Raw genomic sequence first — 57,671 nt, 5'->3', positions numbered from 1 at the left:
CTTAATCGGCTATGCCGAGGTTGACCAAAAAACAAATGAAATTACGGGCGCGATGGGCTTAGAAAAAGTGCTGGATCAGTATTTGAAGGAGCGGGACGGATACGTAACATATGAAAGTGACAAATCCGGCTGGGAGCTCCCGAACAGCAAAAATAAAATTACAGCGCCAAAAAATGGTGACAATGTATATTTAACCATTGATCAGAAAATTCAAACCTTTTTAGAAGACAGTATGACAAAAGTGGCGGAAAAGTATAAACCGAAAAAAGTCATGGCCGCAGTTGTTGATCCGAAAACGGGCAAAGTGTTAGCAATGGGTCAGCGTCCAAGTTTTGACCCGAATACGCGTGATGTGACGAATTACTATAACGATTTGATTTCATATGCGTATGAGCCCGGGTCAACGATGAAGATTTTCACACTCGCTGCTGCCATACAGGAGAATGTGTATAACGGCAATGAAAAGTACAAGTCCGGAACATATATAGTTGGCGGAGAACCTGTAAGGGACCATAATGATGGTGTAGGCTGGGGGCCAACAACATATCATGACGGTGTTGTAAGGTCTTCAAATGTTGCTTTTGCCAAACTGGCTAATGAAAAATTGGGCTATTCCCGGTTTAATGAGTATCTTCATAAGTTCAATTTCTATCAAAAAACAGGCATTGACTTGCCGGGTGAAGCATCAAGTAAAATCAATTTTAAATATGAATTTGACAAAGCATCGACTGCATATGGCCAAGCCTCTGCTGTTACACCAATTCAACAGCTGCAGGCTGCAACTGCGATAGCAAATGACGGTAAAATGATGAAACCCTATGTCATAGACCATATTGTTGACCCTGACAAGAAAAAAACCATTTATCAAAATAAACCTCAGTCCGCCGGTACCCCAATTTCTGCGGATACCGCTAAAAAGGTTCGTAATATTTTAGGTGATGTCGTTACCTCTGATATTGGTACTGGACAGCCATATAAAATTGAAGGTTTTGATGTGGCTGTTAAAACCGGAACAGCGCAAATTGCCGGACAGAACGGTTATCTATCTGGACGCGATAATTACGTATTTTCCGTAATGGGAATGGCGCCTAAAGATGATCCTGAGCTGCTGATCTATGTTGCAGTGCAGCAGCCGCAATTAGAAAATGATGAAACAGGTTCTAATCCAGTATCTGAAATCTTCAACCCAACAATGAAAAACAGTTTGCATTATCTGAACATTGAACCGACTGAAACGTCTGATTCAAATAAGGAAGAAACGAAAGCGCAGGCGATGCCTGACTTAACAGATCAAACTGTAACAGGTGCTCAAAAGAAAGCGAAAGACGAAAACCTCACACCGATTGTGATCGGAAGTGATATTGCAGTAAAAGAGCAATATCCAAAAGCGGGTGAGGAAGTTTTGACCAATCAGAAGATCTTCCTGAAAACGGGGGGCAAAATCAAGATGCCTGATATGACAGGCTGGTCGAGAAGAGAGGTTCTTCAATACGGCGATTTGGCAGGAATTCATATTGAAGTGAGCGGACAAGGTTACGCTGTGAGCCAAAGCGTTAAGAAGGACAAAGAAATAAAAGACGGAACCGTGATCAAGGTGAAGTTTAAGAATCCTGATTAAATAGAAAGAAAGCTTACCCTGTTGGGTGAGCTTTCTTTTTTTATATCTCCAAAGAGGAGCGCCGTTCTACCTGTCCACACGCAGGCATAAAATGAAACAAGCCTAAATAAGGAGTGAACGGTGCCTTGCGCGTCTCGAATGTAACGGTTAGAAAACGTTTATTATTTGTTTTGCTTTTTGGAGTGATCGTATTTCTGATCATTGATACAAGGCTGGGGTATGTTCAGTTTGTCATGGGAGAGAAACTGACTTCTCTGGCGAAGGATTCTTGGAGCCGGAACCTGCCGTTTGAGCCGGAACGGGGAGAGATCCTTGATCGGAACGGCGTTAAGCTTGCCACAAATAAAAGTGCACCGACCGTATTTGTCGTGCCGCGCCAAGTCCAGAATCCGCTGAAAACGAGCAAACAGCTGGCTGCGGTGTTAAATATGTCTGAAGAAAAAGTATATAAGCACGTCACGAAAAAAGCATCGATAGAAAAGATTACGCCAGAAGGGAGAAAAATTTCAAATGAGAAGGCAAAAGAAATCAAAGCGCTCGATTTAAAAGGGGTGTATGTAGCGGAGGATAGTATCCGCCATTATCCGTTCGGCAGCTTTTTATCTCATGTGCTTGGGTTTGCCGGTATTGATAACCAAGGACTTCTTGGGCTTGAAGCCTATTATGATGATGATTTAAAAGGAGAAAAAGGCTCTGTTAAGTTTTATACAGATGCCAAAGGGAAGAAAATGCCCGATGAAGCGGATGACTACACGCCTCCTAAGGATGGACTCGATATGAAGCTGACTGTGGATTCGAAGGTGCAAACCATAATGGAACGAGAGCTTGATAATGCTGAAGCTAAATATCATCCAGACGGTATGATTGCAGTCGCAATGAATCCGAAAAACGGAGAAATACTTGGAATGGCAAGCAGACCTGACTTTGATCCGGCTGATTACCAATCTGTTGACCCGTCCGTTTACAATCGGAATCTCCCTGTATGGAGCACATACGAGCCGGGTTCTACCTTTAAGATTATTACACTTGCGGCGGCTCTGGAGGAGCAGAAAGTCAACCTGAAACGTGACCAATTTTATGATAAAGGGCATGCAGAAGTAGACGGAGCAAGACTGCGCTGTTGGAAAAGGGGCGGCCACGGGCTGCAAACGTACCTTGAAGTTGTGCAAAACTCCTGTAACCCCGGCTTCGTTGAATTGGGCGAGAGATTGGGCAAAGAAAAGCTATTCAAATATATAAAAGGCTTTGGATTTGGCCAAAAAACCGGGATTGACCTGCAGGGGGAAGGAACAGGGATTTTATTTCCGCTTGACAGAGTAGGCCCGGTTGAGCAAGCGACAACCGCCTTCGGACAGGGAGTATCCGTCACGCCGATTCAGCAGGTTGCAGCCGTTTCTGCCGCTGTTAACGGCGGCACGCTCTACACACCTTATATAGCAAAAGAGTGGCTTGATCCGGTCACCAAAAAAACTGTCAAAAAACAATCGCCAATCGCCAAGAAACAAGTCATTTCTAAGGAAACATCAAAACAAATCCGCTATGCTTTAGAAAGCGTCGTTGCAGAAGGCACCGGACGCAATGCGTTTGTCGAAGGCTATCGTGTCGGCGGAAAAACAGGAACAGCGCAAAAGGTTAAAGATGGAAAATACCTCGAAAACAACCATATTGTATCATTTATCGGTTTCGCACCGGCTGACGACCCGAGTCTTGTCGTCTATGTCGCGGTGGATAACCCGAAAGGCACGATTCAGTTTGGCGGAACCGTTGCAGCGCCTATTGTGGGAAGTATTATGAGAGACAGCCTGCCGGAGCTTGGTGTTAAGCCTAGGAAAAATCAAATCGAAAAAAAATACCAATGGAACGACACAAAAACAATAGAAGTTCCGAATGTTGTAGGGATGTCTGTCTCAGATCTTGAGTCACTCTTGGTGAATCTGAATATAGATGCTTCCGGGAAAGGAAGCAAAATCGTCAAACAATCACCAGCTGCAGGAACAAAAGTAAAAGAGGGCTCTAAGATACGTGTTTATTTGACTGAAGAAGATGAAAAGGAGGCAGCCGATTGATTCGGGCTGCCTATTATTTTATTGCAGAAAAATGCTGATATCTTTCAAGATTAGCTGGATGTATCCTTTTTTTTACGCTAAAATATGAACTGTATGCTTAAAAGTCATTATCACATCATTTGATGTGACTTCAATGATAAAAAGAACGAATAGAATGTTGAGAGGTTTGATACGATGAAACTTACAAAGCTGCTTACATACTTAACAACCGAACCTTCTGTAAATGACTCACAAGACCCTGAAATAACTTCAATTGAGATGGACTCCAGGGAAGTAAAGAAAGGGAGTCTTTTTGTATGTGTAAAAGGGTATACGGTAGATGGCCATGATTTTGCGCAAAAAGCAGTTGAAAACGGCGCAGCGGCTATTGTGGCTGAAAAGGAGCTCGATGTGGATGTGCCTGTCATCATTGTCCGGCAGTCACTGCGGGCGCTCAGCGTTTTGTCTGATGCGTTTTACGGACAGCCGACAAAGAAACTGCAGCTGATCGGAATAACGGGCACAAACGGAAAAACATCAACGACCCATATGGTTGATGAGATTCTCAAAAAAGCGGGGAAACGAACAGGCTTAATCGGCACGATGTACATTAAAATCGATGACGAAACACTTCCTGTTAAAAACACGACACCGGAAAGCGTCACGTTGCAGCAAACATTTAAAAAAATGAATGACAAGCATGTCGACACGGCCATCATGGAGGTTTCTTCTCACGCTTTGTCACTGGGACGGGTTCACGGCTGTGATTATGACATTGCCGTGTTTACGAACTTAACACAGGATCATCTTGACTATCACAAAACGATGGAGGAGTACCGACAGGCAAAAAGCCTGCTGTTTTCTCAGCTTGGCGGGGCATTCAACCATGAAAATCCAAAACGGGCTGTTTTAAACGCGGATGATGAGGCAAGCGCTTATTTTGAAAAGGTCACTGCGGCACATATTTCTACATATGGAATTAAAAACAATGCTGATGTAATGGCGAAAGATATCAAAACCACTGCACAGGGCACGAGTTTTGAACTGGTGACGAACAAAGGCACTAAGCACATCACGATGTCGCTCGTTGGACAGTTTAACGTGTATAACGTCCTTGCTGCTGTTGCGACATGTATTGCGGCAGGCATTCCGTTTGAAACCATTACAGAAGCTGTGGAAGAATTGCATGGCGTAAGAGGCCGTTTTGAACTGGTTAATCAGCAGCAGGAATTTCCGGTTATTGTTGATTACGCGCATACGCCGGACAGCCTTGAAAACGTGCTGAAGACATGCAAAGACATGGCGGAAGGAAAGCTTTTTGTTGTTGTCGGCTGCGGCGGAGACAGAGATAAGACGAAACGCCCGAAAATGGCGAAAATCGCTGTTGAGCTGGCTGACGAACCGATTTTCACGTCAGATAATCCAAGAAGCGAAGATCCGCGTGCCATTTTAAGAGATATGGAAGCAGGGGTAGAGAACGAATACTACCACAGCATTGCAAATCGCGAGCAGGCGATCTTCTTTGCCATTGCCAACGCCAAAAAAGGCGACGTTGTCCTCATTGCCGGGAAAGGTCATGAAACCTATCAGCAGATTGGGAACGAAACCTTTGACTTTGACGATGCTGAAGTGGCAGCAAGAGCGATTGTCGAACTGAATAAAAATAAGACGAATTCATAGGAAAGAGATGTTATTGAATGATGGGGCTTGAAAAGATTTTTCATATGGAAAAAAATCATGAATATGATAACTACGTATGTCGTTTGAAAGAAACAGGAGGAGAAAAGGACAATGCTTGAGCAAGTCATTCTGTTTACAATTTTAATGGGTTTTTTAATCAGTGTTCTGCTCTCTCCGATTCTTATTCCGTTTTTAAGAAGATTAAAATTCGGCCAGAGTATTAGAGAAGAGGGACCGAAATCACACCAGAAAAAATCAGGGACACCGACAATGGGCGGAGTCATGATCATACTGTCTATCATTGTGACAACAATTGTGATGACACAGAAGTTTTCAGAAATAAGTCCGGAAATGTTCCTGCTGCTGTTTGTCACGATCGGTTATGGTTTACTCGGCTTTTTGGATGATTACATCAAAGTCGTAATGAAACGAAATCTCGGTCTGACGTCAAAGCAAAAACTGATCGGACAAATTATCATCGCAATTGTGTTTTATGCGGTGTATCATTACTACAATTTTGCGACGGATATCCGCATTCCTGGGACTGATCTGTCATTTGATCTTGGATGGGCTTACTTTATCCTTGTGCTATTTATGCTTGTCGGCGGATCAAACGCCGTCAACCTGACTGACGGTCTTGACGGTTTATTATCAGGGACGGCAGCTATTGCTTTTGGCGCCTTTGCCATCCTGGCTTGGAATCAATCCCAATATGATGTTGCTATTTTCTCAGTCGCGGTTGTCGGAGCGGTGCTGGGCTTCCTGGTATTCAATGCGCATCCAGCCAAAGTGTTTATGGGAGATACAGGATCACTTGCATTGGGAGGAGCAATCGTCACCATTGCCATTTTAACGAAATTAGAAATCCTGCTGGTCATTATCGGCGGTGTATTCGTCATTGAGACATTATCCGTTATTCTGCAGGTCATCAGCTTTAAAACGACAGGTAAACGAATCTTTAAAATGAGTCCGCTTCACCACCATTATGAGCTTGTCGGGTGGTCTGAATGGAGAGTTGTTGTAACATTTTGGGCTGCGGGACTTTTGCTTGCCGTATTAGGAATTTACATCGAGGTGTGGTTATAAGTGGAAAACGATCTATTTTTTCAAAATCAGCATTTTTTAGTCCTTGGGCTCGCGAAAAGCGGGTTTGCGGCGGCGTCTATTCTTCATGAAAAAGGTGTTTATGTTACAGTCAACGACCAAAAGCCTTTTGATGAGAACGAACCAGCCCAGAAACTTTCTGAAAAAGGGGTCGAAGTTGTCTGCGGAGAGCACCCTGTTTCTCTGTTCGATCAGCATCAGATTACTGTACTGATCAAAAACCCGGGAATTCCATATGAAAATATTATGGTTCAGGAAGCAGAAAAAAGAGGCATCCCGATTTGGACAGAAATTGAGCTTGCCTACCATCTGACTAATGCCAAATTTATCGGGATTACCGGATCGAATGGAAAAACGACAACGACAACGCTGATTTATGAAATGCTGAAGGCAGACTCTCAAAAGGCGCTGATCGCCGGAAACATCGGTACAGTCGCAAGTGAGGTTGCCTATCACGCTGATGGAGATGAATGGATCGTAACGGAACTTTCGTCATTTCAGCTGATGGGAACGCACGACTTCAGGCCTGAAATCAGCCTGATTTTAAACGTGTTTGATGCCCATCTGGATTATCATCATACGAGAGAAAACTATGAAAAAGCCAAACAGAAAGTGTATCTGCATCAGAAAGCTTCAGATAAAGCAATTGTCAATCAGGATGATGAAACAGTCGTCCGCCTGGCTGAAGCCGGAGAAGCCGGAATTGTTCCTTTTTCAGTACGCAAACAGCTTGAACACGGCGCTTATGTAAAAGACGGCATGATTATGTACAGCGGCGAAGCTATTCTTCCTCTGGAAGAGGTTGTGCTGCCAGGTGCGCATAATCTGGAGAACATTTTAGCCGCGATTGCGGCAGTGAAAACGGCTGGAGCGTCCAACGAGGCCATCAAAAAAGTGCTGACAAGCTTTACCGGCGTCAAGCACCGTCTCCAGTATGTCACAACGGTGAAGAACCGTAAGTTTTATAATGACAGCAAAGCAACAAACGTTTTGGCGACAAGCAAGGCGCTTTCGGCTTTTGAAAAACCTGTCATCCTGCTTGCAGGCGGACTGGATCGCGGAAACGGCTTTGATGACTTAAAGCCTTACATGAAGCATGTCAAAGCGGTGCTTACATTCGGACAGACAGCACCGAAACTTGAACAGCTCGGAAATGAGCTGGGAATACAACATGTCAAACGTGTCGATAATGTTGAACAAGCAGTATCTGCGGCGTTTGCGCTCTCAAATGAAGGAGATGTCATTCTGCTTTCACCTGCGTGTGCGAGCTGGGATCAATTCAAAACATTTGAAGAACGCGGTGACATGTTTATAGACGCCGTGCATATGCTTAAGTAAGGGCTTGTCTTGGAGAAATCGGCAGCCCTAATGACTTTAAGCTTGGGGTGTCGATTGATTTGACTACTAAAAAAACATCGCCTGATTTGTTATTGGTCATCATTACGTTATTATTATTAACAATTGGATTAATTATGGTGTACAGTGCGAGTGCGGTATGGGCGGATTATAAATTTGACGACTCATTCTTTTTTGCGAAACGGCAGCTGCTGTTTGCGGGCATCGGAGTTATTGCCATGTTCTTTATTATGAATGTTGATTATTGGACATGGCGGACATGGTCTAAATTGCTGATGGTTATCTGTTTTTTCTTGCTGGTGCTTGTTTTAATACCAGGCGTAGGCATGGTGCGGAACGGCTCAAGAAGCTGGATCGGAGTCGGCGCATTCAGCATACAGCCTTCAGAGTTTATGAAGCTTGCGATGATAGCATTCCTTGCTAAATTTCTCTCTGAAAAGCAAAAAAACATTACATCATTCAGACGTGGATTTGTCCCGGCGCTCGGCATCGTGTTTTCCGCATTTTTGATTATTATGTGCCAGCCTGACCTCGGAACGGGAACGGTAATGGTCGGTACTTGTATTGTCATGATTTTTGTAGCCGGTGCGCGAATCGCCCATTTCGTCTTTCTCGGGCTGATCGGCCTGAGCGGATTTGTCGGACTGGTACTGTCGGCTCCATACCGGATTAAACGGATTACCTCTTACTTAAATCCGTGGGAAGATCCGCTTGGCAGCGGCTTTCAAATCATTCAATCGCTTTATGCGGTAGGGCCTGGCGGATTGTTCGGAATGGGGCTTGGCCAAAGCAGACAGAAATTCTTTTATCTGCCCGAACCGCAAACGGACTTTATTTTCGCCATCTTGTCAGAGGAGCTTGGGTTTATCGGCGGGTCGCTTATTTTGCTTCTGTTCAGCGTGCTGCTGTGGAGAGGAATCAGGATCGCGCTCGGTGCACCAGATCTATATGGCAGCTTTGTCGCTGTGGGGATTATTTCAATGATCGCGATCCAAGTTATGATCAATATCGGCGTTGTGACGGGCCTTATTCCGGTAACTGGCATCACGCTGCCGTTTCTGAGCTACGGAGGTTCATCGTTGACCCTGATGCTGATGGCTGTCGGCGTGTTGCTGAACGTGAGCCGGTACTCGAGGTATTAATGAATGTTATTAGTAAAGCGATCCTATGAAACAGGAAGCTGGGAAACAATTGAAGCGATAACCCTGTCCATAAAAACAGGGTTATCGTTATGTTATAGAGAAACTGAGACTGGGGGAAGAGTTATGCGAATTGCAATAAGCGGAGGCGGCACAGGGGGACACATTTATCCTGCGCTTGCCTTTATCAAAGAGGTGCAGCGCCGCCATCCTGATACGGAATTTTTATATATCGGAACAGAAAACGGATTAGAGAAAAAAATTGTAGAACGGGAAAATATACCGTTTCGTTCCATTGAAATTACAGGTTTTAAAAGAAAGCTTTCATTTGAAAACGTAAAAACGGTGATGCGTTTTCTAAAGGGCGTTAAAAAAAGCAAATCGTATTTAGCGGAATTTAAGCCGGATGCCGTGATTGGAACGGGCGGTTATGTGTGCGGGCCGGTTGTATACGCGGCTGCAAAAATGGGGATTCCGAGTATCGTTCATGAACAAAACAGCCTGCCGGGCATCACCAATAAGTTTCTTTCAAAATATGTTAATAAAGTAGCAATATGTTTTGAGGAAGCAAAATCACATTTTCCAAGTGAGAAAGTTGTATTTACGGGAAACCCGAGAGCCTCTGAGGTCGTCTCAATAAAGACGGGCCGCTCAATGGCTGAATTCGGACTCTCTGAAGAGAAAAAAACCGTATTAATCTTCGGCGGAAGCAGAGGCGCCGCACCGATTAACCGAGCGGTCATTGATATGCAGGATGCGCTGAAATCAAGAGCGTATCAAGTACTGTATATTACGGGCGAGGTTCACTATGAGAAAGTAATGACTGAGCTGAAAAACAAGGGTGCAGCTGACAATATGGTCACAAAACCGTTTCTTCATCAGATGCCAGAATATTTAAAGGCAATTGATGTGATTGTAGCAAGAGCGGGTGCGACGACCATTGCGGAAATTACGGCACTAGGAATCCCAAGTGTGCTGATTCCAAGTCCGTACGTAACGGCGAATCACCAGGAGGTCAATGCGCGATCTCTCGGTCAGCATGATGCTGCGATTGTGTTGAAAGAAACAGAACTCAGCGGGGAAAAGCTGATTGAAGCGCTTGACCGGATTGTGCTTGATGAACAAACATTAAAGGATATGAGCGAACGGACAAAGTCACTCGGTGTTCCTGATGCGGCTGCCCGTTTATACAGCGTACTCGAAGATTTGAAAAAATAATAGAAAAGCAAATGGAATGCGGAGGTTTACGATGGAGAAAGTGATACAAGAATTAAAAGAACGCGAAGTCGGCAAGGTGCTTGCAAATGAACCGCTCGCAAATCATACAACAATGAAAATCGGCGGTCCTGCGGATGTATTGGTCATTCCAAGCAGTGTAGATGCTGTCAAGGACATCATGGATGTTGTGAAAAAATATGAAGTAAAGTGGACAGTCATCGGCCGCGGGTCAAACCTTCTTGTATTAGATGAAGGAATCAGAGGCGTGGTCATCAAGCTGGGCGCGGGTCTTGACCACTTGGAGCTTGACGGGGAACAAGTCACTGTCGGTGGCGGTTATTCAGTCGTGCGTCTTGCTACATCGTTGAGCAAAAAAGGCTTGTCGGGATTAGAATTCGCTGCCGGAATTCCGGGATCCGTCGGAGGAGCTGTCTATATGAATGCAGGCGCTCACGGGTCTGATATGAGTAAGATCCTTGTCAAAGCGCATATTTTATTTGAAGACGGCACGATCGAGTGGCTGACAAATGAGGAGATGGAATTCACCTACAGAACGTCCGTATTGCAAAAGAAACGCCCTGGTGTTTGTCTTGAAGCCGTTCTGCAGCTTGAACAAAAGGATAAAGAATCAATCGTTCAGCAAATGCAAAGCAATAAAGACTACAGAAAGAATACACAGCCGTATTCAAGCCCTTGTGCAGGAAGCATATTCAGAAACCCGCTTCCGAACCATGCCGGCAATCTAGTGGAAAAAGCAGGCTTAAAAGGATATCAAATCGGCGGTGCGAAAATATCGGAAATGCACGGGAACTTTATCGTCAATGCGGGCGGAGCATCAGCAAAAGATGTGCTTGATCTGATCGACCATGTGAAAAAGACGATCCGTGAAAAATACGAGATTGAGATGCACACAGAGGTTGAAATCATCGGTGAAAATCGCTGATTCAAGTTCTGAACTGAAGCTGTTCATATGATATACTGTAAGCAAACGACAAACGGCATCATAGTATGCCGTTTGTTTTGGAATAGGCAGACTTTTAAGGCTGTTTCATTTGAATGAGGTGAACAGGCAATGAATCCGGGGCATGACCGAGAAAAAATCGTAAATATTGAAGAGCGGATCCCTAAAATTAAAGAGCAGAGAAAACAGAAGGCAAACCGCCGGCTTATTTCATTTATTATGCTCTTTTTTATGATGGTGCTGATCATCGTGTATCTGCAGACACCGATCAGTAAAATTTCATCAATCTCTGTTACCGGCAATGAGAATGTTTCCAAAAAGGAAATTATTGTTCTTTCCGATATCAAAAGCGGAGATACTGAATTTTGGAGTCTGGATAAGAAAAAAACAGCAAAAAAGATTCAGCAAAATAAATTAGTAAAAAAAGCAGAAATCAGCAAATCCCTTCCTAATAAAATCAACATTGCGATCGAAGAATATAAAGCGATTGCTTATTTAGAAAAAGACAATGTGTATTATGAAGTCCTTGAAAACGGTTCAGTTTTGCCAGACGAAGTAACGCCGGATGATGCGGGACCGATTTTGGTGAATTGGACAGACGCTAAAAAACGTGTTCAGATGGCCAAGCAGCTCGATGCTTTGTCAAATTCTATAAAACAATCGATTTCAGAAGTGTATTATACTCCTGTCAAAATGGATCAAAACCGGATTAAATTATATATGAACGACGGGTATGTCGTCACTGCATCCATCAAAACCTTTGCAGACCGAATGAAAACGTATCCTTCTATTATTTCACAGCTCAGCGGCAGTAAAAAAGGGATTATTCATTTAGAAGTTGCAACCTATTTTGAGGAGTTTGGAAAAAGCGATTCGTCTGCCAAAAAGGAAGATGAAAATTGAGGGGCAAATCAGCCGTCCTTCTTTCTTTGATTATGCTTATCGCCGGCTTTTTAATTTCTTTTTCTTTTCAGACGACAAGAGAAAACCACAAAAGCATGACAGAGACGGAAGAATGGAAAAAAGAATATGCCCTGCGGGATGAACTGCTGAAACAAGAGAAAGAAAACAAGGACCTTGAAAAAGAACTGTATCAAAAGCAGAACAAAGTCCGTCAGACTGAAAATAAGATGAAGAACGAAAAAACAGAATACTATAACGTCCTGGAAGATGTAGAAAAGTACAGAATGTATATTGGGGAAGTCGGTGTACAAGGAGAGGGCGTTCAAGTGACTTTGGAAGATGCTTCTTACATACCGGAAGGAGAGAACGTGAACAGCTACATCGTTCACGAAAGCCATCTCTTTCAAGTCATAAATGAACTGTATATATCTGGTGCGGCAGCCGTCTCCGTCAACGGCCAGCGGCTGACCCATGATTCCTACATCAAGTGCAACGGGCCGGTCGTAACGGTGGACGGGGTGCAGCACCCCGCCCCGTTTGTCGTTTCTGCCATCGGAGATCCTGATGTCCTGCTTCCTTCGTTAAATATAGCAGGAGGCCTGATCGATCAGCTTTCTATGGATCATATTTCTGTTACTGCAGAAAAAAAGAAAAATGTACAAATGGAACCCATTCTGAAAACGAAGGAATGACTGGAAAAGCGGGTGAAGTGATTGAAAATAAAGCGTTCCTTCATTAGCATCAGCGTGCTTATGGTTATATTCGGCCTTATGATATCTGTTCAATTTAATTCTTTAAAGCATCCACAAGTCCGAGATACAAGAGATATGTGGGATATAAGAGAAGAGCTTACATCAGAGCAGAAGAAGCAGGAAGAGCTGCTGGCTGAAATTAAAAAGTATGATAAATTGCTGAATACCTATACGCAAAACAAAGAATTGACAAAAGAAACAGCGCTCAATAATACATTACAAACCTTAAAAAAAACAGCCGGCATGACCGATATAACAGGTAGCGGAATTGTCATCACCCTTTCTCCGCTTTTTTCTGAAAGCGTAACTGGAGAGGCGATCAAAAATCCACCGCCGGATTTACTAAAGAAGCTGATCAATGAACTCAACTCCTATGGTGCTGAGCATATCTCAATAAATGAGCGAAGAGTTGTGAATTCTTCAGTGATACGGGACATAAACGGCACAACAAAAATAGACGGATACAGCCTTGATGATTATCCTTTAACAGTAAAAGTGCTTGCTGAAGATCCGGACAAGCTGTACAGCAGGGTAAAGGGGTCCGATTTAGAGGATATCTTTGCTTCTGAAAATGTAGCGTTAAAAGCAGGTAAATCTGACAGCAGCCTGACTTTAAAAGCTTATGACAGAGCAGTGGACGTACAACAGCTAAAACCGCTGAAAGACTAAAAGGGAGGAGAATTGTCATGTGGCTGCCCGTGCTTGGACTCGTGCTCGGAATAACGATCGGATTGATGACAAACTTAACGATACCGAGTGAATACTCAAATTATTTATCACTTGCGGTGCTTGCTGCACTTGATACTCTAATCGGCGGAATCAGGGCGCATTTACAAGGTACATATGATGAAATGGTATTTGTTTCCGGTTTCTTTTTTAATATTATATTGGCAATAAGTTTAGCTTTTCTGGGAGTCCATCTTGGTGTAGACTTGTATTTAGCAGGTATATTCGCATTTGGAGTCAGGTTATTTCAGAATATAGCCGTTATAAGAAGAAATCTACTAACAAAGTGGACTCTTTCTAAAAAAAATAAAAAAAATGTGATATAAAAGAGGATATACATAGGATATAACGAATATTTTCAATAAACATAAAATGTGAAAAGCACATAAGGAATATTCCGTTGTTATTTTTTGTTACACACTTGTAAAGCCACATTCATTGTATTGTTGTTCCCCAAATAATAGAATAGAAATGATCGAAATGTGAGGAGGTGCCATAGAATGAACAACAATGAACTTTACGTCAGTCTTGACATCGGTACGTCCAATACAAAAGTGATCGTCGGAGAAATGACAGATGATTCCCTAAATATTATCGGTGTGGGAAATGTACCGTCTGAAGGGTTGAAAAAAGGCTCAATCGTTGATATAGATGAGACCGTTCATTCTATAAGAAAAGCGTTTGACCAAGCTGAAAGAATGGTAGGTTTTCCGCTTAGAAAAGCTATTGTCGGCGTTAATGGAAATTATATCAATATTCAAGATACAAACGGTGTTGTAGCAGTTTCCAGTGAAAATAAAGAAATTCAAGTAGAAGATGTCCGCCGCGTCATGGAAGCGGCTCAGGTTGTTTCAATACCGCATGAACAGCTGATAGTCGACGTCATTCCTAAACAATTTATCGTAGATGGAAGAGATGAAATTACCGACCCGAAAAAAATGCTAGGTGTGCGTTTAGAAGTAGAGGGCACACTGATCACCGGTTCAAAAACAATATTACATAACTTGCTTCGCTGCGTTGAAAGAGCCGGTGTTGAAATAACTGATATTTGTCTACAGCCGCTGGCAGCCGGTTCTGCTGCTTTGTCAAAGGATGAGAAAAATCTCGGTGTGGCTCTCATTGATATAGGCGGAGGGTCAACCACCATTGCCGTGTTCCAGAACGGACACCTGACTTCTACCCGTGTCATTCCTCTCGGAGGCGAAAATATCACCAAAGATATCTCCATCGGATTGAGAACGTCCACAGAAGAAGCGGAACGTGTGAAAAAACAATTTGGACATGCCTACTATAACGAGGCTTCAGAAGATGAAGTATTTGAGGTAACCGTTATAGGCACCAATCAAAAACAAACATTTACACAGCAGGAAGCAGCGAATATCATAGAAGCAAGAGTCGAAGAAATTCTTGAGATTGCTTCAGAAGAACTTCGCAATATGGGAATTAGCGATCTGCCGGGAGGCTTCGTGCTGACAGGGGGACAAGCAGCAATGCCTGGTACCATGTCACTAGCGCAGGATGTGCTGCAAAACAATGTCAGAGTGGCGAGTCCGAATTATATCGGTGTAAGAGATCCTCAGTATATGACGGCAGTTGGCATGATTCAATTCGCCTGCCGGAATGCAAGAATTCAAGGCAGAAAAATTGGCTTCAAGATGCCTGAAGAAGCGATACAGGAAATCGCCGTCTCATCAGCAGAGGAACAAGAGCAGCATCATCACCAAAATGAGATGCAGCAACGGCCAAAAGGAAAACAAAAAACACAAGCCGAACATAACAAACAGAGCAAAATGAAAAAACTATTAAGCATGTTTTGGGAATAGATAGATAGTCATTCGGCAGATTAGGAGGATTTAGCATGTTGGAGTTCGAAACAAACATAGACGGCTTAGCATCAATTAAAGTAATCGGAGTAGGAGGCGGCGGTAACAACGCGGTCAACCGAATGATTGAGAATGAAGTGCAAGGAGTAGAGTACATCGCGGTAAATACGGACGCTCAAGCTCTTAACCTGTCAAAAGCGGAAGTGAAAATGCAAATCGGCGCAAAGCTGACTAGAGGATTGGGAGCAGGTGCAAATCCGGAAGTCGGGAAAAAAGCCGCAGAGGAAAGCAAGGAGCAGATTGAAGAAGCGCTAAAAGGCGCTGACATGGTATTCGTAACAGCTGGTATGGGAGGCGGAACAGGAACAGGTGCCGCACCGGTTATTGCGCAAATCGCAAAAGATTTAGGAGCATTAACAGTCGGAGTCGTTACAAGACCGTTTACGTTCGAAGGTCGCAAAAGACAGCTGCAGGCGGCGGGCGGAATTTCTGCAATGAAAGAAGCGGTGGACACGCTGATTGTGATCCCGAACGACCGTATTCTTGAAATTGTTGATAAAAACACGCCGATGCTTGAAGCATTCCGTGAAGCTGATAACGTACTCCGTCAGGGGGTTCAAGGTATTTCTGACCTGATCGCTACTCCTGGTCTCATTAACCTAGACTTTGCTGATGTGAAAACGATCATGTCAAACAAAGGATCTGCTTTAATGGGTATTGGTATTGCGACTGGAGAAAACCGTGCTGCAGAAGCTGCGAAAAAAGCCATTTCCAGTCCGCTTCTTGAAGCAGCAATTGATGGCGCGCAAGGCGTCTTAATGAACATTACTGGCGGAACAAATCTGAGCCTTTATGAAGTTCAGGAAGCAGCAGACATTGTCGCTTCTGCATCTGATCAGGATGTAAACATGATTTTCGGTTCTGTTATTAACGAAAATCTTAAAGATGAGATTGTGGTTACGGTGATTGCCACTGGTTTTATCGAACAGGAGAAAGATGTTACGAAACCCCAGCGTCCATCATTAAACCAGAACATCAAATCACATAATCAGAGTGCTCCAAAACGTGAGCCGAAACGAGAGGAACCACAGCATCAAAACACAGTCAGCCGTCAAACCTCACAGCCGGCTGACGATACGCTAGATATTCCGACATTCTTAAGAAACCGCAATAAACGCGGCTAATTGAAAGGACAAAATCGTTTTCGATTTTGTCCTTTTTTATTTTTTCCTCTATCATTTCCATTCATCTCTCATGTCTTTTGAACTATGTCTTCCTACACATAACAACAAATCAACCTATTATACCTACTGATATTTCATGACGATATAATCATTTTCATTTATATGGAAATACGATGACAGAAAACGACAATATCTGTAATTGAGATTGTCTACAGTTAACGTACAGCGAAGTTTTGACAAACAAATTGAATGTTAAAGGAGGGACGACATTTTTTTACAAAGTGGTTTAAAAAAGGGGGATAAAAAATGAGGAAACAAACGAAAAACAGGCTGATCAGTTCTGTTTTGAGTACAGTTGTCGTCAGTTCACTGCTGTTTCCGAGTGCAGCCGGTGCAAGCAGCAAAGGCGCTGCTTCTTCTGTAAAACAGGAGCTTCAATCTTCTGAATCGATTCAAAACAAGATTTCCAGCTCATTAAAGAAAAGCTTTAAAAAAGAAGAAAAAACTACTTTTCTGATCAAATTTAAAGATCAAGCTGACACCCAAAAAGCAGCAAAATCAGCTGTCAAAAAAGCGAAATCTAATAAGCTGACCGCTGCTAAAACGGAATATCAAAAGCGTTCGGCCGTCGTGTCTTCGTTAAAAGTGACAGCTGATGAAGCTCAGAAAGACGTCTTGAAATATTTAAACAGCCAGAAAAATAAAGGGAATGCCGATGATATTCACTCCTATTATGTGGTAAATGGAATTGCTGTACATGCTTCAAAAGAAGTCATGGAGAAAGTGGCGCAGTTCCCTGAAGTAGAAAAGGTGCTTCCGAATGAAAAACGGCAGCTTTTTAAGTCATCCGCTTCCCCATTCAATATGAAAAAAGCACAAAAAGCGATAAAAGCAACTGACGGTGTAGAATGGAATGTAGACCAAATAGACGCACCGAAGGCTTGGGAGCTTGGCTATGACGGAACGGGTACGGTTGTCGCCTCCATTGATACCGGGGTTGAATGGGAACACCCTGCATTAAAAGAAAAATATCGCGGGTTTCATCCGGAAAGCCCCAATGAGCCTGATCATGACATGAACTGGTTTGATGCTGTAGCGAACGAGTCAAGTCCATACGATGATCTTGATCACGGCACTCATGTAACAGGTACAATGGTTGGCTCTGAGCCTGATGGCACGAATCAAATTGGTGTCGCACCTGGCGCAAAATGGATTGCTGTTAAGGCGTTTTCTGAAGATGGCGGGACAGACGCTGACATTTTGGAGGCTGGTGAATGGATTTTAGCTCCAAAGGACGCAGAGGGCAACCCTCATCCGGAAATGGCTCCGGATGTCGTCAATAATTCTTGGGGCGGGGGCTCCGGCCTTGATGAATGGTACAGAGATATGGTCAATGCCTGGCGGGCGGCCGACATTTTCCCGGAATTCTCTGCGGGAAATGCTGATCTCTTTAACCCGGGAGGACCTGGTTCTATTGCGAATCCTGCCAATTATCCGGAAGCGTTTGCGACCGGAGCGACTGATATTAACAAAAAGCTTGGCGATTTTTCACTTCAGGGACCGTCGCCTTACGATGAAACAAAGCCGGAAATTTCTGCTCCAGGCGTAAACATCCGGTCTTCAGTTCCCGGCCAGACATATGAAGACGGATGGGATGGCACGTCGATGGCAGGACCGCATGTTTCTGCTGTTGCTGCGCTATTGAAGCAGGCAGACGCCTCACTTTCTGTCGATGAGATGGAGGATATATTGACAAGCACGGCTGAGCCATTAACGGATTCTACATTCCCTGACTCTCCGAATAACGGATACGGTCATGGTTTGGTGAATGCTTTTGATGCCGTATCAGCGGTTACAGACGGTTTAGGAAAAGCAGAAGGGCAAGTTTCTGTCGATGGGGAAGATGAGGAGCTGCCTGGCTATCAGCATGAGAAAGTAAATGAAGCTTATGAAGGTGCCAGCCTTCCGCTTACCTTGACAGCTGAAGACAATGTGAGTGTGACATCCGTGAAATTGTCCTATAAGCTGGATCAAGGCGAATGGAACGAGGTCAAAGCTAAACGAATCAGCGGAGATCATCTGAAAGGAACGTACCAGGCGGAAATCCCAAGTATAAAGGGGACCGCATTAAGCTATAAGTGGATCATTCAGGATTTTGGCGGCCATGTTGTAGAGTCTGACATATATGATGTAACCGTGAAACCTAGCATCACTGTTGGATACAAGCAGGATTTTGAAACAGAACCAGGCGGCTGGCTTACGAGCGGAACAAATAATAACTGGGAGTGGGGAGTTCCGGAATCAGGCCCTAATGCAGCTGCATCAGGAGAAAAAGTATATGGGACAAACCTGACTGGAAATTATGCCAATGGAGCGAATATGAATCTCACTATGCCTCCAATTGACGTGCCTGATTCAGGCGGCCTGTTTCTTCAATTTAAAAGCTGGCACAACCTGGAAAATGATTTTGATTATGGCTACGTTTTTGTTTTACCGGAAGGCGAAACGAATTGGGAGCAGGCAGGGGTCTATAACGGAAAGACTTCAAACTGGACCAGCGAAGAAATTAATTTATCCGCATACAGAGGCCAAAACATTCGAGTGATGTTTAACCTTCAGTCTGATGAAAGCATTGCAAAAGAGGGCTGGTACGTTGATGATGTTCAGCTTTCAGACAAATCTTCCGGGAAAACAGCCAAAAAGAATAAGCTGGGCGTACAAAAACCGGCAGAAAAGCAAAAGAAAAAAGCGGTTAATCCAAAAAAGGCTAAGCCATCAACAAATACAGCTGCCAAAACAAAACATAGTGCTGATATGCAGCCGCAAGCATTGCCGCTCAGAGCACAGGTCAGTGTGGTTGAAACAGGAAAATCAACCTATTCAGACCAATCAACCGGACAGTACAAGCTGACGCATAAAGCAGGAGACTACACGCTTATGGCAGAAGCTTACGGCTATCAATCAAAAACGCAAAAAGTGTCTTTGCAGGCAGATCAGACAACCCAAGCTAATTTTACGTTAGAAGAAATAAAGAAAGGCACATTAAAAGGCACTGTCATCAATAAAACAACAGGAGAGCCGGTAAAAGGCGCTTCCGTCTATGTTATCGAGGATGCCGCGGTTGAACCGGCAACTACAAACGACAAAGGAGAATATACACTTGAGGCCTACGAGGGCTCTTACACCATTAAAGTGGCTGCACCGGGCTATTACAGTGATGAATTTTCCGTTGATTTAAAAGGTGATATCACAAAAGAAACTGTGCTGAAGCCTTTCGTCGGTTATCCGGGCGAGATCGGATACGATGACGGAACAGCGGAGAATGCAAATTCCTATTTCGCGGCCGGAAACGGATGGGCGGTTAAAATGTCACTGGCTGACGGCAAGGAAAAAGGCATGCTGACAGGAGGGCTATTCAGATTCTGGGATACGGAGTTCCCTGATCCTGGCGGCACAGAGTTTAAGGTCGAGGTTTACGATGCTACAGGGAAAGATGGAGCACCCGGCAAAAAAATTGCGGGACCATATAACGCGGAAGCTCTTCGTAATGGCGAATGGACGAAAGTCGATCTCAGCTCGAAGGGGATTATGGTCGATAAAGACTTTTATCTTATATATATCCAGTCAAAACCCGATCCATATTCACCAGGCTTGGCAATGGATGAAACCGGGCAGTACTCAGATCGCAACTGGCAGTATGTTAACGGAACATGGCAAAAAGGAGATAAAGAAGACGGCAACTATATGATTCGCGCGTTAGTCGATTATGAAGCTGCCGTACCTGTCATTACTTCTCCTGAAGATAAAGCATACACCAATAAGGAGAACGTCACGGTAAAAGGAAAGGCATCTCCGGGGACGACTGTAACCCTTTATAATGGTGAAAAAGAAGCAGGAGAAACGAAAACTGCCGAAGATGGCACGTTCGAGGCAGGAGTTTCACTCAGCAAAGGGGAAAACAAGCTGACAGCGGCTGCATCAACAGACTCCGGAACGACAGATGCTTCAAGTCCTGTCACGGTCACACTTGATCAAGACAAGCCTGAACTGACGCTCGACAATCCAAAGGATGGCGAGAAAATCAATAAAGAAGCGCTGACTGTTAAAGGCACTGTTTCAGATGACAACTTGAAAGAAGTAAAGGTTAATGGCAAAAAAGCAACGGTCACAGACGGTTCCTACTCTGCCCGTATCCTTTTGGAAAACGGAAGCAACGAAGTAAAGGTGACAGCCACTGACTTAGCAGGCAACAAAACGACGAAAAAAGCTGTCGTCAATGTGAATTTTGACCAGCCAGTCATTACCGGACTGATTCCTGGTGAGGACAAAACCTTAAAAGCCGGTGAATCGGTCAAAATCGCTTTTTCAAGCGCGAAAGGTGCAGATGCAACGTTTGTCATTCGCCTGCCGCTCACAAATGCAAGAGCGAATGTACAAAACGCTACCGAGCTGCCGTTAAGAGAAATTTCTCCGGGACGATATGAAGGCTACTGGACAGCAACTTCTTCTATTAAAGCAAACGGAGCTAAAGTAGAGGTTATCGTTCGAGACGGTTACGGCAATGAAACCAGAAAAACAGCGAATGGAAAACTTTATATCAATACTGAAAAGTAAGTGTAAGAAAGCTGCCGCTCTTGGCAGCTTTTTTTCTATATACTCTCATTTATTCCCTCGACAAATTAAGCAGTTATCCCTGAAAAATTGTATGGGCCTCTCAACATTAATTGACAGACTTTCCCACAGAGCTTGCTTTATACTTATGAAACAAGAAGGGGAACAGCGTGATGCAAGAAAGAAAGGGGTCAGGTGTGAAAATCTATTTAGATGTCATTTGGCTGTTAAACTTTTGTTTTGACGCACTGTTGCTTTTACTGACGGCTTTTATTTTGAAACGCCATGTAAAAAAAAGAAGATTGATAGGCGGCGCGTTTATCGGGTCAAGTATTGTCCTTTTGATGTTTACTCCTTTCTCGCCGATCGTTGAGAACCCGGCCGGAAAGCTCGCTTTTTCGGTTGTCATTGTGCTCGTGACATTCGGTTTTAAGCGGTTTCGCTATTTCTTTCAAAATTTGTTTTCCTTTTATTTTGCTACTTTTCTAATGGGAGGGGGAATAATCGGAGCACATTCATTGCTGCAGTCAAACTCTATTGTCAGAAACGGTGTCATGATCACCAATCAAACCGGATTTGGCGACCCGATCAGCTGGATGTTTATCGTGGCTGGCTTTCCCACATTATGGTTTTTTTCCAAGAGAAGAATCGAAGATATTGAAACAAAAAACATTCAATATGAGGAACGAGTCAGGGTACAGGCGGACCTGGGCGGCCAAACACTGCACGCAAGAGGCCTGGTGGATTCCGGCAACCAGCTGTATGATCCGCTCACAAAAACGCCGGTCATGATTCTTCACATTGATAAGCTTGAACCAATTTTCGGAGAGGCTGAAACGGTGATTATCCGAAATGCAGACCCGATGGAAGCGATTGAACAGCTTGATGATTCGTTTCGTTTTTTAGATAAAATGAGGCTGATCCCATATCGGGGAGTAGGCCAGCAGCATCAATTTTTATTATGTATCAAACCGGATCATGTAACGATTATGACAAAAGATGAAATGATTTCCGCGGATAAATGCTTAATCGGCATCAGCACGTCAAAGCTGTCGGCAGATGGAGATTTTGACGCGATTATTCATCCGAAAATGCTGTCCGGAAAGGCCATTAAGCACGTATCCTAATGTTCGCAAATGTCCGTTACTTATCATACTCATAAGACGTGACATTTAGAAGGGAGAGGAAGATGAAAAAACTTAAATTGCGGTTGACGCACCTCTGGTATAAGCTGCTGATGAAACTGGGCTTAAAAAGCGATGAAGTGTATTACATAGGAGGGAGTGAAGCTTTGCCGCCGCCATTATCAAAAGACGAGGAGCAGGTTCTATTAATGAAGCTCCCAAGCGGCGACCAGGCGGCCCGCGCTATTTTGATCGAACGCAACCTGCGGCTTGTCGTCTATATCGCACGGAAATTTGAAAACACGGGAATTAATATTGAAGATTTAATCAGCATCGGCACCATTGGATTAATCAAAGCTGTGAATACCTTCAATCCGGAAAAGAAAATCAAGCTGGCTACATATGCCTCTCGCTGTATCGAGAATGAAATCCTGATGTATTTAAGGAGAAACAACAAAATCCGTTCAGAAGTTTCTTTTGATGAACCGCTTAATATTGATTGGGACGGCAATGAGCTTCTGCTTTCTGATGTGCTGGGCACGGATGACGACATCATCACAAAGGACATTGAAGCAAATGTGGATAAAAAGCTTCTAAAAAAAGCGCTCGAACAGTTAAATGAGAGGGAGAAACAAATCATGGAACTGCGTTTTGGGCTCGTCGGCGAAGAGGAAAAGACCCAAAAGGATGTTGCGGATATGATGGGGATTTCCCAATCCTATATTTCCCGTCTGGAAAAAAGAATCATTAAAAGATTGCGAAAAGAATTCAACAAAATGGTGTAAAAAATTTTTGCGGCTTAATCCCTTGATTCTACAAGGATTTCCCAATTATGACTATTTTTCGGTTTGAGTGCAGTGCATATTTTTCCCACCCGAGGAGATACTTAACGTTGTACAGCAGCTCCTGTAGGGAGGGAAAAAAGTGTCGAGAAATAAAGTCGAAATCTGCGGGGTGGATACCTCCAAATTACCCGTACTCAAGAATGAAGAAATGAGAAAGCTGTTTAGGCAATTGCAGGACGAAGGTGATGATTCAGCCAGAGAAAAGCTTGTAAACGGGAACTTGCGTCTTGTCTTAAGTGTCATTCAAAGATTTAATAACAGAGGGGAGTATGTTGATGACTTATTTCAAGTCGGCTGTATCGGACTAATGAAATCCATTGATAATTTTGATCTAAGCCACAATGTTAAGTTTTCAACATACGCTGTACCTATGATTATCGGAGAAATCCGCAGGTATTTGCGCGATAATAACCCGATACGTGTCTCGAGATCACTTAGGGATATCGCATATAAGGCACTCCAGGTAAGAGAACGGTTAATCAGTGAGACAAGCAAGGAGCCGACGGCAGAGGATATCGCCAAAGTTCTTGAAGTACCGCACGAAGAAATTGTGTTTGCACTCGACGCCATTCAAGATCCGGTATCTCTTTTTGAACCGATCTACAATGACGGCGGAGATCCGATTTATGTCATGGATCAAATCAGTGATGAACGCAACAAAGATACACAATGGATTGAAGAGCTGGCTTTGAAAGAGGGCATGAGAAGGCTGAACGAGAGGGAAAAAATGATTTTAAGAAAACGGTTCTTCCAAGGAAAAACGCAAATGGAAGTAGCCGAAGAAATCGGGATTTCTCAAGCACAGGTGTCCAGACTGGAAAAGGCAGCAATCAAACAAATGAATAAGAATATTCATCAATAGCATGGACGTGGAAAGCCTTTAAAACAGAAATTGTTTTAAAGGCTTTTCTATTTAGAAGCGGGCGGTTTACGTTTTCGAAAAAGTAAGGTATCCTAGTCCGTACACAGTTTTGTGAAAATTAAAACAATTATTCGGTTTGGAAAGAGGAGGACCACAATGATTTTGCAGCTTGACAATGTCTCACTAAAACGGAATGGAAAATGGATACTAAAGGATATTCATTGGAAAGTAGAAGAAAAGGAGAACTGGGTGCTTTACGGATTAAATGGAGCAGGGAAGACTGCGCTGTTAAATATGCTATGCTCTTACTATTTTCCGACAACAGGCGAGATGCAGGTGCTTGGTCATGTATTCGGAAAAACGGAGCTGGGAGATAAACTCAGACGAAAAATCGGCCTTGTCTCAGCGGGTCTTCAGCAAAAATTGTATCCGGCAGATTCAGCTTTTGAAATTGCTCTGAGCGGGGCATATGCTTCGATTGGCTTGTATGAAACACCAAGTGCGGAAATCAGAGAAAAAGCGATTGCCCTGCTCGAGGACTTAGGAGCCATTGATTATGCCGACCGCCGCTACGAAACTCTTTCTCAAGGAGAGAAACAAAGAGCTTTAATCGCAAGAGCGCTAATGGCTGATCCGGAGCTGCTTATACTGGACGAACCAGTTACAGGACTTGATTTTATTGCCCGGGAAAAACTGTTAGATACGATTACGCACATTGCAAGCAGGGAAAATGCGCCGTCTATTCTTTATGTTACGCATCATGCGGAAGAAATTTTGCCGATTTTTGATAAAGCCCTCTTGTTAAAAAAGGGAGAAGTCTTTAGGTCAGGACAAATGAAAGACATGCTGACAGACGAATCACTTTCTTCTTTTTTTGATACGCCGATCCGTGTATTATGGAATCAGGATCGTCCGTTTTTAACAAGAGCTGAGCCGGTGACAAATGCATAACAACATACGATTCATCCTGGGGGTGCTTTCGAAGCTGAGAGAGACGCTGGTCTCAACCCTTATTGACCTGATCTGGATCATACCAGCGGAGGGAAGCGGTGAAAAAAGCGGAGAATGCAGCAGCTTGCACTCTGCTTTCTTTATTAAGCCGTTTCATGAATATGAAACGGCTTTTTTCTATTAAAAATAGGAGCGGATAACATGATTGATCAAGTAGAATCTTTACTGAAAAAAGTGGAAGAACAAAAGGACGAGCTCATTGAGCTTGCGAAAACGCTGATTTCTTTTAAAACACCGGCGCCGCCTGCGAGAAATACAGACAGCATCCAAACATGGATTGCACAGTTTTTGCTTGAACGGGGATTTTCTATCGACAAATGGGACGTTTATCCAGGAGATCCCAATGTTGTGGGTGTTTTAAAAGGAACAAATTCAGCCGCCTATCAAAGTTTAATCATCAATGGGCATGTCGATGTGGCAGAGGTAAAAGAGGGCGAGGACTGGGTGCATGACCCATTTTGTCCCAGTGAGAAAAACGGTTTCTTAATCGGCCGGGGGGCGCTTCAGATATGAAAGGCGGAATGGCCTGTGTGCTGTTTGCTTTAAAGCTGATTCGTGAAGCGGGCGTTGAGCTCCCGGGCGATTTGATTCTGCAATCGGTCATCGGGGAGGAAGTCGGAGAGGCCGGCACGCTTGAATGCTGCAAAAAGGGCTATCACGCAGACTTTGCAGTTGTGGCGGATACGAGCGATATGCATATTCAAGGTCAAGGCGGAGTGATTACAGGCTGGATCGAAATGAAAAGCAGTCAAACGTTTCACGATGGAACAAGACGGAATATGATCCACGCTGGCGGAGGAACCTTCGGGGCGAGCGCAATCGAAAAAATGGCAAAAATCATTTCTGGACTCGGTGAGCTGGAGCGACATTGGGCCATTATGAAAAGCTATCCTGGCTTTACCCCCGGTACAAACACAATTAATCCCGCTGTTATAGAAGGAGGCAGACATGCGGCCTTTATAGCGGATGAGTGCCGATTATGGATTACCGTCCATTTTTATCCCAATGAAACGCATGAAGAAGTGGCTGCTGAAATAGAAGATTACATCAACAGGCTGAGTGACAGTGATATTTGGCTGAGGGAAAACCGTCCTGTCTTCAAATGGGGAGGCTCTTCAATGATTGAAGAAAGAGGAGAAATTTTTCCGGCCTTGGAAGTTGATCCGGCTCATCCCGGCGTTTTAGCCCTTACGGCGTCACACGAGGAGATCAAACGGGAACGCCCGGTCATTGACGTATCTCAAACCGTAACCGATGGTGGATGGCTTTATCATGCCGGTATTCCAAGCGTAATATACGGACCGGGCGATTTATATAATGCTCATGCCGTTAATGAAGAGGTATCGATTGAGCAGCTCGTAGATTATACGAAAATCATGCTCACGTTCATCATAAGCTGGTGCAGCCGCAAAAAAGAACAATGATCATGAAAATTTCTCCTTGCTGACAAGGTTCAGCCCGCCCGTTCATATACTAGAAAAAAGGACCGAAAAAGGACGTGATGGGATGATCAGCATTTCAGAATTTCAAGTAAAGGATGTCGTCAATGTCTCTAACGGAAAAAAATTAGGGAGCATCGGTGATATTGATATCAATGTCACCACAGGAAAAATTCAGGCGATTATACTAGGGGGAAATGGAAAAGTTCTCGGTTTTTTTGGAAAGGAAGAGGAAATGGTCATTCCTTGGCGAAATATAGTTAAAATCGGAGAAGATGTCATTTTAGTCCGATTAAGTGAATCCCACGCTTAACCTGCTTTTTTGCTGCTGATTGTCAAATGCCGGAAGTCTGAACTCTTCCGGCACATTTCATTTATGAAATATGTAAATCGGCGCTAAACGAATGCAGAAAGATGTGGTAAAATAAGTGGGAAATTACGCCTTATAAATGTTTGTCGAAAGGTTGGATCATCATGAATACATATCACCCATTCAGTCTCACCACCCCCTCGACACTCATGATACAAGACTGGAAACAAACGAATCAAAACGATGCAGAAGTCATTGCCGGATTTACTACGAAAAACGGCGGTGTCAGTCAAAAACCTTTTGAGTCGTTAAATACAGGATTGCACGTTCATGACAAAGATGCAGATGTGGTTAAAAATCGTGAATATATAGCCGATATGTTTAATATTGATTTGCAGTCTTGGGTATTTGCTGACCAGACACACGACAATCGCGTCCAAAAAGTGACGCAGAGGGATAGGGGAAAAGGCGCCCGTGAGTATCACTCAGCTTTTAAAGCAACAGACGGGCTCTATACAAATGATAAAAATGTATTTTTGGCATTATGCTTTGCTGATTGTGTGCCCCTATTCTTTTTCGATCCGGTGAAATCGCTTGTCGGGATCGCTCATGCCGGATGGAAAGGCACGGTCAAACAGATTGGCAGAGAAATGGTGAAGCAATGGACCGAACAGGAGGGCTCGAAGCTTTCTGATATATACGCTGTTGTCGGACCGTCTATCTGCGGTGCGCGCTATACGGTAGATGACCGTGTGATGAATGCTGTCCGCGCATTGCCGTTTTCAGCAGATCGCGCCGTGAATCAGGCGGGGCAGGGGCAGTATCAGCTTGACCTGAAAGAGCTGAACCGACTCATACTGATTGACAGCGGTTTGGCAAATGAGCAGATTTCTGTCAGCGGTTTATGTACGGAAAGTGAGCCGTCACTTTTCTTTTCCCATCGGCGAGATCAGGGGAAAACAGGACGGATGATGTCCTTTATCGGAATGAAGGAGGCATAAAAGATCTTGCGTGTTGTTGATCATTTACGACATATAAACGAACGAATAAACGAAGCATGTAACAGATCGGGCCGCAGATCCGATGAAGTTACGGTTATTGCAGTCACAAAATATGTGTCGCCTGAAAGAGCACAGGAGGCGGTCGATGCGGGCATCAAGTGCCTCGGAGAGAACCGGGACGCCGAACTGCTTCGCAAACAGGAAATCATTAAAGGAAATCCGGAATGGCATTTTATCGGCAGCCTTCAATCAAGAAAAGTAAAAGCTGTCGTCAATTCAGTTTCCTATATTCATTCCCTGGACCGGCTTTCATTAGCGAAAGAAATTGAAAAACGGGCTGAAGGTGCTGTCCAATGCTTTGTGCAGGTCAATACCTCGCTTGAGCCCTCTAAACACGGCATGAATAAAGAAGAAGTGATACCATTCATACAGGAGCTTTCCGGCTTTGACAACATTGTTGTGGCCGGACTGATGACAATGGCTCCACTGACTGATGACCAAGATGAGATTAGAAGCTGTTTCCGAACGCTTAGAGAACTTCGTGATCAGGTTCAAGAGCTGAAACAGCCGAACGCTCCATGTACAGAACTGTCGATGGGCATGTCAAATGATTTTGAAATCGCGATTGAAGAAGGGGCTACTTATATTAGAATCGGCTCATCGTTAGTCGGAAATGAAACAGGGGGTGTACAGCAATGAGTATGAAAAATAAACTGAAAAACTTTTTCTCAATGGATGAAGAAGAATACGAATACGAATATATTGAAACTGAGCGGGATTCTCATGAAGAACAGGAACAAAAAGAAAAACCTGCTTATAATGCTGGTAAACCAGCAGCCAAACAGAATGTAGTAAGCTTGCAAAGTGTTCAGAAATCCTCTAAAGTGGTGTTGAGTGAGCCGCGCGTTTATGCGGAGGCGCAGGAAATAGCCGACCATCTGAAGAACAGGCGGGCAGTTGTCGTCAATCTTCAGCGGATACAGCATGACCAGGCGAAACGGATTGTTGACTTTTTAAGCGGCACCGTTTATGCCATTGGCGGCGATATCCAAAGAATCGGTTCAGATATTTTCCTATGCACGCCTGACAACGTAGATGTTTCAGGCACAATTTCTGAGCTCATATCTGAAGACGATCAGAGGTGGTAAAGCGAGATGATCCTTTATCAAGTTTTTTCGGTTTTAAGCTTATTAATTACAATATACTCATTTGCCCTGATCATATATATTTTTATGTCATGGGTGCCGAGTACGAGGGAAACAGCAGTCGGACGGTTTTTAGCGTCGATCTGTGAACCATATCTCGAGCCATTCAGAAAAATCATCCCTCCAATTGCAATGCTGGATATCTCGCCAATCGTAGCCATTCTTGTGCTGCGGTTTGCAACAACCGGCTTGTGGGGGCTTTATCGCATGATTGCGTTTTAAGGTGACAGTTTGATAGGGGGCTTGGCAGCAGCCAAGCCTCTTTACATAGAAGGGAAAGACGATGAGCGATATTTATCAGCACTTCAGAAAAGAAGAGCGTGCCTTTATCGATCAGGCGCTCGAATGGAAAAGAATTGTCCAGGAGCAGTACCGGATGAAGCTGACCGACTTTTTAGATCCCCGGGAGCAGGTCATTCTCGCTGCGGTCACGGGACAGGCAGATGTAGGACTGGCTTTTTCCGGCGGCTATGACAGAGCGGAGCGAAAACGGGCCATTTTATATCCTGAGTACATTACGCCGGAAGAATCGGATTTTGAGCTTCAGGCGTTTGACGTTCGCTATGCTGAAAAATTTGTGACGGTTGATCACCGGTCTCTCCTTGGTTCGTTAATGGGAATCGGTCTGAAGCGGCAAAAGTTTGGCGATTTAGTGTTTTCAGAGACGGCGGTGCAAATCATTGTCTCAGCTGATACAGCCGATTTTGTTGCGGCTCAGCTTATCCAAGCCGGAAAAGCTGCAGTCAAGCTTGAGAAAATTGACTTGTCAGACCTTGAAATTCCTGCACGAGATGTCGAAATAAGAGATGACACCGTTTCTTCTTTAAGGCTTGACGCGGTCTGCGCCTCTATGAGCAGGCAATCACGCCAGAAATCACAAACGCTGGTGAAAAACGGTCTCGTAAAAGTGAACTGGAAGGTTGTTGAAGACCCTTCTTACCAGGTTGCTGAAGGGGATATGCTCTCTATCAGGGGCTTTGGCCGCTGCAGCCTGACAAAAATCGAAGGGAAAACCAAAAAAGACAAGTGGAGAGTCACGTTTGAACGACAAAAATAGTCGGTTTTTCAGTTTTTTTCTCCATCTGTGCGAAATTTGTTTTATAATGTGAACTAGATAACCGTACTGAAATGTAAAAAATGGAGGTGGCAATATGCCATTAACGCCGAATGATATTCACAACAAGACGTTTACAAAAAGTTTTCGCGGATATGATGAAGACGAGGTAAATGAATTTCTGAGTCAAGTCAGAAAAGATTACGAAATTGTTCTCCGTAAAAAAACAGAGCTTGAAGCGAAAGTCAATGAGCTCGATGAAAGAATCGGACACTTTGCCAACATTGAAGAAACGCTGAATAAATCCATTCTGGTTGCCCAAGAAGCAGCTGAGGACGTAAAGCGCAATTCTCAAAAGGAAGCAAAGCTGATTGTTCGGGAAGCGGAGAAAAACGCTGATCGCATCATCAACGAATCTTTATCGAAATCAAGAAAAATCGCAATGGAAATCGAAGAGCTGAAAAAACAGTCTAAAGTGTTCAGAACACGTTTCCAAATGCTGATTGAAGCGCAGCTTGATCTTCTGAAAAATGATGATTGGGATCATTTGCTTGAGTATGAAGTCGACGCTGTGTTTGAGGAAAAGGAATAAATTCTCTGATTACCTTGACATTTTCTTAGCTTGTCGAATATAATACGTTCATAAATTCAGATGAAAAGACGGTTGAAAGGGACAGTCATGTTTCCATCATGCCTTCATAGCGACCCGGAGATGGTGAAAGTCCGGGATGGCCGGAATCATGTAGATCAGCCCTTAAGTTTCCTTTCTGAACTCACAGTAGGTTAGGACGTTCATCACGTTACGATGCTCGAGAGGAAAAAGCGTAAGCCTGGCTTTTTCTAAAAGGGTGGTACCGCGAGATAAGCTTTCTCGTCCCTTATGGGATGAGAGGGCTTTTTTTATTTTCTGAAAAAATTGGTGGAGGAATGAAAATGGATTACAAAGACACGCTCTTAATGCCGAAAACAGATTTTCCGATGCGAGGCAACTTGCCAAACCGTGAGCCTGACATGCAAAAGAAATGGGAGGAGCAGGATATCTACAGTCTAGTACAGGAACGGACGAAAGACCGCCCTAAATTTGTTTTACATGACGGACCTCCGTACGCAAACGGCGATATCCACATGGGCCACGCGCTTAACAAAATTTTAAAGGACTTCATCGTCCGCTACAAATCAATGAGCGGGTACAACGCACCGTATGTACCGGGCTGGGATACACACGGGTTGCCGATTGAAACAGCTCTTACAAAAAACAAAAAAGTGAACCGCAAAGAAATGTCAGTAGCTGAATTCCGCAAGCTATGCGAAGAATATGCATGGAAGCAAATTGAGGGTCAGCGTGAGCAATTCAAGCGTCTTGGAGTCCGCGGCGACTGGGAAAATCCATATGTGACACTGAAACCGGAATATGAAGCGCAGCAAATCCGCGTTTTCGGTGAAATGGCAAAACGAGGCTATATTTATAAAGGCCTTAAACCGGTTAACTGGTCACCTTCAAGTGAGTCTGCTTTAGCTGAAGCGGAAATCGAATATCAAGACAAACGCTCAGCATCTATTTACGTTGCTTTTGGCGTAAAAGACGGAAAAGGCGTGCTTGAAAATGGCGAGCGCATCATCATTTGGACAACAACGCCTTGGACGATTCCTGCAAACCTCGGCATTTCAGTTCATCCTGATCTGGAATACAGCGTGATTGCAGTCGGTGATGACCGCTTTGTTGTAGCAAGTGCACTGGTTGAAGCTGTAGCTTCTGCATGCGGCTTTGAGCAGTATGAAGTGACAAGAACGATCAAAGGGAAAGATCTCGAAAATATTATCGCTGAACATCCGCTATACGGCAGAGATTCACTCGTTATGCTTGGCGACCACGTGACAACTGACGCCGGAACAGGCTGTGTTCATACAGCACCGGGACATGGGGAAGATGACTTTATCATTGGCCAAAAATACGGCTTAGACGTCCTTTGTCCGGTTGATGAAAAAGGTGTGATGACAAGCGAAGCTCCTGGCTTTGAAGGTATGTTCTATGATGATGCAAACAAAGTGATCACACAGCAGCTCGAAGAAAAAGGCGCGCTCGTGAAGCTTGAATTCATTACACACTCCTATCCGCACGATTGGAGAACAAAGAAACCAACCATTTTCAGAGCAACTGCGCAATGGTTTGCGTCTATTAAAGATTTCAGATCAGACCTGCTGGATGCCATTAAAGAAACCAAATGGGTTCCTGAATGGGGCGAGCAGCGTTTGCACAACATGGTTCGTGACCGCGGAGACTGGTGTATTTCCAGACAGCGTGCATGGGGTGTGCCGATTCCGGTATTTTATGCTGAAAACGGCGAGCCAATCATCACAGATGAAACGATTGAGCACGTTTCAGAATTGTTTAGAAAACATGGCTCAAACATTTGGTTTGAAAAAGAAGCGAAGGATCTTCTTCCGGAAGGCTTTACGCATCCTGGAAGCCCGAACGGCACTTTTACAAAAGAACAGGACATCATGGATGTTTGGTTTGATTCTGGTTCTTCCCACCAAGCGGTGCTTGAAGAACGCGAGGATCTCGTTCGGCCGGCTGATTTATACCTTGAAGGCTCTGACCAATACCGGGGCTGGTTTAACTCATCTCTATCAACAGCAGTAGCCGTAACAGGAAAAGCGCCATATAAAGGTGTGCTCAGCCATGGGTTTGCACTGGATGGAGAAGGACGCAAAATGAGTAAATCCATCGGTAACGTCGTCGTTCCAGCAAAAGTCATGAAACAGCTTGGCGCCGACATTTTGAGATTATGGGTATCTTCTGTTGACTACCAGGCGGATGTTCGCGTGTCTGATGCGATTCTGAAGCAGGTTGCTGAAGTATACCGTAAAATCCGCAACACGTTCCGTTTCCTTCATGGCAACCTGTTCGATTTTGATCCAAAAACAAATGCGGTGGCTGTTGAAGATCTTCGTGAAGTCGATCAGTACATGCTGATTAAGCTAAACAAACTGATTGATAAAGTGAAAAAAGCGTATGACGAGTACGAATTTGCGGTTGTGTATCACAGCATCCATAATTTCTGTACAATTGAATTAAGCTCATTCTATCTGGATTTCGCTAAGGATATTGTATACATTGAGCATGCGGATCATCCGGATAGACGCAGCATGCAGACTGTATTCTACGAAACGCTGCTTGCGTTAGTGAAGCTTACAGCACCGATTCTGCCTCATACCGCTGACGAATTATGGTCTCACTTAACATTCGTTGACGAGCAGAGCGTTCAGCTGACAGACATGCCGGAAACGATTGCGGTTCCAAACAGCGAAGCGACAGAAGATAAGTTTGACCGTTTTATGTCTCTTCGTGATGATGTGCTAAAAGCGTTAGAAACAGCGCGAAATGAAAAAATCATTGGTAAATCATTGGAAGCAAGCCTGAAATTGTATCCGAATAAAGAAAACAAAGAGCTATTAGCTTCTATTAAAGAAAATCTTTCTCAGCTGTTTATTGTTTCTGAATTAACCATCAGCGAAGAAAATGAAGCGCCAAACGATGCGCAAAGCTTTGAGACAGGGAAAATCGCTGTCGAGAAAGCTGAAGGTGAAATGTGTGAGAGATCCCGTGTGATTTCTAAAGATGTAGGTGCGAACCCGAAATATCCTACATTGTCACTGCGCAACGCTGAAATCGTTGAAAAGTATTATCAGAACTAATGAAAAGAGCCCGGCGCAAAAGCCGGGCCTTTTTTTGTGCCAAGAGTGACATCGTTTAGAATGGCAGGAAAAATCTTATGGGCTTTAGATCATCATTCACAGGTAACAATATAGGTATTACGTTAAGAGCAGGAGTTGTGATGAATGAATGATCAACTGACCGCAATTTATACGGAACTTCTTCTGATGAAAGAAGAATTACAGTCGAGATTATTTGAGTATTCTTGCTTTCAGGTTTCAACAAGCCCGCAAGCAGCAATCAATCATAAACAAAAAGCAACTCTGATCTATCATATTAAAGAAGAGCTTCAAGACGTTCTTCTCGCATTGTCGAAAATTGAGGACGGCACATTCGGATACTGTGAAGAAACTGGAGCTCCCATTCCTCTTTCAAAGCTGGCTGTGCTGCCGACAGCGCGAACAGCAAATGATTTTCTGTATTCAGTCCAATTTGAAAAAAAAACACTTCCTCTGTGGAAATCAACTGATATTGAATATGATCAGGCGCTGTATGAATAACAGCGCCTCTCCGATTAAGTCTGTATAGAGGCTGATATTTCTTTACTCCGATGCTTTTTATTGATAAAATGCATAATGGACTAAAGTAACCGTATAATGGAGGAACGTTTGTGCTGTATTACGTTATCGCACTACTTATTATCGCAGCTGATCAACTGACAAAATGGCTTGTCGTCAAGAACATGGAACTTGGACAAAGCATACCGATCATTGATCAGGTATTCTATATCACCTCCCATCGCAATACAGGTGCGGCGTGGGGGATATTAGCCGGTCAGATGTGGTTTTTCTACCTCATCACAACTGCAGTCATTATTGGTATTGTTTATTACATACAGCGTTATACGAAAGGGCAAAAGCTTCTTGGTGTTTCCCTTGGACTCATGCTTGGCGGCGCCATCGGCAATTTTATCGATCGGGCTGTCAGACAGGAAGTGGTGGATTTTATCCATGTCATTATCGTCAATTACAATTACCCGATTTTTAATATCGCGGACTCTTCATTATGTGTCGGCGTAATGCTTTTATTTATACAAATGCTGTTGGACAGCGGGAAAAAGAAGAAGGAGCAATAGCATGAATCAATTTGACATAACCGCTTCAGAAGAACAAAAAAGTGAGCGGATTGATAAATTTCTGGCATCGACTGAAAATGGTTGGTCGAGAACCCAGGTGCAGCTATGGGTGAAGGACGGACAAGTTGTCGTGAACGGAAGCCCTGTAAAATCGAATTATAAAATTCAGCCGGGGGATCAGGTGACTGTCACTGTGCCTGAGCCTGAAGCGCTCGACGTGCTGGCAGAACCTATGGATCTGGATATTTACTATGAAGATCAGGATGTGCTGGTCGTCAATAAACCTCGCGGAATGGTTGTGCACCCAGCTCCCGGGCATCTTACGGGTACACTTGTAAACGGCCTTATGGCTCATTGTACGGACCTATCCGGAATAAATGGCGTGATGCGTCCGGGGATCGTACATAGAATCGATAAGGACACGTCTGGCTTATTAATGGTGGCGAAGAATGATATGGCGCACGAGTCACTTGTAAACCAATTGGTCAACAAAACGGTTACGCGGAAATATACGGCAGTTGTCCATGGGCTTATTTCTCACGATGATGGTACAATTGATGCGCCGATCGGGCGGGATAAGAAAGATCGGCAAAGCATGACTGTAACACGTGATGGAAAAAACGCCGTCACTCATTTTCATGTTCTTGACCGCTTCCAGGAATTTACGCTTGTGGAATGCCAGCTTGAAACAGGAAGAACGCACCAAATCCGTGTGCATATGAAGTATATCGGATTCCCGTTAGCAGGAGATCCGAAATACGGGCCGAGAAAAACGATCGATTTTAACGGACAGGCGCTTCATGCCGGAATTTTAGGTTTTCAGCATCCGCGCACTGACGAATATATCGAATTTGAGGCACCGCTTCCTGATGATATGTCTGCTTTAATCGAAAATCTGAGAAAAACCCGTTGACAGGGCATCTCTTTTCTGAAATAATAAACGAAGCTGAATAGATTCTTTAAAACAGTCCAGAGAGGCTGAGAAGGATAACGGATTGACGGGATACGTGTATATGCACGCATCTTGTCCTAAAACCCCTCTCTGCCAATGGCAAGAGGGGTTTTTTCTTCTAAATGAACTGTGAGGTGTCACATAATGAATCAAAAAGCTGTCATTCTCGACGAACAGGCAATCAGACGTGCGCTGACCAGAATTGCTCACGAAATGATTGAACGCAATAAAGGGATGAACAACTGCATCCTTGTCGGTATCAAGACAAGAGGCATTTACTTGGCAAAACGCCTCGCCGAACGGATAGAACAGATTGAAGGGAATCCTGTAACGGTTGGAGAAATTGATATCACCCTTTACAGAGACGATCTATCCAAAAAAACGAGCAATGAAGAACCGCTCGTGAAAGGTGCAGATATACCGGTAGACATCACAGATCAAAAAGTAATTGTCGTAGATGATGTTCTTTACACAGGAAGAACGGTCAGAGCCGCAATGGACGCCCTTGTCGATGTAGGCAGACCTTCCTCAATTCAACTGGCTGTGCTTGTTGACAGAGGACACAGAGAACTGCCGATCCGAGCAGATTACATCGGGAAAAACATCCCGACTTCAAAAGCTGAAAAGGTTATGGTTCAGCTCGATGAGGTTGACAAAAACGATCTCGTCGCCATTTATGAAAATGAATAATGTATCACCTTTTTAAAGCAATCCAGAGAGGTTGCAAAGAGGTGCACAGCGAAGCCCCGAAAGTATGCGGCCGGTCTTTGTATGCCTCTTTGCGTAAAAACAGCAAAGAGGTTTTTTTATACAGTTATTAAGTCATCCTAATATGAAAAGTCATCAATCAGGGGGAAAATCATCATGAGTAAGAAAAAAGTTAATTTAGGAGTCAGGGAAATCCCGAAACCTTTCTCTTGGGTTTCGTTCAGCCTGCAGCATTTATTTGCGATGTTTGGCTCAACGATTTTGGTTCCGAAGCTGGTCGGAATGAGTCCTGCTGTTGCATTGGTGACGAGCGGTATCGGAACACTTGCTTACCTTCTGATCACGAAAGGACAAATACCAGCGTATCTCGGTTCATCCTTTGCCTTTATTTCTCCGATCATCTTGGTAAAAGCGACCGGCGGACCCGGAGCGGCAATGGTTGGTGCGTTTCTGGCAGGGCTTGTGTACGGGCTGATTGCCTTGCTGATCAGACAGCTCGGAACAGGCTGGCTGATGAAGCTTCTCCCGCCTGTCGTCGTAGGTCCGGTTATTATCGTCATTGGACTGGGTCTGGCCGGCACAGCGGTAAATATGGCCATGTATGCTGATCCGAATGCCAGTGAGCTGGTTTACAGCTTAAAACATTTCAGTGTTGCAGGTGTCACTTTAGCGATCACGATCATTTGCGCGATTTTCTTGCGGGGCTTCTTAAGCTTAATCCCGGTCTTGATCGGAATCATCGGCGGATACTTGTTTGCCTTGACTCAAGGAATTGTCAACTTCCAGCCGGTGCTTGACGCGAAATGGTTTGCAGTCCCTGAATTTATCATCCCGTTTAAAGATTATACGCCGTCAGTGACACTTGGCATCGCCGCAGCAATGGTCCCTGTCGCATTTGTTACCATGTCAGAGCATATCGGCCACCAGATGGTGCTGAGCAAAGTTGTAGGACAAGACTTCATTAAAAAACCGGGTCTCCATCGCTCGATAATGGGCGACAGCGCGGCCACAATCCTTGCTTCCTTGATTGGCGGCCCGCCTACAACAACTTATGGAGAAAACATTGGCGTACTGGCCATTACGAGAGTGTTCAGCGTCTTTGTTATCGGAGGCGCGGCAGTGATTGCCCTTTGCTTCGGCTTCATCGGCAAAATATCTGCGCTTATCAGTTCAGTCCCGTCAGCGGTTATGGGAGGCGTTTCCTTCCTGCTGTTCGGCATCATCGCTTCAAGCGGCTTGAGAATGCTGATTGACAACAAAATTGATTATGAAAATAACAGAAACCTCATCATCACATCAGTCATCCTTGTAATCGGCGTAGGCGGCGCTTTTATTCAGGTGTCTGAAGGAGGATTCCAAGTGTCAGGCATGGCGCTTGCGGCAATTGTAGGTGTCATCTTAAACCTGATTCTTCCACAAGCGAAGGAAGAGCAGGCAGACACATCCGAACAACATCATATTTAAACCTTTTAATGAAAGTCCAGAGAGGCTTGGAAGGGTTATAAAGAGAAGAAAGCTTCACGCTGCTCCTCTATTTAACCGTACCCCGAGTCTATCCAAGACCGGGGTTTTTTCAGCCTTAAACAAGTTGAAATGAGAGGGGAAAGAAAATGAAGCATTTAACGACGATGAGTGAACTCAGCACTGGGGAAATCAAAGATTTGCTTCAAACTGCTCAAGACCTTAAAAACGGAAAAACAGACCATCAGCTGACAGGTAAATTTGTAGCGAATCTGTTTTTTGAACCAAGCACGAGAACACGATTCAGCTTTGAGGTAGCTGAAAAGAAACTGGGCATGAATGTCCTGAATCTTGACGGAACAAGCACCAGCGTACAAAAAGGCGAAACCTTATATGACACAATTCGAACGCTCGAATCAATCGGTGTTGACGCGTGTGTCATCAGACACAGTGAGGATGAGTACTACAAAGAGCTTGTCGGACATGTAAATATCCCGGTTCTGAATGCGGGAGACGGGTGCGGCCAGCATCCGACACAATCATTGCTTGATTTAATGACAATCAATGAAGAATTCAATACGTTCAAAGGCCTTACCGTCTCCATTCACGGCGACATTAAGCACAGCAGAGTCGCGAGGTCTAATGCTGAAGTGTTGACAAGACTCGGTGCCCGCGTTCTGTTTTCCGGTCCGCCGGAATGGCAGGATGAAGAAAATACGTTTGGCGCGTATGTCTCAATGGATGAAGCAGTAGAGACTTCGGATGTTGTCATGCTGCTGCGTATTCAAAATGAAAGACATCAGTCAGCTGTCAGCCATGAAGGCTATTTAAATGAATTCGGCTTGACTGCAGAACGGGCTCAACGTATGAAGCAGCATGCGATTATTATGCACCCGGCGCCTGTGAACAGAGGAGTGGAGATTGATCACTGCTTAGTAGAAAGTGGAAAATCAAGAATCTTCAAACAAATGCAAAATGGCGTATTTATCAGAATGGCAGTGTTACAGCGAGCCTTACAAACCAATGCGAAAAGAGGAGAAGCAGCGTATGTCATATCTCATTAAAAACGGCTGGATACTTAACGAAAATGGTGAAAAAACAGAACAGGATATTCGAGTGACAGGAGAGGTCATCTCAGAAATCGGCAAGCTTGATGCAGCAGATGGAGAAACGGTTATTGACGCGAAAGGATTGCTCGTTTCACCGGGCTTTGTTGACCTCCATGTACACTTTAGAGAGCCTGGCGGAGAGAAAAAAGAAACCATTGAAACCGGCGCAAAAGCGGCGGCGCGCGGCGGTTATACAACAGTAGCAGCCATGCCGAATACACGGCCGGTTCCTGATACGAAGGAGCAGATGGAATGGGTGCAAAGCCGCATTAAAGAAACATCATGCGTCAGAGTCCTTCCTTATGCATCTATTACGATCAGACAAATTGGCGATGAGATGACAAACTTTGAAGCATTAAAAGAAGCTGGGGCATTTGCATTTACAGATGACGGTGTCGGTATACAGACAGCAGGAATGATGTATGAAGCAATGAAACGCGCAGCCGCGATTGACAAAGCGATTGTCGCACATTGCGAGGATAACTCCTTAATTTACGGAGGCAGCGTCCATGAGGGGACGTTTTCAAAAGCGAACGGGCTTAACGGCATTCCTTCTGTGTGTGAATCGGTTCATATTGCCCGTGACGTGTTACTGGCTGAGGCGGCAAACTGCCATTACCATGTATGCCATATCAGCACGAAAGAATCTGTGAGAGTCGTGCGTGATGCGAAAAAAGCGGGAATTCGGGTCACAGCAGAAGTTTCACCTCACCATTTACTGCTTTGTGATGAAGACATTCCCGGGCTGGATACAAACTATAAAATGAACCCGCCGCTGCGCGGTGCGGAAGATAGAGAAGCACTGATTGAAGGACTTTTAGACGGAACGATCGACTTTATAGCAACCGACCATGCGCCGCATACAGAAGAAGAGAAAAACACAGAAATGAAGCTGGCGCCGTTCGGAATTGTCGGTTTGGAAACAGCGTTCCCGCTTCTTTACACACATTTTGTTAAAAACGGCAGCTGGACGCTGAAACAGCTGATTGATTATATGACAATCAAGCCTTGCGAAGCGTTTGGTCTCCCATATGGAACACTGAAAACGGGACAAGCAGCTGACATCACTTTAATCGACCTGGAAAGAGAAGCAGTTATAGACAAAGAAACATTCTTATCTAAAGGTAAAAACACACCATTTAACGGCCTTAACTGCAGCGGCTGGCCAGTCGCTACAATTGCAGCAGGAACGCTTGCTTATGAAGAAGGGAGACTTGTGAAATGAAAAGACGATTAGTACTGGAAAACGGAGCGGTATTTGAGGGAAAAGCCTTCGGGAGCTTGGAGCACAGCATGGGAGAAGTCGTTTTCAATACCGGTATGACTGGTTATCAGGAAATTTTGTCAGACCCTTCTTATTGCGGGCAGATCGTTACGTTAACATATCCGCTTATCGGAAATTACGGGATTAACCGTGATGACTTTGAATCCATTACGCCTTTTGTTAAAGGATTGGTTGTAAAAGAATTATGTGAACTGCCTTCCAACTGGCGTTCAGCTTACACATTGGATGAGTATTTAAAAATGAAAAACATTCCTGGACTGCAAGGAATTGATACGAGAAAGCTGACGAGAATGATCCGCACGGCCGGCGCGCTAAAAGGAACGTTTGCCTCACCTGATGAAGATATCGAAGCAGTACTGAAAAGACTGAACGAAACTGAACTGCCGAGAAATCAAGTATCCCAAGTGTCAGCCAAAACAGCATACCCAAGTCCGGGAAGAGGCAAACGCATTGTCTTGGTGGACTTTGGCATGAAGCACGGCATTTTAAGAGAGCTGAACAAACGGAAATGTGACGTCATTGTTGTGCCTTACAATGTAACAGCAGAAGAAGTCCTTCAGCTGAAGCCAGACGGCATCATGCTTTCTAACGGTCCTGGCGACCCGAAAGATGTGCCTGAAGCAATTGAAATGATAAAAGGTGTTCTTGGAAAAGTGCCATTATTCGGAATTTGTCTCGGCCACCAGTTATTTGCGCTGGCGTGCGGAGCCGATACTGAAAAAATGAAATTCGGTCACAGGGGCTCTAACCATCCGGTAAAAGAGCTTGCAACCGGAAAAGTTGCCTTAACATCCCAAAACCATGGATATACAGTTTCATCTATCAATGAAACAGAGCTTGAAGTCACACACATCGCGATAAACGACGATACGATTGAAGGGCTGAAACACAAAACACTGCCGGCATTTACGGTTCAATATCATCCGGAAGCATCACCCGGTCCTGAGGACGCTAATCATCTATTTGACAGATTTATCGAAATGATCGAAACAACAGAGAAAGAAGGGGAAGCGGTATGCCAAAACGCGTAGACATTAACAAAATTTTAGTAATTGGGTCAGGACCAATTATCATCGGTCAGGCAGCTGAATTTGATTATGCGGGAACTCAAGCCTGCCTTGCATTAAAAGAAGAAGGCTATGAGGTTATTCTTGTCAACTCAAACCCGGCGACGATCATGACCGATACAGAAATGGCTGACCGGGTATACATCGAACCGCTGACATCTGAATTTCTGACACGGATCATCAGAAAAGAGCGTCCTGACGCCATTCTTCCTACACTCGGCGGGCAAACAGGCTTGAATCTTGCGGTTGAGCTTTCTGAGCAAGGTGTGCTGGAGGAGTGCGGCGTTGAGGTGCTCGGCACAAAGCTGTCTGCAATCCAGCAAGCTGAGGACCGTGACTTGTTCAGAACATTAATGAATGAGCTGAATGAACCCGTCCCTGAAAGTGAGATCATTCACTCGCTAGAAGAAGCCGAGAATTTCGTCAGCCAAATCGGATTTCCTGTCATTGTCCGCCCTGCATATACATTAGGCGGCACAGGCGGAGGGATTTGCTCCACTGAAGCCGAGCTGAAAGAAATTGTTGAAAACGGCTTAAAATTAAGCCCGGTTCACCAATGTTTGCTTGAAAAAAGCATTGCCGGCTACAAAGAAATCGAATACGAAGTCATGAGAGACAGCCAAGATCATGCGATTGTCGTTTGTAATATGGAGAACATTGATCCGGTCGGAATCCATACAGGAGACAGTATTGTCGTCGCACCGAGCCAAACGCTCAGCGACCGGGAATATCAGCTCCTGCGGAATGTATCTTTAAAACTGATCCGTGCGCTTGGAATTGAAGGCGGATGTAACGTACAGCTCGCTTTAGATCCAGACAGCTTCCAATACTACATCATTGAAGTGAACCCGCGTGTCAGTCGTTCATCTGCCCTTGCATCAAAAGCGACAGGCTATCCGATCGCAAAGCTCGCAGCTAAAATCGCCGTCGGCCTTTCATTAGACGAGATGATGAATCCGGTGACAGGTAAGACATACGCAGCGTTTGAACCAGCGCTGGACTATGTCGTATCTAAAATACCGCGCTGGCCATTTGATAAGTTTGAATCAGCAAACAGAAGGCTCGGTACTCAGATGAAAGCGACGGGAGAGGTAATGGCGATTGGCCGCACGCTTGAAGAATCGCTGCTGAAAGCTGTGCGTTCACTGGAAGCTGATGTGTATCATCTTGAATTAAAAGATGCCGCTGATATTTCAGATGAGCTTCTCGAGAAGCGGATTAAAAAAGCAGGAGACGAGCGTTTATTCTACCTGGCTGAAGCGTACAGAAGGGGCTACACAGTTGAGCAGCTTCATGAATTCTCTGCCATCGACCTCTTTTTCCTGCATAAGCTGTTCGGAATCGTTCAGTTTGAAAAAGAGCTGAAAGCAAATGCGGGCGATACAGATGTGCTGAGACAGGCAAAAGAACTCGGATTTTCTGATAAGTACATCAGCCGCGAGTGGAAAATGAAAGAATCTGAGCTTTACAGCATGAGAAAACAAGCGGGAATCGCACCGGTATTTAAAATGGTGGATACGTGCGCGGCGGAATTCGAATCAGAAACGCCATACTTCTACAGCACATATGAAGAAGAAAATGAATCTGTTGTTACAGATAAGAAAAGCGTGATCGTACTTGGCTCCGGCCCGATTCGAATCGGCCAAGGGGTTGAATTTGACTACGCTACAGTTCACTCCGTGTGGGCAATTAAACAAGCAGGCTATGAGGCAATTATCGTCAATAATAACCCGGAAACCGTGTCGACCGATTTCAGTATCTCAGACAAGCTGTACTTTGAACCGCTTACGATCGAAGATGTCATGCATATCATTGACCTCGAACAGCCGATGGGCGTTGTCGTGCAATTTGGCGGACAAACTGCAATCAACCTTGCTGACGAACTTTCTGCACGCGGAGTCAAAATCCTTGGAACGTCATTAGAAGATTTAGACCGTGCGGAAGACCGGGATAAGTTTGAACAGGCGCTGGAAGAACTTCAAGTGCCGCAGCCGCTTGGCAAAACTGCGACATCGGTTGATCAGGCGGTAAACATCGCAAGCAACATCGGCTATCCGGTACTGGTGCGCCCTTCATATGTGCTTGGCGGACGGGCCATGGAAATTGTCTATCATGAGGAAGAGCTGCTCCATTATATGAAAAACGCAGTCAAAATCAATCCGCAGCATCCAGTCTTAATTGACAGATATCTGACTGGGAAAGAAATCGAAGTGGATGCGGTGTCTGACGGCCAAACCGTTGTTATTCCGGGAATCATGGAGCACATTGAGCGTGCGGGCGTGCACTCCGGAGACTCCATCGCAGTCTATCCGCCGCAGTCTCTGACGGAAGACATTAAGAAAAAAATTGAACAATATACGATCGCACTTGCGAAAGGGCTGAACATTGTCGGCTTGCTCAACATTCAATTCGTCCTGTCACAAGGTGAGGTATACGTGCTTGAAGTCAATCCGAGATCAAGCAGAACGGTGCCGTTCTTAAGCAAGATCACGGGCATCCCGATGGCGAACCTCGCGACAAAAGTCATTCTCGGGCAAAAGCTGGCTGAGTTTGGCTACAATGAAGGCATGCAGCCTGAACAGCAGGGCGTATTTGTAAAAGCGCCGGTCTTCTCCTTCGCGAAGCTGAGAAGAGTGGACATTACGTTAGGGCCTGAAATGAAATCAACAGGAGAGGTCATGGGCAAAGATTCCACTCTTGAAAAGGCCCTCTATAAAGCGCTGATAGCTTCAGGAATTCAAATTCCTAACTACGGTTCCGTGCTTTTAACAGTGGCTGATAAGGACAAAGAAGAAGGGCTTGCCATCGCTAAACGATTCCATGCAATCGGGTATAACATTTTAGCGACCGAAGGAACGGCGGGGTATCTCAAGGAGGCGTCAATTCCAGCGAAGGTCGTCGGAAAAATCGGCCAGGACGGCCCGAACTTGCTTGATGTGATCAGAAACGGAGAAGCCCAGTTTGTCATCAATACGCTGACAAAAGGAAAGCAGCCGGCAAGAGACGGATTTAGAATCAGACGTGAATCAGTAGAAAACGGTGTTGCCTGCTTAACATCTTTAGATACGGCAGAAGCCATTTTGCGGGTGCTGGAAAGCATGACGTTCCGTGCCGATCAAATGCCGGCAATCAACACAAATCAGGAGGCGGCAATCACTATATGAAAAAAGCGTATTTGACGGTGTGTGCTAACCAGCAAATTGCAGACCGGGTGTATCAAATGGTTCTAAAAGGGGAGCTTGTCCAAGGGTTTACTGTCCCGGGACAGTTCCTTCACCTGAAAGTGAGCGAAGCGGTTACGCCTCTTTTGCGAAGACCAATCAGCATTGCTGATGTTAACTTTGAAAAAAATGAAGTCACCATGATTTATCGAGTAGATGGGGAAGGAACAAGACTCTTGTCGCTGAAGCAGAAGGGAGATCTCGTAGATGTCCTCGGGCCTTTGGGCAATGGCTTTCCAGTAGATGAAGTCCAACCCGGAAAGACGGCTTTGCTGGTAGGAGGCGGTGTAGGAGTCCCGCCTCTCCAAGAACTGTCGAAACGTTTAAAGGAAAAAGGCGTAAAGGTCATACACGTTTTAGGATTCCAATCGGCAAAGGATGTTTTTTACGAAAAAGAATGCCGACAGTACGGCGACACATATGTAGCAACAGCTGACGGAAGCTACGGGGAAACCGGGTTTGTCACAGATGTCATCAAACAAAAAAATCTTGAATTTGACATTCTCCTCAGCTGCGGGCCGACACCGATGCTAAAGGCGCTCAAACAAGAATACGCCCACAAAGAGGTTTACATTTCCATGGAAGAACGAATGGGCTGCGGTATTGGTGCATGCTTCGCCTGTGTGTGCCATACAAACGAAAGTGAGACATCCTATGTAAAGGTATGTCTTGACGGACCTGTATTTAAAGCTCAGGAGGTGGCGCTGTAATGCTAGAGGTGAAATTGCCGGGTCTGGATTTGAAAAATCCGATCATTCCCGCATCAGGCTGCTTCGGTTTTGGAAAAGAGTTTGCGCGTTTTTATGATTTGTCTTGTCTCGGAGCAATCATGATCAAAGCTACGACAAAGGAGCCCCGCTTCGGGAATCCGGCGCCTAGGGTAGCTGAGACTGGCGCTGGTATGCTCAATGCAATCGGTCTGCAAAATCCAGGGCTGGAAAGCGTCTTAGAAAATGAGCTGCCATGGCTTGAGCAATTTGATACGCCTATTATTGCCAATGTCGCCGGTTCACAGGTCGAGGATTATGTTGAAGTCGCAGAACTTATCAGCAAAGCGCCTAATGTCCATGCGCTTGAATTGAACATTTCCTGTCCGAACGTCAAAACAGGCGGAATTGCTTTTGGCACAAATCCTGCCATGGCTGCTGATTTGACGAAGGCTGTTAAAAAAGAGTCAGATGTGCCTGTATATGTGAAGCTTTCTCCGAATGTGGCAAACATCACAGAAATTGCGGTAGCGATCGAAGAAGCGGGTGCGGATGGTCTAACGATGATCAACACATTAATCGGCATGAGGCTCGATTTAAAATCAGGAAAGCCAATATTAGCCAATAAAACTGGAGGGCTTTCGGGTCCTGCTGTAAAGCCTGTTGCCATCCGCATGGTGTATGAGGTCAGCCAGGCTGTCAGCATTCCGATTATCGGGATGGGAGGCGTTCAGACGGCCGAAGACGCATTGGAATTTCTTCTGGCTGGAGCAAGTGCGGTTGCTGTCGGAACAGCAAACTTCGTGAATCCTTTCACATGCCCTGACATCATTGAGCAGCTCCCAGCTGTTTTACGCCAATACGGCTATGAATCTGTTGAAGAATGCATCGGAAGGAGCTGGAATCATGAAAAACAACCTGCCCATCATCGCGCTTGATTTTGCATCAGCTGAAGAAACATTGTCGTTTTTAGCGCCTTTTCACAAGGAACCGTTATTTGTGAAGGTTGGAATGGAGCTTTTTTATCAAGAAGGCCCGGCTATCATTGCACAATTAAAAGAAAGAAACTGTGAGATCTTTTTAGATTTAAAGCTACATGACATTCCGACCACGGTGAATAAAGCAATGAAGCGGCTTGCCTGCCTTGGAGTCGATCTCGTCAATGTTCACGCAGCCGGAGGCAAAAAAATGATGGAAGCAGCTCTGGAAGGCTTAGAGGAAGGCACGCCGGCAGGAAAACAACGTCCGTCACTTATTGCGGTAACCCAGCTGACAAGCACTTCTGAACAAATGGTGAAGGATGAGCTGCTGATCAGAAAGCCTCTCATCGACACGGTTGTACACTACAGCAAACTGGCGGAGAATAGCGGACTTGATGGAGTGGTGTGCTCTGTTCATGAAGCGAAAGCCATTTACGAAGCAGTGTCGCCGTCGTTTTTGACGGTGACCCCGGGTATCCGTATGTCAGCAGACACTGCGAATGATCAAGTCCGCGTTGCAACGCCTTCTATAGCAAGAGAAAAAGGGTCATCAGCAATTGTTGTGGGACGCTCTATTACAAAAGCTGCAAATCCGCTAAAAGCCTATGAAGCTGTCAAACTCGAATGGGAGGGAATCAAACAATGAAACAAATCATCGCAAAACATCTATTAGACATTCAAGCTGTATTTTTACGCCCGAATGAGCCGTTTACATGGGCGAGCGGCATATTATCCCCAATTTATTGTGACAATCGCCTTACCCTTTCTTTCCCAGAGGTAAGAAATGATGTTGCTGCAGGCATCAGCAAGCTTATCCAGGAGTATTTCCCGGAAGCTGAGATGATCGCAGGAACAGCGACAGCAGGTATCCCTCATGCGGCATTGGCGGCTGACCGTTTGAACCTGCCGATGTGTTATGTGAGAAGCAAACCAAAAGCACATGGAAAAGGCAATCAAATTGAAGGTGCAGTTCAAAAAGGCCAAAAAACAGTTGTCATAGAAGATTTAATTTCCACAGGGGGCAGCGTACTCGAAGCTGCAGCAGCTCTGAAAACCGCTGGCTGTGAAGTGCTTGGTGTGGTATCAATCTTTACGTATGGACTTCCTAAAGCGCAGGAAGCGTTTGCTGAGGCTGGTCTTCCATACTACTCGTTAACTGATTATGACACACTGACAGAGGTTGCACTTGAGAATGGAAATATTCATTCAGATGACCTGAAAAAGCTGCAAACATGGAAAATGAATCCCGAGTCAAAAGATTGGTTTAAAAATTAAAAAATAAATTTCAGTATTGTGAAGGGCTTTAATGCCTTGCCACGATTGAAAACAGGCCCTTGGGTCTGTTTTTTTATTAATCCTATAAAAAAACTCGGGTTGACTTATGTTAGAATTGTGCTAAAATTTACTACAAATCTGAAAAACTTATCAAGAGCGGCTGAGGGACTGGTCCTATGAAGCCCGGCAACCTGCACAATGTGTAAGGTGCTACTTCCAGCAAAATGTATTCCATTTTGAAAGATAAGGGCTACATGCAGTTCCTGTCTTTCTTTCCGCCGGATTGAAAGTTTTTTATTTTAAGAGGGGCTGTTTACGGAGATAACAGCAGCCGCATCACATTACAATTGGGAAAGACAACCGGCAGAAAGCTACTGTTTGTTTGTCTCCGAAAGGAGGAAAGAAGAAATGTTAACGTACGATAATTGGGAAGAACCAACGATTACATTTCCGGAGGACGATCCTTATAAAGGGGCGCTGTCAGTTTTAAAATGGGCTTACGGCCATTACGGCAATCAGCTTGTTTATGCCTGCAGTTTCGGAATTGAAGGAATCGTTCTGATTGACTTAATCTATAAAGTGAAAAAAGACGCAGAGATTGTATTTCTCGATACAGGGCTTCATTTTAAAGAAACCTATGAAACGATAGAACGCGTGAAAGAGCGCTATCCCGGCCTCAATATCATCCTGAAGAAACCGAACCTTACTCTTGAGGAACAGGCGGAAGAACATGGTGATAAACTGTGGGAAAGAGAGCCGAATCAATGCTGCTATCTCAGGAAGATCGTTCCTTTAAGAGAGGCGCTTTCCGGCCACCCGGCATGGCTTTCCGGCCTGCGCCGCGATCAAGGGCCAAGCCGTGCCAATACGAATTTCTTAAACAAAGATGAGAAATTCAAATCAGTAAAAGTTTGCCCGCTTATCCATTGGACTTGGAAAGACATTTGGAGATACACCTCTCGGAATGAGCTGGACTACAATCCGCTCCACGATCAAGGGTATCCAAGTATCGGCTGCGCGCCTTGTACGTCACCTGCATTTACCGCAGAGGACCTGCGCTCAGGCAGATGGAACGGTATGGCGAAAACAGAATGCGGACTGCATGAATAAGGAGCTGCAAAATGGAATTAGCCGCTATTTTATTTAGCTTGTTTTTCGCAGTGAATATTGGCGCAAGCGGCGCTGCAGCTTCAATGGGAGTTGCTTACGGCTCTGGGGCCGTCAAAAAGAAAACCTACGCTTTGATCATATGTGCCGTTGGTGTTCTGGCCGGGGCTGTCATTGGCGGGGGCGAAGTTGTGAAAACCATCAGCTCTGGGATTATCCCGGAACAGACGATCACGCTGACGATTGTTTGCATCATTATCGGGGCTGCTGCACTGTCGCTTTTTACAGCTAATCTGCTCGGCATTCCTTTATCGACAAGTGAAGTCACGGTCGGGGCGGTTGTCGGTGTGGGCGTTGCGTACAAAGTATTGTTTGTAAACAATCTTCTGATTATTGTTTCATTTTGGATTTTCGTTCCGCTGTTCGCTTTTGGTTTTACATTTTTTGTAGCAAAGCTGTTTCGTTATTTTAAAATCGAAATTACGTCTTCCCGTAAACAAAACATCCTTGGCATCCTTTTGCTATGCGCTGGTTTTTTTGAAGCATTTTCTGCGGGCATGAACAATGTAGCGAATGCTGTTGGACCGTTAGTGGCTGCCGGCGTACTGGATGTAGCGAAAGGAACCCTGTATGGGGGAGTTTTTGTAGCCCTGGGCGCACTGATATTAGGCCGCAGGGTGTTAGAAACAAACGGGAAGAAAATCACGCGGTTTTCAAAAGGGGAAGGCATTCTCCTATCCGGAACAGGAGCAGGGCTGGTGATCATCAGTTCTTTATTTGGAATGCCGGTGCCCTTGGCGCAAGTAACGTCATCGTCTATTATCGGAATAGGCATGGCGAAAAACGGACCAAACGTATTTCATAAACAGGTCGTTCAAACGATGCTGAAAGTATGGATCGTATCGCCGTTTTTATCTTTATCCATCTCCTATCTGCTTGTATCTATGTTTTTAAAGGCGGATTATTATTCAATCTTTATCATGGTAAGTGTGCTTTTAGCGGCAGGCGGTGCCGTCAGCCTGACAAAAGCCATTCGTAAAGAGAGACGCTCTGTCCACGATCAAGGCGGGGGAATCTAACTATTAATCTGAGTTATTTTATCTGTTAACTAGGAGGAAATGAATATTATGAGCTTAGCACCACATGGAGGAAAACTGGTAAACCGAGTAAATGAGTCATATGAGGTAAGCGGCATTCAGAAAGAAATTGAACTTGATTTGATTTCTTTTGCCGACCTGGAATTGATCGGAATCGGCGGATACAGCCCGATCGAAGGCTTCTTTAATGAGAAAGATTACGTATCTGTTGTTGAAAACATGCGTCTTGCTTCTGGTGTTGTATGGTCTATTCCGATCACGCTGCCGGTAGATGCACAAAAAGCAGCCGAACTGTCAGTCGGCGAAACAGTAAAATTAACGTATGACGGAGAAACATACGGCGTTATCCAAATCGAAGACTTATACGTGCCTGACAAACAAAAAGAAGCTGTTAACGTGTATAAAACGGATGATCAGGCTCATCCGGGGGTAAAAAAGCTGTTCAGCCGCGGTGATACATATGTCGGCGGTCCGATCACACTGATTAAAAAAGCTTCCAAACAATTCCCTGAGTTTACATTTGAACCGACGGAAACAAGACGCCAGTTTGCAGAAAAAGGCTGGGAAACAATTGTCGGTTTCCAAACGAGAAATCCTGTTCACAGAGCGCATGAATATATTCAAAAAACGGCTCTTGAGACAGTGGACGGTTTGTTTTTAAACCCGCTTGTCGGCGAAACAAAATCTGATGACATCCCCGCTGATGTCCGGATGGAAAGCTATCAAGTGCTTCTTGACAACTATTACCCGAAAGACCGTGTCTTCCTTGGCGTTTTCTTGGCTGCAATGCGTTATGCCGGTCCGAGAGAAGCGATTTTCCATGCGCTTGTCAGAAAAAACTACGGCTGCACGCATTTCATTGTCGGCCGCGATCACGCCGGTGTCGGTGACTATTACGGCACGTACGAAGCCCAGGAGTTGTTTGACACATTTAAACCTGAAGAACTCGGCATTACACCGCTGAAATTCGAGCACAGCTTCTTCTGCGAAAAATGCGGAAATATGGGAACGGCAAAAACGTGTCCGCATGGCAGAGAGCACCACGTGATTTTATCAGGCACCAAGGTAAGAGGGATGCTGAGAGACGGTGTACTGCCGCCTGCAGAATTCAGTCGCGCAGAAGTTGTAGAGGTGTTAATCAAAGGCATGAAGAAAAAAGAAGAAGCAGGCGTTTCTTAAGGGGGACTGGCAGTGACAAATCGCGATATCGTATGGCATGAAGCCTCTATTACAAAAGAAGAGTATCAGAAAAAAAACAAGCATAAAAGCTCCATTCTCTGGCTGACGGGCTTAAGCGGATCAGGCAAATCAACCATTGCCAATGCTGCTGCGAGAGAACTTTTTGAGCAAGGCTACCAAGTTATTGTGCTGGATGGTGACAACATTCGCCACGGTTTAAATAAAGATCTCGGTTTTTCTGATGAAGACCGAAAAGAAAACATCCGCCGAATCGGAGAGGTAGCGAAACTTTTTGTGCAGCAGGGCACCATTGTCATTACTGCTTTTATCTCTCCTTTCCGTGAGGACAGAGACCAGGTTCGCCAGCTTGTGGAAGCAGGCGAATTTAACGAAGTTTATATTAAATGCGACCTCGATATTTGTGAACAAAGAGATCCAAAAGGGCTCTACAAAAAAGCAAGAAACGGAGAAATTCCGTTCTTCACAGGCATTGATTCTCCATATGAAGAACCGGAAGCTCCTGAGCTCGTCCTTGACTCAGGACAATATGATCGTGAAGAGTGCAAAAATCAGCTGATCGAGTTTGTAAAGCAGCAACTGAGCTAAACGCCGCTCAGCTGTGTTCTTCTCAGATGCCGAAAATGCAAACAAGAACAACATCACAGCGAACGTTCTGGAAGAACTCGAATAGATCGGGGGAAAGACGATGGGGAAAGTATATATTGTAGGAGCGGGTCCCGGAGATCCTGATCTGCTGACAATTAAAGCGCTGAAAGCCATTGAAAAAGCTGATGTAATCCTATATGACAGATTAGTAAATAAAGAGATTTTGCATTATGCCAAGGAGCAGGCGGACCTGATCTACTGCGGGAAGCTTCCAGATTTTCATACAATGAAGCAGGAAACCATCAATCGGTTTCTTGTGAAGTATGCGCAAAAAGGGAAAACCGTTGTCAGATTGAAAGGCGGAGACCCATTTGTGTTCGGCAGAGGAGGGGAAGAAGCGGAATGCCTTTCTGAAAATAGCATTCCGTTTGAAATTGTCCCCGGTATCACATCGGGAATCGCGGCGGCTGCTTATGCCGGGATTCCTGTCACTCATCGGGACGCGGGCTCTAACGTGGCTTTTGTAACGGGGCATTATAAAAAAGAAGAGGATTTTGAGGAAAAGTGGAAAGCGCTGGCCACAGGGATTGATACACTTGTCATCTATATGGGCATTAAAAATGTGCAGCAGATCGAAAAAAAACTCCTGGAAAACGGCCGGGACGGTTCTACTCCGGCAGCGTTTATTCATTGGGGAACAACGGACAAGCAAAAATCTGTTTTTTGTACAGTTGACACCCTTTCAGAAACGGTGAAAAAAGAAGACATTAAAAATCCGAGTTTAATTGTTGTTGGAAATGTTGTAAATTATCACTATAAGCTGGAATGGTTTGAATCTGAGCTGAAAAAACAAGATTTAAGCGAGGCGTTGTAAATGAAACAAGCGATTTTATATGTCGGCCACGGCAGCCGGGTAAAAAAGGCTCAGCAAGAGGCCGCTGCATTTTTGGAAGGATGCAAAGCGCACATCTCTGCCCCTGTTCAGGAAATCAGTTTTTTAGAGTTGCAGGAGCCGGCAATTGAGACAGGGTTTGAAGCATGTGTGAAGCAAGGCGCCACTCATATCGCAGTGGTGCCTCTGCTTCTTTTAACGGCTGCTCATGCAAAACATGATATTCCGGAAGAAATTGCCCGTGCCGCATCCCGGTATCCTTCAGTCCATATCTCATACGGAAGTCCGATTGGGATTGACGAAGAAGTTGTCAAAGCTGTCTATCATCGTGTTAAAGACATAGGCGTTCCGTACGAAAACGCCAAGGTTGTGCTCATCGGCAGGGGAAGCTCAGACCCAGATGTAAAAAGAGACGTAACCGGCATTGCCGGATTGCTCCAAAACATCATGCCCGTCAAGGAAGTGATTCCATGTTTTATGACAGCATGCGGTCCCAATTACAAAGAGGTTTTTTCTGAGCTGAAAAAAGATGACAGCGTGACGACCTTTATTGTTCCGTATTTGCTGTTTACCGGGATGCTGATGAATAAGATTGAACGTGAGGTCCAGAAATTGAAGGCCGAAAATTCAAATGTCTACCTCTCTTCCTATATCGGTTTCCACCCGCATGTGAAAAAGGCATTTTTACATCGTGTGAAAGAAACTGCTGACAACCATGAGGGGCAATTTAATTTTGACGGAGGCTCATATGCTCCCGCTTCACATTAGTTTGCAGAAGAAAAAGGTTGTGATCGCAGGAGGCGGCAGTATTGCGCTCAGAAGGTTAAAAACGGTGCTTTCTGAGGGAGCGGATATTACGCTTGTCAGTCCGGTTGCGGAACCGGAAATCAGGCAGATGGCAGACAATCGCCAAATCAAGTGGCTGAGCCGGAAGATTGAGAAAGAGGATTATCTCGATGCTTTTTTGATTATTGCCGCGACGGATGACGCCGCTGTGAATAAAGAAATTGCGCAAAATGCATCGCCTTCCCAGCTTGTCAACTGTGCCAGTGACGCTGAGCTGGGCAATGTGTACATGCCGAAAATCGTAAAAAGAGGGCATGTTACGGTTTCTGTTTCGACAAACGGAGCCAGTCCAAAGCATACGAAGGAACTTGCTGAAAAAGTGGACGTGCTCATTGACGGCGACTTTGTCAGCGAAGTAGACAGGCTTTATCAGATCAGAAGAAATAAATAAGCCAGAGCAGTTGCTGCTCTGGCTTTTCTTTATATGAATCAGCTTTTTTTCAGCCTGATGACAGTATCCGCATCAGGCGTGACAAAGACGGTATGCTGGCTGTCATAAGTCACGAATCCGGGCTTTGCGCCGTTCGGCTTTTTGACGTGCCTGATTTTTGTATAATCAACAGGCACAGAACTTGAATCTTTTGCTTTTGAAAAATAAGCTGCAATTGTGGCGGCTTCAATAATTGTTTGTTCATCCGGCTCGCTGCTTCTGATGACAACATGGGAGCCCGGGATATCCTTCGTGTGAAGCCATATGTCGTCTCTGGCAGCTGCTTTGGTCGTTAAATACTCGTTTTGACGGTTGTTTTTGCCGACTAAAATAGTGTGACCGGAAGAGGATTCGTATGTTTCTAAAACAGGGTTGTTCTGTTTTTGTTTTTTCTGCCCTTTTTGCTGCTTAGGACGTAAATATTTCCCCTCCACAAGCTCTTCTCTGATTTCACTGATATCACGCGGAGAAGCGGACGACAGCTGCTGAATCAGCTGGTCGAAGTATTCAATTTCTTGCTTAGCCAGACTGATTTGTTCTTCGACAACGGCAACTGAGTTTTTCGCCTTCTGATACTTAGTGAAATAGGCCTGTGCATTCTCTGAAGGCGTCTTGTTCGGATTCAGCGGGATAGCGATTGTCGGATTTTCCTCATCATAGTAGTTGATGACTTCAGCCTGCTTGTCGCCTTTTTTCATCATATATAAATTTGCGGTCAGCAGCTCCCCGTAAAGCTGAAATTCCTTAGCGTTTTCCGAATACTCCAGTGTTTTTTCCAGTTTTTTGATTTTGTTGGCGTTCTTTTTCCGTTCATTCACAACGAACCGCTCAAGATCCTGAGCCTGCTGTTTAACCCGGTCCCGCTCAGCTTTTCCGAAATAAAAACGGTCCAGCAGCTCACTTAATGAATCGAAGCGGCGTGCTTCTCCTTTAAGGTGAGTCAGCTCCAGCAGATAAAAATATTCCTTCCCGTTAACAGTCGTGATGTTAGGGTTGAAACGGTGCTCCCTTACCTCTGCAAAGAGCTCCAGCAACGCTTTTGGCAGTGTCACTTTGTTGGCAAGGCCCGCTCTGTGGACAGCTTCTTTTGCGAAGAGCGGAGAAACACCGGAAAAATGGTCAACAATTTGTTTATCTAGCCGTCCTTCTTGAAAACTGAGATGACGCAACATGTCATCTTCAGTCGCTTCTAGCGGTGAGATCTTGTCCTGGGCCGGCGGAAGCTTATAATCGTAGCCCGGCAGTACGGTGCGATAGCTGTTCATTGACGGTGATAGATGTTTCAGCCCGTCGATGATCGCATTTTCCTCTCCGTCCGTCAGAATGATATTGCTGTGGCGGCCCATAATTTCGACATAAAGCTTTAGATGCGTTTCATCGCCGATTTCATTACGGCTTTTAATATGAAAAATCATAATGCGGTCAAGGCCCGCCTGTTCAATTTTTTCAATAAATCCGCCTTCAATATGCTTTCTTAGCAGCATGCAAAACATCGGCGGTTCACTCGGGTTTTCATACGTTTGTGCCGTGATATGCACCCGTGAATAGCTTGGGTGTGCCGATAATAAAAGCTTTTGGTTTTTTCCATTGGCGCGGATGTGAAAAATCACATCGTGCTTATAAGGCTGATGGACTTTCGTGATCCGTCCGCCCATTATTCGCTCGTTCAGTTCGTGTGTCATTCCGTATGTAAACATGCCATCAAACGACATATATAATACACCCTCTCATTCTTCCTGCATTCGATAATTATAGCATGAAATGGGACGAGTCAGAATAAGCATGCTTATAGAGTGATATCTCTATAAGAGAGCAGGGGAGTGGACGAGCGGAATGAAGTTTCATGAAATGGGACAAACAGATTTATTAGAGGCAACAAATACGTCCATGAAACAAGGATTAACTGAAAAAGAGGTGAAAAAACGCCTCGACAAGCATGGGCCAAACGAGCTTCAAGAAGGGAAAAAAACATCAGCGCTTATCTTGTTTTTGGCGCAGTTTAAAGATTTCATGGTGCTTGTGCTGCTTGCGGCAACATTAATTTCAGGGTTTCTTGGTGAATATGTGGACGCGGTTGCGATTATTGCGATTGTGTTTGTGAATGGCATACTTGGGTTCTTTCAAGAACGGCGTGCAGAGCAATCTCTTCAGGCATTAAAAGAGCTGTCAACTCCTCATGTGATGGCGCTCAGGGAAGGAAGCTGGACAAAGATCCCTTCTAAAGAACTGGTGCCGGGCGACATTGTGAAGTTTACAAGCGGCGATCGGATTGGAGCAGATGTCCGGATTGTCGAAGCGAAAAGCCTGGAAATTGAAGAATCAGCGTTAACCGGAGAGTCAATCCCGGTTGTGAAACATGCGGATAAATTGAAAAAACCCGATGTGTCGCTGGGGGATATTACGAATATGGCCTTTATGGGAACCATCGTCACCCGCGGCAGCGGTGTCGGTGTTGTCGTCGGTACAGGAATGAACACGGCTATGGGGAAAATCGCTGACATGCTTGAATCGGCGGGAACTCTGTCAACCCCGCTGCAAAGAAGGCTCGAGCAGCTCGGGAAAATTTTAATTGTTGTCGCTTTGCTGCTCACTGTACTTGTTGTCGCTGTCGGCGTGATCCAAGGACACGATCTGTACAGTATGTTTTTAGCCGGTGTTTCGCTAGCGGTAGCCGCCATTCCAGAAGGGCTGCCAGCCATTGTGACAGTAGCGCTGTCATTGGGTGTACAGCGTATGATCAAGCAAAAATCAATCGTGAGAAAGCTTCCCGCGGTTGAGACGCTTGGGTGTGCCTCTATTATTTGTTCAGACAAAACAGGAACAATGACGCAAAACAAAATGACGGTCACACATGTATGGTCCGGAGGAAAAACGTGGAGAGTGTCGGGCACGGGCTACGATCCGAAAGGAGGCTTCACACTGAACGATAAAGAGGTCAGTGTGAATGAGCATAAGCCGCTGGAGCAAATGCTATTGTTCGGAGCGCTTTGTAACAACTCGAATATTGAGAATAGAAACGGTGACTATGTGCTTGACGGAGATCCGACAGAGGGAGCGCTGCTCACTGCGGCAAGAAAAGGCGGCTTTTCAAAGGAGTTTGTGGAATCCCATTACCGGGTGATTGAGGAGTTTCCGTTTGATTCAGCACGAAAAATGATGACTGTCATTGTAGAGGATCAGGACAGAAAGCGCTATATCATTACGAAAGGCGCGCCGGATGTCCTGATGCAGCGGTCTGCCCGTATTTATTATGACGGCTCTGCCGCTCCTTTCTCAAATGAGAGAAAAGCAGAAACAGAGGCAGTATTACGGCAACTGGCTTCCCAGGCGCTCCGAACGATTGCGGTTGCCTATAGACCGGTAAAAGCAGGGGAAACACCGTCAATGGAGCAGGCGGAAAAAGACCTGACAATGCTTGGCCTTTCAGGCATCATAGATCCGCCGCGCCCTGAAGTCAGACAGGCGATTAAAGAATGCCGTGAAGCGGGAATTAAGACTGTCATGATTACAGGGGATCATGTTGAGACAGCAAAAGCTATAGCGAAAGATTTGCGCCTCCTCCCGAAAAGCGGAAAAATCATGGACGGCCAGATGCTGAATGAGCTTTCGCAAGAAGAGCTTTCTGACGTAGTGGAGGATGTGTATGTGTTTGCCCGCGTTTCCCCTGAGCATAAATTGAAAATTGTTAAAGCGTATCAGGAAAACGGACATATCGTTGCAATGACAGGAGACGGCGTCAATGACGCGCCGGCTATCAAACAGGCTGACATCGGCGTTGCCATGGGTATTACAGGAACGGATGTGGCGAAGGAAGCATCATCCCTCATTCTCGTAGATGATAATTTTGCAACCATTAAATCAGCGATTAAAGAAGGCAGAAACATCTATGAAAATATTAGAAAATTTATCCGATACCTGCTGGCTTCTAACGTAGGAGAAATTCTGGTCATGCTTTTCGCCATGCTGCTTGCCCTTCCTTTGCCGC

Annotated in this window: 49 protein-coding genes, 1 pseudogene, 2 riboswitches and 1 other annotated feature (2 of these 53 cut by a window edge); of the genes and pseudogenes, 49 read left to right on the top strand and 1 reads right to left on the bottom strand. The window is 44.9% G+C overall.

The genetic code is table 11. The features are described 5' to 3' along the window. From pbpB to sirC, 48 genes and pseudogenes are all read left to right on the top strand, one after another. Positions 1-1,618 carry the 3' portion of a penicillin-binding protein 2B gene (gene pbpB / locus DIC78_RS01790; protein ID WP_434056701.1) on the top strand. 527 nt of this gene lie to the left of the window's left edge, so only the last 1,618 of its 2,145 coding nucleotides appear in the window; the start codon falls outside the window, past its left edge; its stop codon occupies positions 1,616-1,618. Positions 1,619-1,743: 125 nt separating this feature from the next. Then, positions 1,744-3,684 carry a stage V sporulation protein D gene (locus DIC78_RS01785; RefSeq protein ID WP_024121311.1) on the top strand — a complete coding sequence of 647 codons (1,941 nt, stop codon included), beginning with the start codon at positions 1,744-1,746 and terminating at the stop codon, positions 3,682-3,684. A gap of 174 nt (positions 3,685-3,858) precedes the next feature. Next, positions 3,859-5,343, top strand: a complete 1,485-nt coding sequence (locus DIC78_RS01780; protein ID WP_127695289.1) for a UDP-N-acetylmuramoyl-L-alanyl-D-glutamate--2,6-diaminopimelate ligase — start codon at positions 3,859-3,861, stop codon at positions 5,341-5,343. Between the two features lie 111 nt (positions 5,344-5,454). Beyond that, on the top strand, positions 5,455-6,429 hold the full coding sequence (gene mraY, locus DIC78_RS01775; RefSeq protein WP_024121314.1) for a phospho-N-acetylmuramoyl-pentapeptide-transferase: 975 nt from the start codon (positions 5,455-5,457) through the stop codon (positions 6,427-6,429). Beyond that, on the top strand, positions 6,430-7,785 hold the full coding sequence (gene murD, locus DIC78_RS01770; RefSeq protein WP_127695287.1) for a UDP-N-acetylmuramoyl-L-alanine--D-glutamate ligase: 1,356 nt from the start codon (positions 6,430-6,432) through the stop codon (positions 7,783-7,785). A 59-nt stretch (positions 7,786-7,844) separates the two neighbouring features. Further along, positions 7,845-8,945 (top strand): stage V sporulation protein E, encoded by a 1,101-nt coding sequence (gene spoVE / locus DIC78_RS01765; protein WP_003221421.1) that lies wholly within the window; start codon positions 7,845-7,847, stop codon positions 8,943-8,945. A 123-nt stretch (positions 8,946-9,068) separates the two neighbouring features. Then, positions 9,069-10,160 carry an undecaprenyldiphospho-muramoylpentapeptide beta-N-acetylglucosaminyltransferase gene (murG, locus tag DIC78_RS01760; RefSeq protein WP_044155976.1) on the top strand — a complete coding sequence of 364 codons (1,092 nt, stop codon included), beginning with the start codon at positions 9,069-9,071 and terminating at the stop codon, positions 10,158-10,160. A gap of 31 nt (positions 10,161-10,191) precedes the next feature. Continuing rightward, the gene (gene murB, locus DIC78_RS01755; protein ID WP_024121317.1) at positions 10,192-11,103 is read left to right on the top strand and encodes a UDP-N-acetylmuramate dehydrogenase; all 912 of its coding nucleotides are present in this window, start codon (positions 10,192-10,194) and stop codon (positions 11,101-11,103) included. Between the two features lie 129 nt (positions 11,104-11,232). After that, positions 11,233-12,024: a cell division protein FtsQ/DivIB gene (locus DIC78_RS01750; protein WP_127695285.1), complete on the top strand. Its 792-nt coding sequence runs from the start codon at positions 11,233-11,235 to the stop codon at positions 12,022-12,024. Continuing rightward, positions 12,021-12,716 (top strand): DUF881 domain-containing protein, encoded by a 696-nt coding sequence (locus DIC78_RS01745; RefSeq protein WP_095713793.1) that lies wholly within the window; start codon positions 12,021-12,023, stop codon positions 12,714-12,716. The genes DIC78_RS01750 and DIC78_RS01745 overlap by 4 nt, the downstream gene beginning before the upstream one ends. A gap of 21 nt (positions 12,717-12,737) precedes the next feature. Then, entirely contained in the window at positions 12,738-13,445 is a 708-nt protein-coding gene (locus DIC78_RS01740; protein ID WP_095713794.1) for a DUF881 domain-containing protein, read from the top strand. A gap of 17 nt (positions 13,446-13,462) precedes the next feature. Then, complete coding sequence (locus DIC78_RS01735) at positions 13,463-13,828, top strand: small basic family protein (protein WP_010334164.1); 366 nt, start codon at positions 13,463-13,465, stop codon at positions 13,826-13,828. A gap of 174 nt (positions 13,829-14,002) precedes the next feature. Further along, positions 14,003-15,325: a cell division protein FtsA gene (ftsA, locus tag DIC78_RS01730; protein ID WP_127695283.1), complete on the top strand. Its 1,323-nt coding sequence runs from the start codon at positions 14,003-14,005 to the stop codon at positions 15,323-15,325. Between the two features lie 35 nt (positions 15,326-15,360). Beyond that, the gene (gene ftsZ, locus DIC78_RS01725; RefSeq protein ID WP_024121324.1) at positions 15,361-16,509 is read left to right on the top strand and encodes a cell division protein FtsZ; all 1,149 of its coding nucleotides are present in this window, start codon (positions 15,361-15,363) and stop codon (positions 16,507-16,509) included. Between the two features lie 306 nt (positions 16,510-16,815). Continuing rightward, positions 16,816-21,123, top strand: coding sequence for a S8 family peptidase (locus DIC78_RS01720; RefSeq protein WP_127695281.1), 4,308 nt, complete (start codon positions 16,816-16,818; stop codon positions 21,121-21,123). Positions 21,124-21,317: 194 nt separating this feature from the next. Further along, on the top strand, positions 21,318-22,247 hold the full coding sequence (gene spoIIGA / locus DIC78_RS01715) for a sigma-E processing peptidase SpoIIGA (RefSeq protein ID WP_106020827.1): 930 nt from the start codon (positions 21,318-21,320) through the stop codon (positions 22,245-22,247). A 62-nt stretch (positions 22,248-22,309) separates the two neighbouring features. After that, positions 22,310-23,029, top strand: a complete 720-nt coding sequence (gene sigE / locus DIC78_RS01710; protein WP_024121327.1) for an RNA polymerase sporulation sigma factor SigE — start codon at positions 22,310-22,312, stop codon at positions 23,027-23,029. 139 nt (positions 23,030-23,168) lie between these two features. Then, on the top strand, positions 23,169-23,951 hold the full coding sequence (gene sigG / locus DIC78_RS01705; protein WP_010334169.1) for an RNA polymerase sporulation sigma factor SigG: 783 nt from the start codon (positions 23,169-23,171) through the stop codon (positions 23,949-23,951). A gap of 156 nt (positions 23,952-24,107) precedes the next feature. Next, positions 24,108-24,902 carry an ABC transporter ATP-binding protein gene (locus tag DIC78_RS01700; protein WP_127695279.1) on the top strand — a complete coding sequence of 265 codons (795 nt, stop codon included), beginning with the start codon at positions 24,108-24,110 and terminating at the stop codon, positions 24,900-24,902. An 8-nt stretch (positions 24,903-24,910) separates the two neighbouring features. After that, a riboswitch (TPP riboswitch) is annotated at positions 24,911-25,013 on the top strand. Between the two features lie 90 nt (positions 25,014-25,103). Then, a pseudogene (locus DIC78_RS01695) lies at positions 25,104-26,386 on the top strand (acetylornithine deacetylase). 82 nt (positions 26,387-26,468) lie between these two features. Further along, positions 26,469-26,714 carry a YlmC/YmxH family sporulation protein gene (locus DIC78_RS01690; RefSeq protein WP_010334173.1) on the top strand — a complete coding sequence of 82 codons (246 nt, stop codon included), beginning with the start codon at positions 26,469-26,471 and terminating at the stop codon, positions 26,712-26,714. Between the two features lie 161 nt (positions 26,715-26,875). Then, positions 26,876-27,712, top strand: a complete 837-nt coding sequence (gene pgeF / locus DIC78_RS01685) for a peptidoglycan editing factor PgeF (protein ID WP_127695277.1) — start codon at positions 26,876-26,878, stop codon at positions 27,710-27,712. Positions 27,713-27,718: 6 nt separating this feature from the next. Then, positions 27,719-28,411 (top strand): YggS family pyridoxal phosphate-dependent enzyme, encoded by a 693-nt coding sequence (locus tag DIC78_RS01680; protein ID WP_127695275.1) that lies wholly within the window; start codon positions 27,719-27,721, stop codon positions 28,409-28,411. Next, entirely contained in the window at positions 28,408-28,860 is a 453-nt protein-coding gene (gene sepF / locus DIC78_RS01675) for a cell division protein SepF (RefSeq protein ID WP_024121333.1), read from the top strand. Before DIC78_RS01680 ends, sepF begins: the two co-directional genes overlap by 4 nt. Positions 28,861-28,866: 6 nt before the next feature. After that, complete coding sequence (locus DIC78_RS01670) at positions 28,867-29,139, top strand: YggT family protein (RefSeq protein ID WP_003221463.1); 273 nt, start codon at positions 28,867-28,869, stop codon at positions 29,137-29,139. A 61-nt stretch (positions 29,140-29,200) separates the two neighbouring features. Continuing rightward, positions 29,201-29,974 carry a YlmH family RNA-binding protein gene (locus DIC78_RS01665; RefSeq protein WP_127695273.1) on the top strand — a complete coding sequence of 258 codons (774 nt, stop codon included), beginning with the start codon at positions 29,201-29,203 and terminating at the stop codon, positions 29,972-29,974. A gap of 94 nt (positions 29,975-30,068) precedes the next feature. Next, entirely contained in the window at positions 30,069-30,563 is a 495-nt protein-coding gene (gene divIVA, locus DIC78_RS01660) for a septum site-determining protein DivIVA (RefSeq protein ID WP_010334179.1), read from the top strand. A 62-nt stretch (positions 30,564-30,625) separates the two neighbouring features. After that, positions 30,626-30,853: a binding site (T-box leader), on the top strand. Positions 30,854-30,904: 51 nt separating this feature from the next. After that, the gene (ileS, locus tag DIC78_RS01655; RefSeq protein ID WP_127695271.1) at positions 30,905-33,670 is read left to right on the top strand and encodes an isoleucine--tRNA ligase; all 2,766 of its coding nucleotides are present in this window, start codon (positions 30,905-30,907) and stop codon (positions 33,668-33,670) included. A gap of 144 nt (positions 33,671-33,814) precedes the next feature. After that, positions 33,815-34,189, top strand: coding sequence for a sporulation-related RNA polymerase-binding protein YlyA (ylyA, locus tag DIC78_RS01650; protein ID WP_024121336.1), 375 nt, complete (start codon positions 33,815-33,817; stop codon positions 34,187-34,189). A 110-nt stretch (positions 34,190-34,299) separates the two neighbouring features. Next, positions 34,300-34,764 (top strand): signal peptidase II, encoded by a 465-nt coding sequence (lspA, locus tag DIC78_RS01645; protein WP_010334181.1) that lies wholly within the window; start codon positions 34,300-34,302, stop codon positions 34,762-34,764. Between the two features lies 1 nt (position 34,765). Continuing rightward, positions 34,766-35,677, top strand: a complete 912-nt coding sequence (locus DIC78_RS01640) for an RluA family pseudouridine synthase (RefSeq protein WP_024121337.1) — start codon at positions 34,766-34,768, stop codon at positions 35,675-35,677. A 183-nt stretch (positions 35,678-35,860) separates the two neighbouring features. Continuing rightward, entirely contained in the window at positions 35,861-36,406 is a 546-nt protein-coding gene (gene pyrR / locus DIC78_RS01630; RefSeq protein WP_024121338.1) for a bifunctional pyrimidine operon transcriptional regulator/uracil phosphoribosyltransferase, read from the top strand. A 174-nt stretch (positions 36,407-36,580) separates the two neighbouring features. After that, complete coding sequence (gene pyrP / locus DIC78_RS01625) at positions 36,581-37,888, top strand: uracil permease PyrP (RefSeq protein ID WP_024121339.1); 1,308 nt, start codon at positions 36,581-36,583, stop codon at positions 37,886-37,888. A gap of 146 nt (positions 37,889-38,034) precedes the next feature. Beyond that, positions 38,035-38,949 (top strand): aspartate carbamoyltransferase catalytic subunit, encoded by a 915-nt coding sequence (locus DIC78_RS01620; protein ID WP_127695269.1) that lies wholly within the window; start codon positions 38,035-38,037, stop codon positions 38,947-38,949. Beyond that, the gene (locus DIC78_RS01615; protein WP_106020666.1) at positions 38,933-40,219 is read left to right on the top strand and encodes a dihydroorotase; all 1,287 of its coding nucleotides are present in this window, start codon (positions 38,933-38,935) and stop codon (positions 40,217-40,219) included. Before DIC78_RS01620 ends, DIC78_RS01615 begins: the two co-directional genes overlap by 17 nt. Next, complete coding sequence (locus tag DIC78_RS01610) at positions 40,216-41,310, top strand: carbamoyl phosphate synthase small subunit (RefSeq protein ID WP_024121341.1); 1,095 nt, start codon at positions 40,216-40,218, stop codon at positions 41,308-41,310. The genes DIC78_RS01615 and DIC78_RS01610 overlap by 4 nt, the downstream gene beginning before the upstream one ends. Continuing rightward, entirely contained in the window at positions 41,295-44,510 is a 3,216-nt protein-coding gene (gene carB, locus DIC78_RS01605) for a carbamoyl-phosphate synthase (glutamine-hydrolyzing) large subunit (protein ID WP_127695267.1), read from the top strand. Before DIC78_RS01610 ends, carB begins: the two co-directional genes overlap by 16 nt. Further along, a complete protein-coding gene (pyrK, locus tag DIC78_RS01600) occupies positions 44,507-45,277 on the top strand; it encodes a dihydroorotate oxidase B electron transfer subunit (protein ID WP_024121343.1) in 771 nt (256 codons plus the stop codon). Before carB ends, pyrK begins: the two co-directional genes overlap by 4 nt. Further along, positions 45,277-46,212, top strand: a complete 936-nt coding sequence (locus tag DIC78_RS01595) for a dihydroorotate dehydrogenase (RefSeq protein WP_127695265.1) — start codon at positions 45,277-45,279, stop codon at positions 46,210-46,212. Before pyrK ends, DIC78_RS01595 begins: the two co-directional genes overlap by 1 nt. Next, positions 46,181-46,900 (top strand): orotidine-5'-phosphate decarboxylase, encoded by a 720-nt coding sequence (gene pyrF / locus DIC78_RS01590; RefSeq protein WP_103671392.1) that lies wholly within the window; start codon positions 46,181-46,183, stop codon positions 46,898-46,900. The genes DIC78_RS01595 and pyrF overlap by 32 nt, the downstream gene beginning before the upstream one ends. Further along, positions 46,897-47,529, top strand: a complete 633-nt coding sequence (pyrE, locus tag DIC78_RS01585; RefSeq protein ID WP_024121346.1) for an orotate phosphoribosyltransferase — start codon at positions 46,897-46,899, stop codon at positions 47,527-47,529. The genes pyrF and pyrE overlap by 4 nt, the downstream gene beginning before the upstream one ends. A 144-nt stretch (positions 47,530-47,673) precedes the next feature. Further along, positions 47,674-47,779: riboswitch (SAM riboswitch) on the top strand. A gap of 158 nt (positions 47,780-47,937) precedes the next feature. Beyond that, on the top strand, positions 47,938-48,639 hold the full coding sequence (locus DIC78_RS01580; RefSeq protein WP_024121347.1) for a phosphoadenylyl-sulfate reductase: 702 nt from the start codon (positions 47,938-47,940) through the stop codon (positions 48,637-48,639). An 11-nt stretch (positions 48,640-48,650) separates the two neighbouring features. Next, entirely contained in the window at positions 48,651-49,715 is a 1,065-nt protein-coding gene (gene cysP / locus DIC78_RS01575) for a sulfate permease (protein WP_127695263.1), read from the top strand. A gap of 48 nt (positions 49,716-49,763) precedes the next feature. Next, positions 49,764-50,912 carry a sulfate adenylyltransferase gene (gene sat, locus DIC78_RS01570; protein WP_106020670.1) on the top strand — a complete coding sequence of 383 codons (1,149 nt, stop codon included), beginning with the start codon at positions 49,764-49,766 and terminating at the stop codon, positions 50,910-50,912. Positions 50,913-50,924: 12 nt separating this feature from the next. Then, positions 50,925-51,518, top strand: a complete 594-nt coding sequence (gene cysC / locus DIC78_RS01565; RefSeq protein ID WP_095713808.1) for an adenylyl-sulfate kinase — start codon at positions 50,925-50,927, stop codon at positions 51,516-51,518. 100 nt (positions 51,519-51,618) lie between these two features. Next, positions 51,619-52,392: a uroporphyrinogen-III C-methyltransferase gene (gene cobA / locus DIC78_RS01560; RefSeq protein WP_103671396.1), complete on the top strand. Its 774-nt coding sequence runs from the start codon at positions 51,619-51,621 to the stop codon at positions 52,390-52,392. Next, positions 52,393-53,178, top strand: a complete 786-nt coding sequence (sirB, locus tag DIC78_RS01555; protein WP_127695261.1) for a sirohydrochlorin chelatase — start codon at positions 52,393-52,395, stop codon at positions 53,176-53,178. After that, positions 53,159-53,647, top strand: coding sequence for a precorrin-2 dehydrogenase (gene sirC / locus DIC78_RS01550; RefSeq protein WP_127696905.1), 489 nt, complete (start codon positions 53,159-53,161; stop codon positions 53,645-53,647). The genes sirB and sirC overlap by 20 nt, the downstream gene beginning before the upstream one ends. A gap of 38 nt (positions 53,648-53,685) precedes the next feature. On the opposite strand, the gene rqcH is transcribed toward sirC, so the two are convergent. Then, positions 53,686-55,398: a tRNA modification protein RqcH gene (gene rqcH / locus DIC78_RS01545; RefSeq protein WP_127695259.1), complete on the bottom strand. Its 1,713-nt coding sequence runs from the start codon at positions 55,396-55,398 to the stop codon at positions 53,686-53,688. 121 nt (positions 55,399-55,519) lie between these two features. Between rqcH and DIC78_RS01540 the strand changes: the two genes are divergently transcribed. Beyond that, positions 55,520-57,671 carry the 5' portion of a calcium-translocating P-type ATPase, SERCA-type gene (locus DIC78_RS01540; RefSeq protein WP_127695257.1) on the top strand. The gene runs 521 nt beyond the window's last position, so 2,152 of the gene's 2,673 nt are visible here — the first part of the coding sequence; its start codon is at positions 55,520-55,522; its stop codon lies beyond the right edge, outside the window.

It is taken from the genome of Bacillus halotolerans, from assembly GCF_004006435.1.
Taxonomy (GTDB): domain Bacteria; phylum Bacillota; class Bacilli; order Bacillales; family Bacillaceae; genus Bacillus; species Bacillus halotolerans.
Note: the sequence above shows the minus strand (reverse complement) of the source record. Positions and strands in the feature narration are given on the sequence as shown.

Coding starts and splice junctions, on each gene's coding strand:
- DIC78_RS01610 (WP_024121341.1), top strand. CDS start 40,216: ATGAAAAGACGATTAGTACTGGAAAACGGAGCGGTATTTGAGGGAAAA.
- DIC78_RS01700 (WP_127695279.1), top strand. CDS start 24,108: ATGATTTTGCAGCTTGACAATGTCTCACTAAAACGGAATGGAAAATGG.
- ftsZ (WP_024121324.1), top strand. CDS start 15,361: ATGTTGGAGTTCGAAACAAACATAGACGGCTTAGCATCAATTAAAGTA.
- pyrP (WP_024121339.1), top strand. CDS start 36,581: ATGAGTAAGAAAAAAGTTAATTTAGGAGTCAGGGAAATCCCGAAACCT.
- murG (WP_044155976.1), top strand. CDS start 9,069: ATGCGAATTGCAATAAGCGGAGGCGGCACAGGGGGACACATTTATCCT.
- DIC78_RS01720 (WP_127695281.1), top strand. CDS start 16,816: ATGAGGAAACAAACGAAAAACAGGCTGATCAGTTCTGTTTTGAGTACA.
- sirC (WP_127696905.1), top strand. CDS start 53,159: ATGCTCCCGCTTCACATTAGTTTGCAGAAGAAAAAGGTTGTGATCGCA.
- ftsA (WP_127695283.1), top strand. CDS start 14,003: ATGAACAACAATGAACTTTACGTCAGTCTTGACATCGGTACGTCCAAT.
- cobA (WP_103671396.1), top strand. CDS start 51,619: ATGGGGAAAGTATATATTGTAGGAGCGGGTCCCGGAGATCCTGATCTG.
- ileS (WP_127695271.1), top strand. CDS start 30,905: ATGGATTACAAAGACACGCTCTTAATGCCGAAAACAGATTTTCCGATG.
- DIC78_RS01735 (WP_010334164.1), top strand. CDS start 13,463: ATGTGGCTGCCCGTGCTTGGACTCGTGCTCGGAATAACGATCGGATTG.
- rqcH (WP_127695259.1), bottom strand. CDS start 55,398: ATGTCGTTTGATGGCATGTTTACATACGGAATGACACACGAACTGAAC.
- DIC78_RS01670 (WP_003221463.1), top strand. CDS start 28,867: ATGATCCTTTATCAAGTTTTTTCGGTTTTAAGCTTATTAATTACAATA.
- DIC78_RS01640 (WP_024121337.1), top strand. CDS start 34,766: ATGAATCAATTTGACATAACCGCTTCAGAAGAACAAAAAAGTGAGCGG.
- DIC78_RS01580 (WP_024121347.1), top strand. CDS start 47,938: ATGTTAACGTACGATAATTGGGAAGAACCAACGATTACATTTCCGGAG.
- sat (WP_106020670.1), top strand. CDS start 49,764: ATGAGCTTAGCACCACATGGAGGAAAACTGGTAAACCGAGTAAATGAG.
- carB (WP_127695267.1), top strand. CDS start 41,295: ATGCCAAAACGCGTAGACATTAACAAAATTTTAGTAATTGGGTCAGGA.
- murB (WP_024121317.1), top strand. CDS start 10,192: ATGGAGAAAGTGATACAAGAATTAAAAGAACGCGAAGTCGGCAAGGTG.
- DIC78_RS01620 (WP_127695269.1), top strand. CDS start 38,035: ATGAAGCATTTAACGACGATGAGTGAACTCAGCACTGGGGAAATCAAA.
- sigE (WP_024121327.1), top strand. CDS start 22,310: ATGAAAAAACTTAAATTGCGGTTGACGCACCTCTGGTATAAGCTGCTG.
- pyrR (WP_024121338.1), top strand. CDS start 35,861: ATGAATCAAAAAGCTGTCATTCTCGACGAACAGGCAATCAGACGTGCG.
- pyrF (WP_103671392.1), top strand. CDS start 46,181: ATGAAAAACAACCTGCCCATCATCGCGCTTGATTTTGCATCAGCTGAA.
- DIC78_RS01615 (WP_106020666.1), top strand. CDS start 38,933: ATGTCATATCTCATTAAAAACGGCTGGATACTTAACGAAAATGGTGAA.
- mraY (WP_024121314.1), top strand. CDS start 5,455: ATGCTTGAGCAAGTCATTCTGTTTACAATTTTAATGGGTTTTTTAATC.
- divIVA (WP_010334179.1), top strand. CDS start 30,069: ATGCCATTAACGCCGAATGATATTCACAACAAGACGTTTACAAAAAGT.
- pyrE (WP_024121346.1), top strand. CDS start 46,897: ATGAAACAAATCATCGCAAAACATCTATTAGACATTCAAGCTGTATTT.
- ylyA (WP_024121336.1), top strand. CDS start 33,815: ATGAATGATCAACTGACCGCAATTTATACGGAACTTCTTCTGATGAAA.
- pyrK (WP_024121343.1), top strand. CDS start 44,507: ATGAAAAAAGCGTATTTGACGGTGTGTGCTAACCAGCAAATTGCAGAC.
- DIC78_RS01690 (WP_010334173.1), top strand. CDS start 26,469: ATGATCAGCATTTCAGAATTTCAAGTAAAGGATGTCGTCAATGTCTCT.
- cysP (WP_127695263.1), top strand. CDS start 48,651: ATGGAATTAGCCGCTATTTTATTTAGCTTGTTTTTCGCAGTGAATATT.
- DIC78_RS01665 (WP_127695273.1), top strand. CDS start 29,201: ATGAGCGATATTTATCAGCACTTCAGAAAAGAAGAGCGTGCCTTTATC.
- sirB (WP_127695261.1), top strand. CDS start 52,393: ATGAAACAAGCGATTTTATATGTCGGCCACGGCAGCCGGGTAAAAAAG.
- pgeF (WP_127695277.1), top strand. CDS start 26,876: ATGAATACATATCACCCATTCAGTCTCACCACCCCCTCGACACTCATG.
- DIC78_RS01595 (WP_127695265.1), top strand. CDS start 45,277: ATGCTAGAGGTGAAATTGCCGGGTCTGGATTTGAAAAATCCGATCATT.
- sepF (WP_024121333.1), top strand. CDS start 28,408: ATGAGTATGAAAAATAAACTGAAAAACTTTTTCTCAATGGATGAAGAA.
- DIC78_RS01780 (WP_127695289.1), top strand. CDS start 3,859: ATGAAACTTACAAAGCTGCTTACATACTTAACAACCGAACCTTCTGTA.
- DIC78_RS01750 (WP_127695285.1), top strand. CDS start 11,233: ATGAATCCGGGGCATGACCGAGAAAAAATCGTAAATATTGAAGAGCGG.